This is a genomic window from Allosalinactinospora lopnorensis (assembly GCF_000981225.1).
Classification (GTDB): domain Bacteria; phylum Actinomycetota; class Actinomycetes; order Streptosporangiales; family Streptosporangiaceae; genus Allosalinactinospora; species Allosalinactinospora lopnorensis.
The window spans coordinates 1-56426 of sequence record NZ_LAJC01000003.1 but is presented as its reverse complement, the minus strand read 5'-3'; the positions used below and the strand labels follow the sequence as shown (position 1 = coordinate 56426).

The 56426-nt window shown below is 70.1% G+C and carries 53 protein-coding genes and 2 pseudogenes (1 of these 55 running past the window's edge); 33 read left to right on the top strand and 22 right to left on the bottom strand.

Features of this window, described 5'->3' with window-relative positions:
- A protein-coding gene (locus VS93_RS02075; RefSeq protein WP_046468328.1) for an ATP-binding protein crosses the window boundary here: on the top strand, window positions 1–967 show its 3' end. The gene continues 4490 nt to the left of window position 1, outside the view; the window shows 967 of its 5457 coding nt (coding positions 4491–5457); the start codon falls outside the window, past its left edge; the stop codon is at window positions 965–967.
- A 136-nt stretch (window positions 968–1103) separates the two neighbouring features.
- On the opposite strand, the gene VS93_RS02070 is transcribed toward VS93_RS02075, so the two are convergent.
- Window positions 1104–1400: a hypothetical protein gene (locus tag VS93_RS02070; RefSeq protein ID WP_046468327.1), complete on the bottom strand. Its 297-nt coding sequence runs from the start codon at window positions 1398–1400 to the stop codon at window positions 1104–1106.
- A 172-nt stretch (window positions 1401–1572) separates the two neighbouring features.
- On the bottom strand, window positions 1573–1872 hold the full coding sequence (locus VS93_RS02065) for a YrhK family protein (protein WP_046468326.1): 300 nt from the start codon (window positions 1870–1872) through the stop codon (window positions 1573–1575).
- A gap of 109 nt (window positions 1873–1981) precedes the next feature.
- On the opposite strand from VS93_RS02065, the gene VS93_RS02060 reads away from it, so the two are divergent.
- The gene (locus VS93_RS02060) at window positions 1982–2509 is read left to right on the top strand and encodes a DUF1697 domain-containing protein (RefSeq protein ID WP_173434238.1); all 528 of its coding nucleotides are present in this window, start codon (window positions 1982–1984) and stop codon (window positions 2507–2509) included.
- Window positions 2510–2523: 14 nt separating this feature from the next.
- Here the strand turns inward: VS93_RS02060 and VS93_RS02055 are convergent.
- The 3 genes and pseudogenes from VS93_RS02055 to VS93_RS02045 all read right to left on the bottom strand — a co-directional run bounded on the left by VS93_RS02055 (window position 2524) and on the right by VS93_RS02045 (window position 6396).
- Window positions 2524–4405 (bottom strand): annotated as a pseudogene (locus VS93_RS02055) (ABC transporter ATP-binding protein).
- 137 nt (window positions 4406–4542) lie between these two features.
- Window positions 4543–4974 (bottom strand): pyridoxamine 5'-phosphate oxidase family protein, encoded by a 432-nt coding sequence (locus tag VS93_RS02050; RefSeq protein ID WP_046468324.1) that lies wholly within the window; start codon window positions 4972–4974, stop codon window positions 4543–4545.
- Between the two features lie 117 nt (window positions 4975–5091).
- A complete protein-coding gene (locus VS93_RS02045; protein WP_046468323.1) occupies window positions 5092–6396 on the bottom strand; it encodes a dicarboxylate/amino acid:cation symporter in 1305 nt (434 codons plus the stop codon).
- A 156-nt stretch (window positions 6397–6552) separates the two neighbouring features.
- On the opposite strand from VS93_RS02045, the gene VS93_RS02040 reads away from it, so the two are divergent.
- Window positions 6553–7479 (top strand): ribonuclease Z, encoded by a 927-nt coding sequence (locus VS93_RS02040; protein ID WP_046468380.1) that lies wholly within the window; start codon window positions 6553–6555, stop codon window positions 7477–7479.
- Window positions 7480–7524: 45 nt separating this feature from the next.
- On the opposite strand, the gene VS93_RS02035 is transcribed toward VS93_RS02040, so the two are convergent.
- From VS93_RS02035 to VS93_RS02025, 3 genes are all read right to left on the bottom strand, one after another.
- Window positions 7525–7752, bottom strand: a complete 228-nt coding sequence (locus VS93_RS02035) for a hypothetical protein (RefSeq protein WP_046468322.1) — start codon at window positions 7750–7752, stop codon at window positions 7525–7527.
- Window positions 7753–7978: 226 nt separating this feature from the next.
- Window positions 7979–9883: a PhoX family protein gene (locus tag VS93_RS02030; protein WP_046468321.1), complete on the bottom strand. Its 1905-nt coding sequence runs from the start codon at window positions 9881–9883 to the stop codon at window positions 7979–7981.
- Window positions 9884–10311: 428 nt separating this feature from the next.
- Entirely contained in the window at window positions 10312–11013 is a 702-nt protein-coding gene (locus VS93_RS02025; RefSeq protein ID WP_046468320.1) for a class I SAM-dependent DNA methyltransferase, read from the bottom strand.
- 208 nt (window positions 11014–11221) lie between these two features.
- Between VS93_RS02025 and VS93_RS02020 the strand changes: the two genes are divergently transcribed.
- From VS93_RS02020 to VS93_RS02010, 3 genes are all read left to right on the top strand, one after another.
- The gene (locus tag VS93_RS02020) at window positions 11222–12352 is read left to right on the top strand and encodes an NAD(P)/FAD-dependent oxidoreductase (protein WP_046468319.1); all 1131 of its coding nucleotides are present in this window, start codon (window positions 11222–11224) and stop codon (window positions 12350–12352) included.
- Window positions 12353–12436: 84 nt separating this feature from the next.
- Window positions 12437–13411 (top strand): alpha/beta fold hydrolase, encoded by a 975-nt coding sequence (locus tag VS93_RS02015; protein WP_046468318.1) that lies wholly within the window; start codon window positions 12437–12439, stop codon window positions 13409–13411.
- 338 nt (window positions 13412–13749) lie between these two features.
- Window positions 13750–15798, top strand: coding sequence for an acyltransferase family protein (locus VS93_RS02010; RefSeq protein WP_269082787.1), 2049 nt, complete (start codon window positions 13750–13752; stop codon window positions 15796–15798).
- Here VS93_RS02010 and VS93_RS02005 read toward each other — a convergent pair.
- The 7 genes from VS93_RS02005 to VS93_RS01975 form a co-directional block, all read right to left on the bottom strand.
- Window positions 15793–16290, bottom strand: coding sequence for a GNAT family N-acetyltransferase (locus tag VS93_RS02005; RefSeq protein WP_046468317.1), 498 nt, complete (start codon window positions 16288–16290; stop codon window positions 15793–15795). The two genes, VS93_RS02010 and VS93_RS02005, sit on opposite strands and share 6 nt — an antisense overlap.
- A 26-nt stretch (window positions 16291–16316) precedes the next feature.
- A complete protein-coding gene (locus VS93_RS02000; RefSeq protein WP_046468316.1) occupies window positions 16317–16868 on the bottom strand; it encodes a GNAT family N-acetyltransferase in 552 nt (183 codons plus the stop codon).
- Between the two features lie 83 nt (window positions 16869–16951).
- A complete protein-coding gene (bioB, locus tag VS93_RS01995) occupies window positions 16952–18013 on the bottom strand; it encodes a biotin synthase BioB (protein ID WP_046468315.1) in 1062 nt (353 codons plus the stop codon).
- Window positions 18014–18171: 158 nt separating this feature from the next.
- Window positions 18172–18732: a TIGR03086 family metal-binding protein gene (locus VS93_RS01990; protein WP_046468314.1), complete on the bottom strand. Its 561-nt coding sequence runs from the start codon at window positions 18730–18732 to the stop codon at window positions 18172–18174.
- A 98-nt stretch (window positions 18733–18830) separates the two neighbouring features.
- Window positions 18831–19238, bottom strand: coding sequence for a VOC family protein (locus VS93_RS01985; RefSeq protein ID WP_046468313.1), 408 nt, complete (start codon window positions 19236–19238; stop codon window positions 18831–18833).
- Window positions 19235–19642 (bottom strand): SRPBCC domain-containing protein, encoded by a 408-nt coding sequence (locus tag VS93_RS01980; protein WP_236700292.1) that lies wholly within the window; start codon window positions 19640–19642, stop codon window positions 19235–19237. The genes VS93_RS01985 and VS93_RS01980 overlap by 4 nt, the downstream gene beginning before the upstream one ends.
- Window positions 19643–19766: 124 nt before the next feature.
- A complete protein-coding gene (locus VS93_RS01975; protein ID WP_046468312.1) occupies window positions 19767–20135 on the bottom strand; it encodes an ArsR/SmtB family transcription factor in 369 nt (122 codons plus the stop codon).
- Between the two features lie 415 nt (window positions 20136–20550).
- Here VS93_RS01975 and VS93_RS01970 point away from each other — a divergent pair, with 415 nt between their 5' ends.
- The 9 genes and pseudogenes from VS93_RS01970 to VS93_RS01930 all read left to right on the top strand — a co-directional run.
- Window positions 20551–21960 (top strand): sugar porter family MFS transporter, encoded by a 1410-nt coding sequence (locus VS93_RS01970; RefSeq protein WP_269082786.1) that lies wholly within the window; start codon window positions 20551–20553, stop codon window positions 21958–21960.
- A 634-nt stretch (window positions 21961–22594) separates the two neighbouring features.
- Complete coding sequence (locus VS93_RS01965; RefSeq protein ID WP_046468310.1) at window positions 22595–23116, top strand: RNA polymerase sigma factor; 522 nt, start codon at window positions 22595–22597, stop codon at window positions 23114–23116.
- The gene (locus VS93_RS01960; protein WP_046468309.1) at window positions 23113–23493 is read left to right on the top strand and encodes a hypothetical protein; all 381 of its coding nucleotides are present in this window, start codon (window positions 23113–23115) and stop codon (window positions 23491–23493) included. The genes VS93_RS01965 and VS93_RS01960 overlap by 4 nt, the downstream gene beginning before the upstream one ends.
- Window positions 23490–24236: a hypothetical protein gene (locus VS93_RS01955; RefSeq protein WP_046468308.1), complete on the top strand. Its 747-nt coding sequence runs from the start codon at window positions 23490–23492 to the stop codon at window positions 24234–24236. The genes VS93_RS01960 and VS93_RS01955 overlap by 4 nt, the downstream gene beginning before the upstream one ends.
- A gap of 443 nt (window positions 24237–24679) precedes the next feature.
- The gene (locus VS93_RS01950) at window positions 24680–25225 is read left to right on the top strand and encodes a MarR family winged helix-turn-helix transcriptional regulator (protein WP_046468307.1); all 546 of its coding nucleotides are present in this window, start codon (window positions 24680–24682) and stop codon (window positions 25223–25225) included.
- Window positions 25218–26054 (top strand): DMT family transporter, encoded by an 837-nt coding sequence (locus VS93_RS01945; protein ID WP_046468306.1) that lies wholly within the window; start codon window positions 25218–25220, stop codon window positions 26052–26054. Before VS93_RS01950 ends, VS93_RS01945 begins: the two co-directional genes overlap by 8 nt.
- Before the next feature lie 329 nt (window positions 26055–26383).
- Window positions 26384–26791 carry a DoxX family membrane protein gene (locus VS93_RS01940; protein WP_046468305.1) on the top strand — a complete coding sequence of 136 codons (408 nt, stop codon included), beginning with the start codon at window positions 26384–26386 and terminating at the stop codon, window positions 26789–26791.
- A 116-nt stretch (window positions 26792–26907) separates the two neighbouring features.
- The gene (gene pabB, locus VS93_RS01935) at window positions 26908–29025 is read left to right on the top strand and encodes an aminodeoxychorismate synthase component I (protein WP_046468304.1); all 2118 of its coding nucleotides are present in this window, start codon (window positions 26908–26910) and stop codon (window positions 29023–29025) included.
- A 78-nt stretch (window positions 29026–29103) separates the two neighbouring features.
- Window positions 29104–29786 (top strand): annotated as a pseudogene (locus VS93_RS01930) (metal-dependent transcriptional regulator); the annotation flags it as partial.
- 92 nt (window positions 29787–29878) lie between these two features.
- Here VS93_RS01930 and VS93_RS01925 read toward each other — a convergent pair.
- Entirely contained in the window at window positions 29879–31072 is a 1194-nt protein-coding gene (locus VS93_RS01925) for an SDR family oxidoreductase (protein ID WP_156184646.1), read from the bottom strand.
- Window positions 31073–31329: 257 nt separating this feature from the next.
- On the opposite strand from VS93_RS01925, the gene VS93_RS01920 reads away from it, so the two are divergent.
- The 3 genes from VS93_RS01920 (at window position 31330) to VS93_RS01910 (ending at window position 33734) form a co-directional block, all read left to right on the top strand.
- Window positions 31330–32079: an alpha/beta fold hydrolase gene (locus VS93_RS01920; protein ID WP_046468303.1), complete on the top strand. Its 750-nt coding sequence runs from the start codon at window positions 31330–31332 to the stop codon at window positions 32077–32079.
- Window positions 32076–33464, top strand: coding sequence for a hypothetical protein (locus tag VS93_RS01915; protein WP_046468302.1), 1389 nt, complete (start codon window positions 32076–32078; stop codon window positions 33462–33464). The genes VS93_RS01920 and VS93_RS01915 overlap by 4 nt, the downstream gene beginning before the upstream one ends.
- Before the next feature lie 69 nt (window positions 33465–33533).
- The gene (locus VS93_RS01910; protein ID WP_046468301.1) at window positions 33534–33734 is read left to right on the top strand and encodes a hypothetical protein; all 201 of its coding nucleotides are present in this window, start codon (window positions 33534–33536) and stop codon (window positions 33732–33734) included.
- A gap of 30 nt (window positions 33735–33764) precedes the next feature.
- Here the strand turns inward: VS93_RS01910 and VS93_RS01905 are convergent, their stop codons facing one another.
- Window positions 33765–34556 carry a (2Fe-2S)-binding protein gene (locus VS93_RS01905; RefSeq protein ID WP_046468300.1) on the bottom strand — a complete coding sequence of 264 codons (792 nt, stop codon included), beginning with the start codon at window positions 34554–34556 and terminating at the stop codon, window positions 33765–33767.
- A gap of 197 nt (window positions 34557–34753) precedes the next feature.
- On the opposite strand from VS93_RS01905, the gene VS93_RS01900 reads away from it, so the two are divergent.
- Genes VS93_RS01900 through VS93_RS01890 form a run of 3 tightly spaced genes read left to right on the top strand, consistent with a single transcriptional unit; the run spans window position 34754 to window position 37295 of the window.
- Window positions 34754–35659, top strand: coding sequence for a metal ABC transporter substrate-binding protein (locus VS93_RS01900; protein WP_156184645.1), 906 nt, complete (start codon window positions 34754–34756; stop codon window positions 35657–35659).
- The gene (locus VS93_RS01895; protein ID WP_046468298.1) at window positions 35656–36402 is read left to right on the top strand and encodes a metal ABC transporter ATP-binding protein; all 747 of its coding nucleotides are present in this window, start codon (window positions 35656–35658) and stop codon (window positions 36400–36402) included. The genes VS93_RS01900 and VS93_RS01895 overlap by 4 nt, the downstream gene beginning before the upstream one ends.
- Window positions 36399–37295, top strand: a complete 897-nt coding sequence (locus VS93_RS01890) for a metal ABC transporter permease (RefSeq protein ID WP_046468297.1) — start codon at window positions 36399–36401, stop codon at window positions 37293–37295. Before VS93_RS01895 ends, VS93_RS01890 begins: the two co-directional genes overlap by 4 nt.
- A gap of 16 nt (window positions 37296–37311) precedes the next feature.
- On the opposite strand, the gene VS93_RS01885 is transcribed toward VS93_RS01890, so the two are convergent.
- The 4 genes from VS93_RS01885 to rox form a co-directional block, all read right to left on the bottom strand.
- Window positions 37312–38136: a thioesterase family protein gene (locus VS93_RS01885; protein WP_046468296.1), complete on the bottom strand. Its 825-nt coding sequence runs from the start codon at window positions 38134–38136 to the stop codon at window positions 37312–37314.
- A 123-nt stretch (window positions 38137–38259) separates the two neighbouring features.
- Window positions 38260–39066 (bottom strand): helix-turn-helix domain-containing protein, encoded by an 807-nt coding sequence (locus tag VS93_RS01880; RefSeq protein WP_046468295.1) that lies wholly within the window; start codon window positions 39064–39066, stop codon window positions 38260–38262.
- A 100-nt stretch (window positions 39067–39166) separates the two neighbouring features.
- Window positions 39167–39298 (bottom strand): hypothetical protein, encoded by a 132-nt coding sequence (locus VS93_RS32400; RefSeq protein WP_269082785.1) that lies wholly within the window; start codon window positions 39296–39298, stop codon window positions 39167–39169.
- Between the two features lie 117 nt (window positions 39299–39415).
- A complete protein-coding gene (rox, locus tag VS93_RS01875) occupies window positions 39416–40843 on the bottom strand; it encodes a rifampin monooxygenase (protein ID WP_046468378.1) in 1428 nt (475 codons plus the stop codon).
- A gap of 272 nt (window positions 40844–41115) precedes the next feature.
- Here rox and VS93_RS33175 point away from each other — a divergent pair, with 272 nt between their 5' ends.
- The 6 genes from VS93_RS33175 (at window position 41116) to VS93_RS01850 (ending at window position 47677) form a co-directional block, all read left to right on the top strand.
- The gene (locus VS93_RS33175) at window positions 41116–41745 is read left to right on the top strand and encodes a DUF5956 family protein (protein ID WP_394298779.1); all 630 of its coding nucleotides are present in this window, start codon (window positions 41116–41118) and stop codon (window positions 41743–41745) included.
- 151 nt (window positions 41746–41896) lie between these two features.
- Window positions 41897–43291: an MFS transporter gene (locus tag VS93_RS01870; protein WP_046468294.1), complete on the top strand. Its 1395-nt coding sequence runs from the start codon at window positions 41897–41899 to the stop codon at window positions 43289–43291.
- A complete protein-coding gene (locus tag VS93_RS01865) occupies window positions 43288–45375 on the top strand; it encodes a molybdopterin oxidoreductase family protein (protein WP_046468293.1) in 2088 nt (695 codons plus the stop codon). Before VS93_RS01870 ends, VS93_RS01865 begins: the two co-directional genes overlap by 4 nt.
- On the top strand, window positions 45372–46805 hold the full coding sequence (locus VS93_RS01860) for an FAD-dependent oxidoreductase (RefSeq protein ID WP_269082784.1): 1434 nt from the start codon (window positions 45372–45374) through the stop codon (window positions 46803–46805). Before VS93_RS01865 ends, VS93_RS01860 begins: the two co-directional genes overlap by 4 nt.
- Window positions 46806–47002: 197 nt before the next feature.
- Window positions 47003–47263 carry a hypothetical protein gene (locus VS93_RS01855; RefSeq protein WP_046468292.1) on the top strand — a complete coding sequence of 87 codons (261 nt, stop codon included), beginning with the start codon at window positions 47003–47005 and terminating at the stop codon, window positions 47261–47263.
- Window positions 47264–47677 (top strand): putative toxin-antitoxin system toxin component, PIN family, encoded by a 414-nt coding sequence (locus VS93_RS01850; protein WP_046468291.1) that lies wholly within the window; start codon window positions 47264–47266, stop codon window positions 47675–47677. It abuts the gene before it with no gap.
- Window positions 47678–47729: 52 nt separating this feature from the next.
- Here VS93_RS01850 and VS93_RS01845 read toward each other — a convergent pair whose 3' ends face one another.
- Window positions 47730–48617 (bottom strand): ADP-ribosylglycohydrolase family protein, encoded by an 888-nt coding sequence (locus tag VS93_RS01845; RefSeq protein ID WP_046468290.1) that lies wholly within the window; start codon window positions 48615–48617, stop codon window positions 47730–47732.
- Window positions 48618–48840: 223 nt separating this feature from the next.
- Here VS93_RS01845 and nirB point away from each other — a divergent pair, with 223 nt between their 5' ends.
- The 6 genes from nirB (at window position 48841) to VS93_RS32730 (ending at window position 56175) form a co-directional block, all read left to right on the top strand.
- Window positions 48841–51396: a nitrite reductase large subunit NirB gene (gene nirB, locus VS93_RS01840; protein WP_046468289.1), complete on the top strand. Its 2556-nt coding sequence runs from the start codon at window positions 48841–48843 to the stop codon at window positions 51394–51396.
- Window positions 51397–51400: 4 nt separating this feature from the next.
- On the top strand, window positions 51401–51784 hold the full coding sequence (gene nirD, locus VS93_RS01835; protein WP_046468288.1) for a nitrite reductase small subunit NirD: 384 nt from the start codon (window positions 51401–51403) through the stop codon (window positions 51782–51784).
- Window positions 51781–52941 (top strand): uroporphyrinogen-III synthase, encoded by a 1161-nt coding sequence (locus VS93_RS01830; RefSeq protein ID WP_046468287.1) that lies wholly within the window; start codon window positions 51781–51783, stop codon window positions 52939–52941. Before nirD ends, VS93_RS01830 begins: the two co-directional genes overlap by 4 nt.
- A 64-nt stretch (window positions 52942–53005) precedes the next feature.
- Window positions 53006–53752, top strand: coding sequence for a sirohydrochlorin chelatase (locus VS93_RS01825; protein WP_046468286.1), 747 nt, complete (start codon window positions 53006–53008; stop codon window positions 53750–53752).
- 81 nt (window positions 53753–53833) lie between these two features.
- The gene (locus tag VS93_RS01820; RefSeq protein ID WP_046468285.1) at window positions 53834–55006 is read left to right on the top strand and encodes a dual specificity protein phosphatase family protein; all 1173 of its coding nucleotides are present in this window, start codon (window positions 53834–53836) and stop codon (window positions 55004–55006) included.
- A 509-nt stretch (window positions 55007–55515) separates the two neighbouring features.
- Window positions 55516–56175, top strand: coding sequence for a septal ring lytic transglycosylase RlpA family protein (locus tag VS93_RS32730; protein ID WP_275451687.1), 660 nt, complete (start codon window positions 55516–55518; stop codon window positions 56173–56175).
- Window positions 56176–56426: the final 251 nt, after the last annotated feature.

Genomic DNA, 56426 nt, shown 5'->3' with positions numbered 1-56426 from the left:
CTACGTCGCGCCGGGCGAGAATGCGCCACGCCGGGCGACGACCACCGATCCCGCCGACCGCGACATCTCCGACTTCCCGCACGCCGTGGCGGGCAGCGACTTCACAACCGTCGGCGAGATCTTCTCGGCCGAGGCCAACCCGGACCGCAAGAAGCCGTTCGACATCCGGACGGTGATGCGGGCGCTGGCCGACCAGGACCATCCGGTGTTGGAACGCTGGGCGGGCATGGCCGACGCGGAAACCGCGACGGTGCAGGACGCGCATCTCGGCGGCATGCCGGTGTGCCTGCTCGGCATCGAGTCGCGGGCGGTGCCGCGGCGCGGCTTCCCGCCCACCGACGGCCCGGACACCTACACCGCGGGCACGCTGTTCCCGCGGTCGTCGAAGAAGGCCGCGCGGGCGATCAACGCGGCCAGCGGCAACCGGCCGCTGGTGGTGCTGGCGAACCTGTCGGGCTTCGACGGTTCGCCGGAATCGATGCGCAAGCTGCAACTGGAGTACGGCGCCGAGATCGGTCGCGCGATCGTGAACTTCCGCGGGCCCATCGTGTTCTGCGTGATCTCGCGGTACCACGGCGGCGCGTTCGTGGTGTTCTCCAAGGCGCTGAACCCGAACATGACCGTGCTCGCGCTGGAAGGCTCGTTCGCCTCGGTGCTCGGCGGCGCCCCCGCTGCCGCGGTGGTGTTCTCCGGCGACGTCGACGCCCGCACCGCGGCCGACCCGCGCGTGCGGGACCTGGAGGCCCGCGGCGCGGTCGCCTCCGGCGCCGACCGCGCCGCGTTGACAGCGGAGCTCGACGAGCTCCGCTCATCGGTCCGCGCGGAGAAGCTCGGCGAGGTGGCCACGGAGTTCGACCGCGTGCACAACATCCGGCGCGCTGTCGAGGTCGGCTCCGTCGACGCTGTCATCCGCGCCGCGGAACTGCGCCCGCGGGTCATCGAGGCCATCGGGTCCCGCCTGCGCTGACCCCACCCCGGCGCCGGTCCGGAGCGGGCCCGTCCGGTGGTCAGGTCCACCGCGTCGGGCCCGCCGTCCAGGCCGACCTACCCGAAGACGGTGTCGCCGGGGGCACCGACCGCCGACGCGGCGCCGGCGTCGGCCTTCATCCGCTCGGAACCGGCCGCGCACTAGCCGAGCAGCGCCCCGGGTTGAGTGTGTTCTGCGGGTCGAGGGCGCTGCCGCCGCCGGAGGCTTCGACGGTCGCGCCGTGGTTCCGGGCGATCTCCACGGCCTCGGCGAGTGGCGTGTCGACGGGCACGGCCGCCGATCCGAAACCGCGGAGCGAGGCCGAGGACCGGTACCGGCCCGGGATGAACTCGGCGTACTCCGCGCACTCGGAATCGGACAGCGCGCGCTCCACCCGGCCCCAGCCCCACCAGGATCTGCCGCGGTTCGCCATGGCGGGTCTCCCTGAGCCTCGTCAGCGGGGCGGGGGCGGTTCCGCCGGTTGACCGCGGGTCCCTGCCCGGCGCTCTGGAAACCCTACGTTGCGGCCCCAGCGCGGGGCGGGCCACGAGCGTCGCCGGCAGGGGCCGGAACCGCTGAGGCGCACCCGCGCGGGCGAGCGCCGCTCAGAACTCCTGGCCGGACTGCCCGTTCGTTCCCGGTGGTATGCCCTGAAGGCGCTGCAGGTGCACAAGCCGCGTGAACCGGATGATGGGACGGATGAGCAGCTGGACACTGCCGAGCAGGAAGAACCAGGTGCCCAACGTGGTCGACGCCGGCGAGAAGAACAGGATGCTGCCGATGATGAACCAGATGGCGATACAGATGTCATTGCAGATGCTGATGGCCTCGTAGCGCTGCCGGATGATGAGCTCGTGACGCCCCAGCTTGATCGTGACCGGCTGGTTGTCGCCGGATCGCTGCATGTGCTCTTCTTCCAGGTGGTCGCCGTGATACCGGTCTCCCGAGCAGGATAACGGCCTCTGCGGTGCGGCGGACGGAACTCGGCCGTGTCACGAGGTACACAGTGAGGTGATGAGATATGTGGCGCTTCTGAGCGGGGTCAACCTCGGCAAGCACCGGCGGATCGCCATGGCCGAGCTGCGCGGACTGCTGGCCGGACTCGGATACACCGAGGCCAGGACACACCTGCAGAGCGGCAACGCTGTCTTCAGCGCGCCCGAGCGGCCCTCGGAGCAGATCGCGGCCGAGATCGAGGACCGTATCGCCCGCGAAGCCGGGTTCGAGGTGGGCGTCGTGGTACGCACCGCCGGCCAGCTGCGGGCGGTGGTCGAGAGTGTCCCCCTCGACATAAGGGACCCGGCCAGGTTCCTCGTGCTGTTCCTGGCCGAGCCCCCGGATCCGGAACGGTTGGTCGCCATCGACGCGGAGTCCTTCGCGCCGGAGGAGATGGGGGTGGGGGAACGCGAGCTGTACCTGTTCCTCCCCGATGGCGTCCGCAACGCGCGGCTTCCCGCGATCCTGCAGAAGCACATGCCGGGCCCGGCCACGGCCCGCAACTGGAGCACCGTCACCAGGCTCCTGGAGTTGGCGGAGGGCTGACCCGGTTCAAGCGGTCAGCGGGCCGCCTCCGCGGCGGGCGACTGCGCGAACTGAGTACGGTACAGCTCCTCGTAACGGCCGCCGACGGCCAGCAGTTCGGTGTGCGTGCCGCGCTCCACGACCCGCCCTTTCTCGATCACCAGGATGCGTCGGCGGTCTGCACGGTGGAGAGCCGGTGCGCGATGACCACCGCGGTCCGCCCGTGCAGCGCCTCGCCCAGAGCGGCCTGCACCGCCGCCTCCGACGTGGAGTCCAGATGCGCGGTCGCCTCGTCCAGGATCACCACCCGCGGTTGCGCGAGCAGCAGGCGGGCGATCGTCAGCCGCTGGCGCTCTCCTCCGGAGAGGCGGTACCCGCGTTCGCCGACGATGGTGTCCAGACCGTCGGGCAGGGCCGCGACAAGGTCATCGAGCCGGGCGCGCCGAAGCACGTCCCACAGTTCCTCCTCTGCCGCCTCCGGGCGGGCCAGCAGCAGGTTCGACCGGATCGAGTCGTGGAACAGGTGTCCGTCCTGCGTTACCATCCCCAGCGTCTCGCGGATGGACCCGGCGGTCAGGTCGCGGACGTCCACCCCGGCCAGCCGCACGGCGCCGCCGTCGACGTCGTAGAGCCTCGGCACCAGCTGCGCGATCGTGGACTTCCCGGCGCCTGAGGAACCCACCAGCGCCACCGTCTGCCCCGGCTCGGCGCGGAACGACACGTCGTGCAGCACCTCGACACCGCCCCGGGTGTCGAGGTTGGCGACCTCCTCGAGCGAGGCGAGGGAGACCTTGTCCGCCGAGGGGTAGCTGAAACGCGCTCCGTCGAACTCCACGGAGACCGGCCCCGCGGGCACCGGCCGGGCATCCGGCTTCTCGGCGACCAGCGGCTCCAGGTCCAATACCTCGAAGACCCGCTCGAAGCTCACCAGCGCGCTCATCACCTCCACGCGGGCGGTGGCCAGGGCGGTCAGCGGAGCGTACATGCGGGTGAGCAGCAGCGCGAGTGCGACGACGGCTCCTGGGTCCAACTGCCCGCGCAGCGCGTAGAACCCGCCCACCCCGTAGACGAGTGCCAGCGCCAACGCCGAGACCAGGTCAGAGCGGTGATGAACACCTCCTGCACCATGGCCGTGCGCACCCCGATGTCGCGCACCCGCCGGGCCCGCGTGGCGAACTCGGCCGACTCATGCGCGGGCCGGCCGAACAGCTTCACCAGCGTCGCCCCGGGGGCGGAGAAGCGCTCCGTCATCTGCGTGCCCATCAGCGCGTTGTGGTTCGCCGATTCGCGTTCGAGCTGCGCCAGCCGGGTGCCCATCCTGCGTGCCGGCAGTACGAACAGGGGCAGTAGCAGTAGCGCGAGTAGGGTGATCTGCCAGGAGATGCCGACCATGACGGCGAGGGTGAGCAGGAGTGTCACGAGGTTGCTCACCACGCCGGAGAGGACATCGCTGAACGCGCGCTGAGCGCCGATGACGTCGTTGTTCAACCGGCTGACCAGTGCACCGGTGCGGGTGCGGGTGAAGAAGGCGACCGGCATGCGCTGCACGTGGTCGTACACCGACGTGCGCATGTCCAGGATCAGACCTTCTCCGATTCTCGCTGACAACCACCGCGACACCAGCCCGAATCCGGCCTCCGCCAGCGCGATACCGGCGATGAGGAGCGCGAGCCCGACGACGAGCCCCAGTTCCCGGCCTTCGACGATCGCGTCGACGACCCGGCCCGCCAGAAGCGGCGTGGCGACCGCGAGAGCCGCTGTGGTGATGCTGAGCAGCAGGAACCATACGAGGCGGCGGCGATGCGGCCGCGCGAACCGTCCGATGCGGCGCAGTGTCGCCATGGAGAACGGTCGCTGGTCCTGCTGCGCGTGCATCGCGTTGTACATCGACATCCACGCGGTCGCTTGCATGTCCATCCCGCACCACCGGCTTCCGGGCGTTGGCTGTCACGGTCATGACTTCGCCGGCATCGGCCGGCGCTACGGGTGGAGCCTAGAATCTCAAGTTAGCTTGAGGTCAACTCGTTCCGGTGTCCGCTATCGGTCGAGAGCCGTTATACGACGTAGCTGAGATCCTTCGCTCTGAGGGTGTCGGGGACCATGCGCAGCCATTCGCACCCCGTCCTGGCGGGATCGCCCTCCATGATCCGCTGGAAGCGCGCGTCCCATCGTGTCTGGTCCCGTCCGAGATAACGTGTGAGCTTGCGGCGCGCACGCTGCTTGTCGAAGGGGAGGATCTCGGCACGGCCCTGCGCGATCACCTGTCGGACCGTCCCGCTCCCCAGATCGCACATGTCGACGACGAGTGCGATCCGGGGATCGGTCCTGATCCGGGAGGGCAATCGCGCCCACGGTCCGACGATGACCCAGAAGGCCCCCTCCTCCCAGAGGAACCACGTCGGCCGCACGGTCGGCCCGTTGGTGGCGATCCGGGCCGTGAGCGGCCGGGCCAGGAAAGAGTCGACGTCGAATTCGGAATCCGCCACTTCGGTGAATCCCCCAATCCTCGTTCGCGTTGGCCGTCGGCCCCGGTGAACCGGGGGGAGGGGCCGGGGACGCGGGGAGGGCCCCGAGTGGTCGCACGCCGCCTCGGGACCGCACGCCTACGGCGCCGAGGAGGCTCGGCTTTCCTCGGTCCCGTCCTCCGGTCCGGGCGGATCGGAGTCGCGCAGCATGCCGGGCTCGGTCCGGGCGACGATGCGTGTACCGACTAGGTCCCCCGTCACGTTGCACATTGTGCGGGCCATGTCCAGGATCGCGTCGATACCGGCGACCAGGGCGACCGGGGCCATCGAGAGGCCCGTCTGGGAGACCGTCATGGTCAGCATGATCAGCCCGGCGCCCGGTACGCCCGCGGTCCCGATCGAGGCCAGCACACCGATCAGCACAACGGTCAGGAGTTCGGCGATGGTGAGCTCCGCCCCGGAGACGTTGGCCACGAAGACGGTGGCCGCACCGACGTAGATGGCCGTGCCGTCCATGTTGATGGTCGCGCCGAGCGGCAGACTGAAGCCGTAGACGCCCTCGTGCACGCCGAGCTTCTCCGCGGCACGGGAGGAGACCGGAAGGGTGCCGCTGCTGGAACGTGTGACGAACGCCGTCATCATGGGGTCCTTGGCCGCACCGAAGAACCGTCTGATCCCGACCCGGAAGAGCAGCAGTATCCCGATGTAGACCACGATCTGCAGTGCGATACCGCCGTAGACCACACCGATGAGCTTGGCCAGCGGCCCGAGCGCCTCGGTTCCGGTCTCGCCCATGACCACGGCTATCAGCGCGAACACGCCGATCGGGGCGTACTGCAGCACGCCCCGGATCACCAGGAAGACGAGCTCGACGGCGCCGTCGACACCGCGGCGCAGGAAGTCGCCGAGGTCGCGGATCCGCTCGTCGTCGCTGCCGCGCATGAAGGTCAGAGCGATCCCCGCGGCGATCGCGGCGAACATGACCGCGAGGACGTTGCCCTCCGCCAGCGCTTGGAAGGGGTTGGCGGGGACGATGTCGAGCAGGGTCTCCGACACCGGCGGAGGCTCCTCCCCCTCCTCTCCGGCGGCACCGGGCATCGAGATCCCGGTCCCCGGAGCGATCGCCAGGGCTATCAGCAGCCCGACGGTGATGGCGAACGCCGATGTCACCAGGTAGAAGAGGAAGACCTTGAACCCGATGCGCCCCAGAGCCGCCGGGGTGACCGCGGAGACGCCCGCGATGAGAGTGACGATGACCAGGGGCATCACCAGCATTTCCAGCAGGCGCAGGAAGAGCTCGCCCAAAGGAGCGATGACGGTGACGGGTTCGCCGACAGCAAGTCCCGTGACGGCCCCGGCGACCAGTCCGATCGCCAGTTTCCAGATCAGCGGGAAGTCCAGATAGCGCCGCCAGAGCGAAGGTCTCGACGTCTGTGTGGACATCGTCGTCCTTTACCGGATCGGGGGTATCGAATGGAGGATTTATACCGACTCAACCGAAACGCACACATCACAAGACGGTTGCCGGTCCGTCGACGCACCGGAGCGCCGACCCGGGCCCGTTCGTTCCCCGCCGCCGGAGCTGCCATGATGGCGCGCATGTCAGCGCGTGAACTCGTGGTTCTGGGCAGTTCCAGTGCCGTGCCGACCAAACGACGCAACCACAACGGCTACTTCCTCCGGTGGGACGCGAACGGGCTCCTGTTCGACCCCGGTGAGGGAACACAGCGGCAGTTCCGCCGGGCCGGACTGTCCGCGCACGACATCACGCGGATCTGTGTGACGCACTTCCACGGCGACCACTCTCTGGGGATCCCGGGCATCGTGCAGCGTATCGCGCGCGACGGGGTCGAGCACGAGGTCCGGGCGGCGTTCCCGGCCTCGGGGGAGCGCTACTGGCGCAGGCTGCGTCACGCGACCGCCTTCGCCGACACCGATGTCATCGTCGAGCAGCCGGTCAGCGGAGACTCCGCGAGCCTGCCCGGTGACAGCGGCATCACCGTGACGGCGCTGCCACTGGAGCACCGGATCGAGACCTACGGTTACCGGATCGCCGAACCCGACGGTTGGCGGATGCTGCCGGACAGGCTCGCCCAGCGCGGTGTCGCCGGGCCGGACATCGGCAGGCTCCAGCGTGAGGGGGAGATCCGCAACACGGCAGGGGAGAGGGTGGCACTGGCCGAGTGCGCCACACCCCGCCGCGGCCAGGTCGCCGCGTTCGTCATGGACACCGTGCCCTGCGCCAACGCGGTGCGGCTGGCGCAGGACGCCGACCTGCTGGTGGTCGAGGCCACCTACCTGGAGGACGAGGCGGCTCTCGCGGCCGAGTACCGGCACCTGACAGCGGGCCAGGCCGGCCGGATCGCCGCCGAGGCCGGGGCGCGCAAGGTGGTCCTGACGCACTTCTCCGAGCGCTACGAAGAAGGCGATGACGCCCGGTTCGTCGCCGAGGCCGCCAGGTGTTTCGAGGGCGAGATCGTCCTGGCCCGCGACCTGGAGCGGACCGCGGTGCCCCGCCGCCGGTAGCGGCGGCGGGCGTCCCGAGTCATCGTGCCTGAGGGGCGGGAGCGCTCAGTCGAACAGGTCGTCGACGGTCTTAGCGGTGAGCGCGCGCTGCAGCCACGTGTCGACCTGGTCGAGGTCGGTGCAGGTGAGGATGCGCTCGCGGACCTCCTTGGACACCGGGATCCCCCGGGCCGCCAGAACCGCCACGACCCCCTTGGCCTCACCCTCGGCCATCCCCTGGCCGTAGTACTTCCTGGCGAAGTCGCTGCGGTACTCATATGTGCCGGTAGCCATCAATGCCTCCAGGTACTTCTGAGCGGCATCAGGCAGCGCCGCGAGTACACCGCCGCCAGCGACGGTTGGTTGCGGAAGAGCTCGATCAGCAGCTCGTGCTCCATTGTCGGCATGAGCGGACATTACCGAAAGCGACGAGTCGGTCATGCCGAGTTGCCGGAATTCCAGAAAAAGGAGGGCCCGGCGGGGACGGGGGCCGGGCCCTCGGCAGAAGACGAACGCGGGGTCAGGTGCCGATGACCCCGCCGTCGTCCTTGCGGATGACCACGGTGGCCGACCGGGCGCGGCCACCGGAGTCGAAGTCCGGCCAGTTGCTCACCGCGCGCGGGTCCTCCGGGGTGGGCTCGCCGATGGCAGCGGTGCTCTCGCCCGGATGCTGCACGTTGATGAACATGGTCTTCTGGTCCGGTGTGGTGATCACACCGGTGATCTCGGCTCCCCGCGGTCCGGTGAGGAACCGCCGGATCTCGCCCGTGGACGGGTCCGCGGCGAGCATCGCGTTGTTGGCGATGTTGTCGTAGCCCTCCTCGGGGTCGTTCTGCACGGAGTTGGAGACGTCGGTCTGGATCCACAGCCGGCCGTCCGGGTCGAACCACAGGCCGTCGGGGGAGCCGAAGATGCCGTCCTCGTCCAGCTCTACCTCGTCGTCGTAGGCGGGATCCCCGGCGAGCACGAAGATGTCCCAGGTGAACGTGGTCGCGGTGTTGTGGCCGTCCTTCTCCCGCCACTTGATGATGTGGCCGTAGGGGTTGGGGTCGCGCGGGCTGGCGTCCCCCTCTCCCAGCTCGCCGTTGGTCAGGCTGCAGAAGACGTCGTTGCTGCTCGGCTGGACCGCGATCCACTCGGGCCGGTCCATCGGGGTCGCCCCGACGGCGTCGGCGGCCTCGCGGGTGCGCAGCAGCACGTCGGCCTGGTCCTCCCACCCGTTGTCGGCGGTCAGCGGGCCTTCGTCGAACACGAGGGGCAGCCACTCGCCGCTGCCGTCGTCGTCGAAGCGGGCGACGTAGAGGGTGCCGTGGTCCAGCGGGCTCTCGCCCCTGGCCCGGACCGCCTTCCACGGTCCGGAGCCGACGAACTTGTAGATGTAGTCGCCGTCCTGGTCGTCGCCGGTGTAGACGACCACCCGGCCGCGGGACTCGGTGGTGACGGCGCCCTCGTGCTTCACCCGGCCCAGAGCGGTGCGCTTGACGGGGGTGTGCCCGGGGTCGAACGGGTCGATCTCGACCACCCAGCCGAAGCGGTTGAGCTCCTTGGGGTTGGTGGCCACGTCGAACCGCGGGTCCACCTCGTACCACCGGTAGTCGAACCCTGCGGCGTTGATCCCGTAGCGGTCCTGTTCCGGCGTGGGCTCCCAGGAGCCGTCGGTGGTGCCGAAGTAGGCGTTGAAGTTCTCCTCACAGGTGAGGTAGGTGTTCCACGGCGTCACGCCGTGCGAGCAGTTGTTGATCGTGCCCCGGGGCTGCGGGTCCCGCGCCTGGAGCTCGGGGTGGTCGGCCGGGACGGGGCCGGAGAGCTCCACCGGGGTGGTCGGGGTGACCTTCCGGTTGCACTCGGAGTCGACCGCCTGCCATTCGCCGTCGACCAGCTCGATCTCGACGATGCTGACACCGTGGCTGGCCAGGGCCTTGTCAACCTTTTCCCGAGTCATCTCCTCGTCGCCGTCGGTGTAGAGCAGCGTGCGGTCGATGTACTCGTGGTTCAGGACCAGCAGCCCGTGCCGGTTGGCCTCCTTCCCCTTGCCCAGGGGGAAGAAGTGCATGCCGTCGTGGTGTGAGCCGATCTGCTCGGCCGCCTCCTCGGCGGTGTTGGAGGCGTCCTTCTTCCACGCCGGCCCGTCGGAGCGGAGCGGCTGCCCCCAACGAATGAGCACATCGGCGCTGTATCCGTCCGGTACGACGACCGCGTCGGCGTCACTCGGCGGAACCGCGGTGAAACCGAGGAGGGGACTCGGCCGGCCGGGCGTGGGGCGCGCGCCCGCGTTCCCGTTCACCATGCCGGATACCAGGAAGCCGGTTGCCGCAATTGTGCCGCCCCGCAACATGTCACGGCGGGAAAAACGGTTGGCCAGGACTTTCTGGAAGGGGGGATTTCCGGAGCGGTTGGAGCTGATGTCGTCAGGATCGAATCCCATTGGGCATCCTCGTTCACGTCTATTCCGGTAGGACCGGAGGCACGGGGACCCCGCCGCCAAGCGAGGCTGACAAATGCGGACGCTACGTCAGGGGGACATGAACCGTCCAGACCGCCGGAAAACCGGGCGCGTCACCCGATGACGGCCCGGACCGCGTCCATCCGAGTAGGCCGGTTCCCTTGGCCGCGGCGCGTGCGGCCAGGGACACCACGACATCATGGCGTCCCTTATCAACCGGTACCCGGCCATTGTCGTGAATGGTGTCTTGGCCGGTGGTGAAGAGTCCGTGAACGCCCGACCCGGGAACAGCGGAAACACCAATAACGGAACGGTGAGCGTGTTCCCCGGCGGACCGGGAAGCTCGCTCCTTTAAGGCGCCGCCCCGTACGGGGCCGATATCGGAGAACGGGTCAGCGCATCGCCGGTGGTCAATGGTGCTTGCGCCACACAAAGGCGGCGGAGACGGGGTGATTGCGGAAGCGTTCCCACTTCGGCTTGACCGCGAGCCAGCGGTCGTCGACCGTTCCCTCCCGTATCTCCACGAGCCGCCAGCCTTCCCGCAGGCCGGCCGTTACGTGCTCGCTCACCAGGTGGATATTGGTGGTAATGGCGACCGGTTCGCCCGAACCACTCGTGAAGTGGGTCGGCATTCCGGTGGCCATGATGAAGTGCGGGTGGAAGGCGACCAGCACGCACAGGGCGCCGGGCCCGGCCAGCCGCCATGCCTCGCCGTAGAAAGGGCGCAGGTCCGAGAGATGCTCGTCGATCAGGCTCGCGATGACCAGATCGTAGGCGCCGCTGTCGAGGCCGGTCGCTGTCGCGTCGGCCTCGAAAAGACGGTCGTGCGCGCCGCGGGATTTCGCGACTTCGAGCATCTCGGGAGTGAGGTCGACACCTTCGATCGAGGCGACCCCTTTGCCTCGCAGCCAGTCGCCTGTCCGGCCGGTACCGCATCCCAGATCGGCGGCTCGGCGCACCGCGTTCCACGAAGGAACCGTCAGCTCCTCCAGGAGGGCGACGTCCATCGCGTCCTCCACGGTGTCTTCATAAGTGGTGACCCACTGCGCGTACCCCGTCCGCACATCCACCATCCGGTAGCCGCGGGAGTCGAAATCGGCGAATCGCACCATGGCTCCATTGTTCTAGCGTGCGCCCGACGGCCGGGGCAACGGAATATTCCCGGCCGCCCGCGGGAGCAGAGCGAAACAGTGCCGCACGCTTGTTGTCCGCAACCGGACACATCGAGCCGCACCCGTACGACCGAGAGGCGGGCACGGCCGCCTGCCGGGCAGCAGTGTGTCGCTGGCGCCGGGGCGAACGTCTTGGCAGGGTAGAGCCATGCGCGTCATCGTGATCGGCGGAGGCATCGTGGGAGCCAGCGCGGCTTTCCACCTGGCGAAGCGCGGGGTGTCCACGATTCTCGTGGACCGCGCCCACCCCGGTCAGGCCACGGCGGCGGGCGCCGGCATCGTGTTCCCGTGGCCGTTCCCGTGGGCCGCGCCCCAGGTCTGGGAGTTCGAGCTGCGGGCCGCGGACCACTACCCCGCGCTCATGGCCGAGCTCGCCGAGGACGGGGAGGCCACCGGTTACGAGGCCGTGGGCGGGATCTCGGTGAGCGCCGACGCTGCCACCGCCGACCAGGAGTTCGAGCTCGTGAAAGAGCTGGCGGCGCAGCGCGGCTTCGGAGGTATCGGGAGGGTCGAGCGGCTCGCTCCCGGTGAGCCCGCCGAGCGGTTCCCGCTGCTTCCACCGAGTCACCAGGGCGTGAGCATGGCCGGCATGGCGCGCGTGGACGGCCGCCAGGTCTGCGACGCGTTGCGCAACGCCGCCGAGAAACGCGGGTTGCGCTACCTGCAGGCCGAGGCCGAACTGGTCGGTGACGGCCATCGGATCACCGGTGTGCGTGCCGGCGGCCAGGAGTATCGCGCGGACAGTGTCATCGTCGCCGCGGGCGCCTGGTCGGCCCGGCTCTTGGCGCCGTTCGGCGTGCAGATCCCCGTTTTCCCCGTCCGCGGTCAGATCACCCACTTCGCCCTTCCCGAGCGGAGCACGCGCGACTGGCCGTGCGTCCGGATCGGCGAACGCGACTACTACATGCTCGCGTTCCCCCCGAACCGGATCGTGGCCGGCGCCACGCGGGAACCCGAGGCGGGGTTCGACTACCGGGTGACCGGCGGAGGATTGCAGCAGGTGCTGACCGAGGCCATCGACATCACGCCGGCCCTCGCCGAAGCCACGGTCCTGGAGACCCGCGTCGGGTTCCGCCCCGGCAGCCGTGATTCCCTGCCGATACTCGGCGGGGTCGAGCCGCTGCCGGGAGTGCTCGTGGCCACCGGACTGGGAGCCGAAGGCCTCACGTTCGGCCCGTATCAGGGGGCTGTCGCCGCCCGCCTGGCGCTGGGCGAGACCGCCGAGATCGATCTGCGGCCGTTCCGCCCGGACCGCCTGGTCGCCGTACCGGGCAGCTGAGCGGTCCGTCCGCGGCCCGGGCTTCGCGCGTGCGGGAACGATATGGGTGAGGGCGAGCCGCGAAGCACCAACGGAGGACGCGCAGTGTGGTACGAGGACTGGGGCGCGCGATCAGCGCGCTGGGCCGGAATCAGCAGCGAAACGGTCGATGTGCACGGCACGCGGGTGCACGTGCTGCGAGCCGGTGCCGCCCCCGAGGCGCCGGCCGGCGCGCCCACCCAATTGCTGGTCCACGGTATGGGCGGCGCCGCCTGGCATTGGCTGGACGTGCTCCGGCCGCTCACCGCGCACGGTCCGGTCATCGCGCCGGATCTTCCAGGACACGGCCGGACACGGCCACCGCGCCGGCACGCCACAGGGGTGCGGGTCAACGCGCGGTTCCTGCGCGCCTTCACCTCGACGCTCGGTCTCGATCGCGTCGTGCTGCACGGACACTCGGCCGGAGGCTTGGTGTCGCTGCTGTTCACTGCGCTCGCACCCGAGCGTGTCGAACGGCTGGTACTCGTCGATCCCGCTCTGCCCGCGCCGCTCAGCTCAAGAGCCTCCTTCTGCTGGCAGACGGTAGGGCGGGCAGCGCTGTTCCTGGTTCTCTCCGTTGGCCGCCCCTGGTTCCGGCTGTTCAGCAAGGTGCCGAACTATTTCCTTGAGCAGGCGCGCGGACAGTCCGCCAAACGGCTCCGGATGACCCTCGGTGTTCCGGGGAACATCTCGCCCGAACTGACCGAACTGATCACGGAGGACCGTGAACTGATCCTGACCCAGCCCTGGCGGCTGGACGCCACTCTCGCCACCTGGACGACGAGCACCGAGGAGATGTACGTCGCGCGGCGTGCGCTGGAGACGACGATCGCCCGGGTCGCGGTGCCCACGCTGCTGCTGTGGGGGGCACGGGACCGCATCATGAGGCGTCCGGTGATCGACCGGGTCACGGTGCTGCGACCGGATTGGGAGTTGCACGTCTTCGAAACAGCGGGGCACCTTCCGCAGTGGGAGGCCCCCGAGGACTACGTTGCTGTGGTGCGAGAGTGGATGCGGAGGCCGGAAGCCCCCGCCCGCTGAAACGGCGCCGCGGGCTCCAGGTCCCGGACACGGCGGGGCAGCGGGGCGCGGCACCCGACGACGGGCGCCCACAAACATCCCGGCACGGGTTCTCGACCCGCCGACAGCCGTTCACGGCCGGTGACCAGGAGAGGGAGGCGTTCTGAAGAGGGCGGGACACCCCGGAGGCGGCGCCGTTCCCTGAGCATTCCCCAAGAAACCCTGAGAGAATTCTCAGAAAATCTCGCCATACGCTTGTTCCCCCCTGCGGAAGCACGCCAGCATAGGGGAGTCCGGGGGAGCGGTGCACCCCCGAGTACATCGCCCCTGCCCCCGAGACTCTGTTTGGAATGCACTCCGTGACGACTCAGACTCGCTCCGAAGTCGCGTCTTCCAAGCCCGCCGCCCCCTCCGCCCAGCGCCGATTCTTTCCCGAGGTGCAAGGGCTGCGAGCGCTCGCGGTGATCATCGTGCTCATCTACCACGTCGACCACGAGCTCCTCCCGGGCGGCTACGTCGGCGTGGACATCTTCTTCGTCATCTCCGGCTTCCTCATCACCACATTGATGCTCCGGGAGGCCAGCACGCACGGGCGGGTGTCGCTGACCGGCTTCTACATCCGGCGGATCCGCCGGATCCTTCCCGCGGCCACACTGGTACTGGTCGCAACCGGCATAGCCTCGTTCCTGCTGCTGCCCTCGACGCGGTTGCAGGACACGGCGCTGCAACTGATCGCCAGCGCCGCGTATGTGGAGAACCTGTTCCTGGCCCAGCAGTCCGTGGACTACCTCGCCGCCGAGACGGCCGCGAGCCCGGTGCAGCACTTCTGGTCGCTTGCGGTCGAGGAGCAGTTCTACCTGCTGTGGCCGCTGCTCTTCGTGGGCTGGCTCGCTCTGAGCCCCCGGTGGCGGACCAGCACCGTGATCCTCGCGATGACGTCGGCCATTGTGGTCGTCTCGTTCGTCTGGTCGGTCTGGCTCGTCTCCACGGACCCGCAGCCTGCCTACTTCCTGCCGCAGGGCCGCATGTGGGAACTGGCGGTCGGAGGGGTGCTGGCCATCCTGCTCACCCGGTGGCAGCCCCCGGAAGGGGTGCGTTGGGTGCTCGGCTGGGCCGGGATCGCCGCCATCATGACCGCCGTCCTCACCTACGACTCCGGGACCCTGTTCCCCGGCTGGGCCGCGACGCTGCCTATACTCGGCACCGCCGCCATCATCGTCGCCGGGCGCAGCAGCACCCCCTTGTCGGTGTACGCGCTGCTGAGCACCAGGCCGGCCGGGTTCGTCGGTGACATCTCCTACGCGCTGTACCTGTGGCACTGGCCGCTGATCGTGTTCGCGCTGGCCGTGACCGAGAAGGCGACACTCACCCCGCTTGAGGCGGTGCTCGTTCTGACCAGTAGCTTCCTCCTGGCCTGGGGCACCAAGATCGTGGTGGAGGACCCGGTGCGCGAGGGCGGTCTCCTACGCGCCGGACGCAGCGCCGCCGTTTTCGCGGTCGCCGGGCTGGTGCTCGTCACCTTCATCGGCGCCGGGAAGTACGTCCACGTGCAGCGGCTGAGCGATGTCCAGTTCGACCCTTCGGTGCACGTGGGTCCGACGGCGATCACCGACCAGCGGTCGGAGGGAAGCGCCGAGGCGGCCATCTACCCGCCGCTCGCCGCGGCCGGCGACAACCTGCCCAGCGTCTATGACGACAAGTGCCAGGCCACTCCCGGGACGACCACCCCGAAGAGCTGCATCTACGGCCCGGACGACGCCACCACCGACGTCGCGATCGTGGGCGACTCGCACGGGGCGCACTGGGTTCCGGCGTTGCGCGAGGTCGCCGACAGCCAGGAGTGGCGGCTGCACACCTACACCAAGTCCTCCTGCGCGTTCACCGAGACGCTGCTCGAGTTGCGGGAGGGCCCCTACTCGGAGTGCGAGACGTGGAACGAGGCCGTCACCGAGGAACTGGTGTCGGAGGTCCAGCCCGAGATCGTGTTCACCAGCTCCGCCACGCAGGCGCAGGCGCACGGGATCGACTCGGAGGAGGAGAACACAGAGATGCTCGCCGAGGGCATGATCGGCCTCTGGGCGAGGCTGGAGAGCGCGGGCAGTGAGATCGTGGCGATCCGAGACACCCCCAGGTCCCAGCCCCGCATCCCGGAATGCGTCGAGCGCCACACCGACGACCTCGACGAATGCACGAACTCCGAGGACGAGGCACTGGCGCAGGAGGACCCGCAGGAGCTGGCCGCCGAAGCGCGCGACACCGGCGCCGATGTCCTCGACCTGACCGACAGGTTCTGCGCGGACGGCGACTGCCCGCCGGTCGTGGGCAACGTGCTCGTCTACCGCGACAGCCACCACCTCACCGAGGCGTACTCGCGGCTGCTCGCTCCCGACCTGGAGGCCCGCCTATAGGGGATGCCCGGTCGGTGTCGTCCCGGCGCCGGCGGAGACGAGCACCCGCTCGTAGCAGATGCTCTCCTCGCAGTCGACATAGGGAGCGAAACGCTCGATCCGCCGGTACCCGCACCGTTCGTACAACCGAATCGACTCCGGTTGCGCGGCGCCGGTCTCCAGGCGCATGCGCGTGGCCCCGCGGCCCCGGGCGGCCTCTTCCAGCTGCCGCAGCAGCACCCGCCCGACGCGCCGGCCCCGCCAGGACGGGACGATGTACATCCGCTTGACCTCGTAGGTCTGAGCGTCCAGCTGGCGCAGCCCGCCGCACCCCATCACGTCTCCGCTGTCGACGTCAGTGACCAACAGGAAGACGGCGATGTCGGAAAGGGAGGGTTTCGGACCGTGCTCCAAGTCCGCGCCGTAGCGCCCGATGATCTCCCGCTCCTGCTCCTCGCGCAGGTGGACGGCACTCGGGTGCTTCCAGGCGGTCTCCTCAACAATGATGCGCACGGCATAGCAGCGTACGCCACGGGCGCTCAGGCCGCTGAGCGGGGCAGCCGGTAGAGCAGGTGCCGGGAGAGCCTGTGCCCGGCGGGCAGCGCGGGGTGGGCGAAATCGTCCTCAGGTGCGCGGCGCATCCCCAAACGGCGCATCACGGCCCGCGACCGGGTGTTGGCTCCGACGGTCAGCGAAACGATCTCGGCCAGCCCCACCCTGTCGAAGCCGTGGCGTACCGCGGCGCGGGCGGCTTCGGTGGCATAGCCATGACCCCAGGCATGCCGGGCCAGCCGCCACCCCACCTCCACGGCCGGAGTGAAGTGAGCGGCGAACCGGACGTTGAGTAGACCGGTGAAGCCGATGAACTCCCCGGTCTCGACGACCTCCAGCGCCCAGAGACCGTAGCCGTACTCGTCGAGGTCCCGCTGGGCCCGCTTGGACAGGGCGTCGGACTCCCCGCATGTCAGCAGCGCGGGAAGGTACCTCATCACGTCCGGATCGGCGTTGATCCGAGCGAACGGCGCCCGGTCCTCCTCCCGCCAGCGCCGCAGCAGCAGGCGCTCCGTGCGTAACTCCGGCCCCTTGCCCATGTCACCGACTCTAAAGCTCGCGCGCAGCGGGACAGCGGTGCCAGGCCACGCGCCGACGGCCGGGCACCGCATCAGCACGGCGCTCAGGCGTTCGGCGGCAACTCGGTCCCGGCGCCGCGGTGCCGGGGCTTCACCAGATCGAGGCGTTCGGGGGGAAGTGTCCCCTCGCCGGCGTCCTGCACGGTGAAACCGGCGTCGCGGATCATCTCCAGATCAGCCTGGCCGGCCTGGCCCTCGCTGGTCAGGTAATCGCCCAGGAAGATCGAGTTGACCACGTGCAGCGCGAGCGGCTGCAGGCTCCGCAGGTGGATCTCCCGGCCACCGGCCAACCGCACCTCGACATCGGGGAAGACCAACCGGGTCGCCACCAGGATGCGCAGGCACCGCTGCGGTGTCAGGTTCCACTGTCCGGCCAGCGGCGTTCCCTCGAACGGGATGAGGAAGTTCACCGGGACCGAGTCCGGGTCCAGCCCGCGCAGCGAGGACAGCGCGTCGACGATGTCGTCGTCGCTTTCTCCCAGGCCGGCGATCAGTCCGGAGCACGGGGACAGGCCCGCCTGCTTGGCCTGCTGAACCGTCTCGACACGGTCCTCGAAGCCGTGTGTGGTGCAGATATCGGAGTAGCGCTCGTTGGAGGTGTTGAGATTGTGGTTGTAGGCGTCCACTCCCGCCTCCCGGAGGCGGTCGGCCTGCCCCTCGGAGAGCAGGCCGAGGCAGGCGCACACCTCCACGCCGGGGTGCTCGGACTTGATCTGCTCGATGGTCGGGCCGAGGCGATCCACGTCGCGGTCGGTGGGGCCGCGACCGCTGGCCACCAGGCAGACCCGCGACGCGCCCGCGTTGACCCCGCAGGAGACCGCTTCGCGGGTCTGCTCGGGACGCAGCCAGGTGTACTTGACGATGTCGGCGGAGGAGCCCAGGCGTTGGGAACAGTAGGTGCAGTCCTCCGGGCACAGGCCGCTCTTCAGGTTCACCAGGTAGTTGAGTTTGACCCGGCGCTCGAAGTAGCGCAGCCGGACGCGGAACGCGGCGGCGACGGCGTCGAGGATGTCGTCGTCAGAGCTGGTCAGCACGGAGAGCAGTTCGGCTCGGGTGAGCGGTTCTCGGCGCAGCGCCTTATCCGCAAGGGGGTCGAATTTCGCCATGCCGCCGATCCTCGGGGACGCGCCCTTCGAGCGCAGCCGCGAGACGCGCCAAAGTTCGGCCCCCGGGTTTGTGGACCGGCCCCACAGGACGGTCCGGTCCCGGAACCGTCCCGTCGGCCGCCGTGAATGCGCGGCCCCGGGCCTTTGGGGAGCCCGCCTCAGTTCCGGCGGCCGGACAGCGCGAGCAGCCGGGTCTGCGGGTCGGCGTCGTCGGGGACCGGGACCGGTGGGGCGAATATCGGAGCACCGCCCAGCCCCTGTTCCTCCGCCCATCCCAGCACCGCATTGGTCAGGGCCGGGTCGAGGGTCTCATCGGCGCCGATGGCGCGCGCCAGGTCCCAGGCGTGCACGGTCAGATCGAACGTCATCTGCCACAGGTACAGGGAAGCGTGCGCGTCCCCGAAGGACAGGTGCACGGTGCGTTCGGTCGCGCCGGGCTGCAGCCACGCGTTGCGCGACTCGCGGGAGGCGACTTCCCAGGTCGCTATCGGGTTTTCACCGAGGACATCACCTTCGTAGCGGTCGCCCGCCTCCTCGATTCGCCCGCCCGCGAGCAGGAACGGCACCCAGAGCTGCTCTCCCACCAGGTGGTTGACCAGGTCATGGACGTCCCAATCGGTGCACGGAGTGGGCTCGGCCCATTGCGTCATCTCCACGGCGCGCACGCGGTGGTCGAACTCCCTCATGGCCTGGACGTGCAGATCGAGCAGGTCCGACATACCCAACTCCTTCCTGACGCCGGCATCAGCTGTACCAGGGCCTGCCTACCGATCATGCCCCGGGCACAACCTCCCTGCCGCCGAAACGAAGCGCGAGGTTAGCTGCGGCCGGCCATCTGCTGCACGGACCAGCCGTTGCCGTCCGGATCGTCGAAGAAGACGAAGCCGACGTTGTCCAAGGGATCGCCGCCAGGGATCGGGTTCTCCCCCATGACCTGCACATCACTGACCTTCACACCTCGCTCGGCGAGCTGGGCGCGCGCAGCGCGGATATCCGGGACCACCAGTTGCAGACCCTTGAGCGAGCCCGGATCCATGAACTCCACGACCCCTTTCCCTATGACGATCGAACAGTCCGAGCCGGGAGGGGTCAGCTGGACGATGCGCGACTCCTCGCTGATCCTGGTGTCGTGGTCCACGTTGAAACCGAGTTTCTCGGAATAGAAGGCCTTGGCGCGGTCCACATCCGATACGGGAACGACCACGACCTCGAGCGTCCAGTTCATGGCTTGCCTCTTTCCTTTGCCGTGCTGTCCGCGCGGCGGAGCATTCCGGTGAGCATCTCATCGAGCCGCACGTAGCCTTCGGCGACACCGCGTTCCATCGGAGAACGGACCACGATGTCGCGGACCTCCTGCGACGGATAGAGCAGCGTGCTGGTCAGCGTGGTTTTATCTCCCTGCTCGGCAAGAACGTGGGTGACCAGCGACTCGCCGGGATACCAGTGGTCGTCGAACGACTCGGTGTAGACCAGACGGCCGGGTCGCGCGATCTCGCGGTACACACCGCGGGCGCCCATCTCCGTGCCGCCGGGACCACGCCACACGAAACGCCAGGAGCCCGCCACGCGCAGGGAGACCTCGCAGACGACCAGGTCCCAACCGCGCGCGCCGTACCAGCGCTTGAGCAGCTCGGGCTTGGTCCAGGCATCGAAGACCAGACGGCGCGGCGAATACCCGCGTCATCACGATTTCGGTGTCCGTCGGCGTCGTTACCGTCAGGGCTTCGACGTTCCTCATGGGTGCTCCCCGGCCCTACTCCGTACTGGTGCCCTCACCGGTTTTGAGTTCGTCGAGCAGCGCGTCGAGGCGCTGGTAGCTCTCCTCCCAGTAATCGCGGTAGTTCTCGAGCCAGTCGGTGGCCTCCCTGAGGGGCCGTGCCTCAAGTCGGCACGGCCGCCGCTGGGCATCGCGACCGCGGGAGACGAGGCCGGCGCGCTCCAGCACCTTGAGGTGTTTGGAGATCGCCGGCTGGCTCATGTCGAACGGTGCGGCCAGTTCCGTCACCGTGGCCTCGCCCGCCACCAGCCGGGCGAGGATCGCCCGCCGGGTCGGATCGGCGAGCGCCGTGAACGTCGCGTCGAGGCGTTCAGGGGTCGCATTTAAATAACCATTTCGTTTCATAACCTATTGGTTTTATACATGTCGACACACGGCCTGTCAAGGGTCAGTGGCACGCTGGCCGGCGGCGTAACCGCGTGTTCGGCGATCGGGTCCGCCGCACGGGCGCCGGAACACCTCATCAGAGCGGGCGAAGCGGAGACCGGAGCGCGCTCACCGGGAGCGTGACCAGCACTCCCGCAATCCCCGACCATTCCGCCTCTTTTTGCTCTCTATCGATCGGACATATGCATGTTCCATGTCATAAGAGTGTCGTGTATGGTTCCTAACCGTGAATTTCTCCTTCATGAGTCATCTCACAAAGCGGTGTTAGCTACGCGCTTCGCTCAGCAGGGGTGACGCCCATGAGGGGACAGCTACGCGACCAACGGGCCCCGCTCGGAAGCGCCGGGTGACAAGGGGCCGGCTAGGAGCAGCCGTGCCAGTAACGGATTCAGCGGCGGAACAGGCCACCCGGGGAGGGCGTATCGCCCAGGTGACAATGATCGCCGGGGCGGCGGCGATGGGCGGGTTCCTCTTCGGCTACGACAGTGCCGTCATCAATGGCGCCGTCGACGCCGTCCAGAACCGTTTCGAGGTGACCGCCGCCGTCATCGGTTTCGCCGTGGCCGCGGCACTGCTGGGGTCGGCGCTGGGTGCGGGTGTCGCCGGTGCCCTGGCCGACCGGTTCGGACGTATCCGCGTCATGCAGATCGCGGGCCTGCTGTTCGCGCTCAGCGCCGTGGGATCGGCGCTGCCGTTCACCATCTGGGATCTGACGGGCTGGCGCGTGGTCGGGGGCATCGCCATCGGTATGGCATCGGTGATCGCGCCGACCTACATCGCCGAGGTCTCACCCGCGGCCTATCGTGGTCGGCTCGCCTCACTGCAGCAGTTCGCCATCGTGCTGGGGATCGCCGTGTCGCAACTGGCCAATTACGGCCTGGCGGCAGCGGCCGGCGGCAGCGCGCAGAACATGCTCGGCCCGCTGCAGGCATGGCAGTGGATGCTGGGTGTGGAGGTGCTTCCGGCGCTGCTCTACATCGGTTTGAGCCTGACCATCCCCGAGTCTCCCCGCTACCTGGTCCGCATCGGCCGGGAGGACCACGCGCGCCGGATCCTCGCCAAGGTCGAGGGCGGCGATGTCGAGCAGCGGATCGGGGAGATCCACGAGGCGCTGGGCTCTGAGGTCCGTCCTAGGCTCCGCGACCTGAAGGGCAGGTACGGGATGCTGCCCATCGTATGGATCGGTGTAGGACTGTCGGCGTTCCAGCAGCTGGTCGGCATCAACGTGATCTTCTACTACTCCTCGTCACTGTGGCAGTCGGTGGGCATCGAGGAGAGCAACTCCCTTCTGCTCAGCCTGTTCACCTCGATCGTCAACATCATCGGCACGTTCATCGCGATCGGACTGGTCGACCGCATCGGCCGCAGACCGCTGCTGCTGGTGGGATCAGGGGGCATGGCCGTGGCACTGGCGATGACCGGGTACGCCTTCAGCCACGCCACCGTTGTCGGCGAAGAGGCCTCACTGCCCTTCGTATGGGGCGCCGTCGCCCTGGCCGCGGCCAGTTCGTTCGTGCTGTTCTTCGCCCTTTCCTGGGGCGTGGTGGTCTGGGTACTGCTGGGCGAGATGTTCCCGGTGCGGATCCGCGCGGCCGCGATGGCGGTGGCGACGGCTGCCCAGTGGATCACCAACTGGCTGATCACCGTCACGTTCCCGGCCCTCCGGGACTGGAATCTGTCCGGCACCTACATGATGTACACCGCCTTCGCGGTTCTCTCGTTCCTGTTCGTGTGGAAGTTCGTCACCGAGACGAAGGGGAGGACCCTGGAGTCGATGGGCTGATTCGCAGTTCAGGGAGCCTTTTCTGCTCCTCGGTCGGGGCTCCGAGACTCGATTGGGGACAAATGGGGGCACCACACCCCTTCACTTCACGGCCCCGCGATCGGGGAACCGCCCTCTGTGCAGGCAGCCACGGAGGGCCCCGACCGCGGGGCCGTTTCTGAGCGCGCAGAAGGCGGAGGGCGCAACGCCAGGAGGGCATACGCCCTTCGCGGGTACCCCGGGACCGTACGCCAGGCGCCGACCGGGATCCGCTGACGTCCCACCGGGCACCGCCGGGATGCGTGCGGCCGGTGATAGCGCCCCCTGCCGCCTCTGAGCTCCGGCCCCAGCGATCCGGCCGTAGAGCTCGCGGACAACGATCGGCAATACCCCGCCGGGTCGGTGCGGGTGCGGCGGGCGGTGCGCGGTGGCCTCTCGTTTGTCGTGCGTCGCCTGGGGAGTAGGTCGAACCCGTGTGTTCGCGGTTCCGTTGGGCTTCGCAAGAAGAGTTGACCACCGCCGCCGGGGAGGCCGTGGAGATTTCGCTGTGGCACGTAACAAATGCGGGTGTCTCCGACATTGATGGGTGACATCGACCGGAAGGGGATTACCCGATGGCCAATGACGACGATGAGGCGCAGCAACGCGCGAGGGTGTGTTCACCCGGTTCTTCGAAGCCCACTACGACCAGGTCTACAACTACGCCTGGCGCCGGATCGGCCCGGACTACGCCGATGACGTCGCCGCTGAGGCGCTGACCGTGGCCTGGCGCCGCTTTGCCGAGATTCCCGCGGATCGGCCGCTGCTGTGGCTGTATGGGTGCGCGCGCCGGATCGCGCTGGCCAAGCAGCGCGAGATACGGCGCCGGGGCGAGGCCTTTCGGCTGTTCGACGAGACCGGGAGCGGCCTGGCCGCTCCCGATGACTGCGAGCAGATCATCCAGCGCAGCACGGCGCTGTCCGCGCTGGCCGGGCTGAATTCCTCCGAGCGCGAGCTGGTGATGCTGGTCACCTGGGAGGGGTTGGAGCCGCGCGAGGCCGCCAAGGTCGCCGGCTGCTCCCATGTCGCGGCCCGGGTGCGGCTGCACCGGGCGCGCAAACGCATCGAGTCCTCGCTGGCCGACACCGGCGCTTCCACCCCGCGCACCGCCGCCACCGCTGTGAAGGAGACACGATGAGTGACACCACCATCTTGCGGGACCTGCTGAGCCGGCACGACCCCCGGGCCGGAGCCACCGTCAGTGCCGAACAGCGCAACCAGGCGCGCATCAATGTCCTGGCCGCGCAACACGCGGATGCCGCGCCGGCCGGGGCGCGGTCGCGGTGGGTGCTGGCCTTTGGTGCGGTGGCCGCGGCGGCCGGGCTGGCGGCGGTGGCCGTTTTCAACGGTGGTCTTGGCGGTGAGCCGGCGGTGCCCGCGGCCTATGCCGATCCGCCCCCGCCCCTGAATATCCGGGTGGACTCGCTTGAGGACGGCAGTGCGATGCTGCTGGAGCTGGCCGAGAAAGCCGAGGAGCAGTCACCGCCCGCCGACGAGGGCGACGTCGCTACGTGAGCACATCCGAGATGGAGCGGCGCCAGGTGTCCAGCTTCGAGGGCAACGAATCCCCGCACGCGCGCAGCAGCGCGTTCATCCCCATGGACCGCGAGATCTGGCAGTCCCCGGACGGCACCTGCCGCGTTGCCGAAAAGCCCGGCCCGCCCAAGGAAAAGACGGGAGACCACACGGAGCACTCCGAGTTCCTGGAGCTCAACACCAGTGATGAGACCCACGGGCCGGGGGAGTACTGCAACCCGCTGGAGGAGCTGCCCACCGACGCTGTCGCGATCAAGGAGGCGCTCCTGGACCAGGGCGATGGCACGACCGCTGAGGATGATATCGGCACTCTGGTGGAGCGCCTCAACAACACCGTCTACACCAAGCAGCCTGTCCAGCCCGCGAGCCAGGCGGGAATCCTGCGACTTCTGGCCGAGTACCCGGAGGTGCGGTTCGCCGGGCGGACCGAGGACCGCCTGGGACGCTCGGGCATGCTCTTCCAGGCGGAGAGCGACGGCGAGGCCAAGGACCGACCGCCCTTCCAGTACCGGCTGATGTTCGACGCCGAGACCGCGCGCCCGCTGTACTACGAGGCGGTCCAGACCGGCGAGCTCTCCGAGGAGAAGAAGAAGGAACTGGAGGACTCCGGCGTCCACCCGCCGGAGGACTTGGAGAAGTACGGCCTGGAGCTGCCGCTGCTGCAGTCCTACACCCACTACATGGCCGCCCAGTGGGTCCCCGACCTCGAAACCCGACCCTGACCCTGTTCCCGGGCGCCCCCGGGCGCCGCCGCGGCACTCGTCATATCACTCATTGGCAACCCTGCCAGCACGGAGGCCGGTTCCCTCATCGGGGCCGGCCTCCGGTATGAGTGCTCTCAGGAGGATTCGGGGCTTCACCCCGATCGGTGCTGAAGATCGGCAAGCCCGATGACCGACCCGGAGGTACACAAGCTCGTGCCGCCCGGTGTGGACGCATCCGGCACCTGATTGACGCGGCCGTTCCCCGCACCGGCCTGACGCCGAGCCGTAGAACACTGACCGCCCGGCCCCGGAGAGCGCGCCGCCGAAGCCCGGAACTCCTCCGGGCGGACCTCGGTCCGTCCCGCCCCGCGGGTAGCTGTGACCTGCCCAACGCAGAGGTGGAAGATCCCCCACCTCTCTCGAAGATTGAACGGCCAGACCAAATCTGATATGCATGAGTCATGCATGATAAATACCGGACAGCGAACCTCCTAGGGGCCTCCTCGCTCGCGCTCAGCGACCTGCTGGTGTCCGGCGCCACCGCGGCGGCCGGGACAAGCACCAGTGGGGCGGCGGCCCTGGTGACCTTGTCTTTCGATCCCGGGCTGAGTGTGACCGAACTGGGTCGACGCGTCGGGCTGAGCCAGCCGGCGGCCGCGCGCATGGTCGAAAGCCTGGAGAGGCAGGGGCTGGTGCACCGCGAGCGCACCTGGGGCCGCTGGGTCGCGGTCCGGCCCACCGACACGGGCATCCAGGCGGCCCGTAGCCTCCTGATCTCTCGGGGAGAGGCATTGCGCGGGGCGGTGGCATACCTGGACGAGCGGGAACAGCAGCAGCTCGAAACGCTGCTGAGCAAGCTTCTCGCCGGCCTCTACCGGGAACCGGGCGACGCCGAGCGGCTGTGCAGGCTGTGCGACCGCAATGCGTGTCTGGCTCGGGGAGCCGTCTGTCCCGTGGGGCAGGCCGACCGTGAGTGCCGTGCCCGCCGGGCCGAGGACGATGGGTGAAGGATCGGCGCTGGCTTCGGCGTTGTGTTTCGGTCTCACCGACATCTTCGCCGGCCTGCTGGCGCGCCGGGTCGACAGCGCGGCTGTCGCCCTGGTCGGCCAGGCGGCGGGAACGGCTCTCATGCTGGCCGCCGCCCCCTGGGTCTTCGCTCCCGACGTCAGTGCCACCGCCCTGGGATGGGGAGCGCTGTCCGGTGTGGGCACCGGCCTGGGCGCGGCCTATCTGTTCCGTGTTATGGGCATCGGGCGCTTCAGCATCGTGGTGCCCCTGAGTGTGGTGGCCGGGATCGCCCTGCCGGTGCTGGCCGGAGTGGCACTGCTGGACGACCGTCCAGGCGCCCTGGCATGGGTGGGGATCGGTACCGCACTCCCAGCGCTGTGGCTGACCACCCGCTCGGGCGGCATGCCGGACGGCGTCGCTATGGCCGGACTCCGCCCGGCACTGGTCTCCGGAGCCGCCTTCGCCCTGCAGTACACCGCCCTGGCCCAGGCCGACACGTCGGCCGGCCTGTGGCCGCTGGTGGTCAACCGAGCAGTGTCGGCACTGGTGATTCTTCCTCTTGTCCTCTCGCGGCCCGCGCGCCTGCGCATGCGCGTTCCGTTCGCCGCGGCCTCCGCGGCTACCGGTGTCGTGAGTATGGCGGCGATCACCGCATTCGCTTTGGCCGGCCGCGAGCAGATGCTCTCGACCACCGTTGTGCTCACCTCGATGTATCCGGTCGTCCCCGTCTTCTGGGGACTGACCGCACTCCACGAACGCCTCACCCGTTCCCAGGTCGGCGGTCTGCTGTGCGCCGTAGCCACCGTCGTCCTGATCTCTCTCGAGTGACTCCGTCCTCCCGGGGGAGCGGACGCATCCTGACCCGGCCGCCCCTGGCGCTCTCCCCTGCGCTGGAGTCTGGTCGACGTGGCCGAGTTCTTGACCTGGTTTCGCGCCTCCCACTCCTGCGCTCAGATGCCGAGGTCGCCTGGCTGGGCCTCACGGAACCGTCGACCGCCTTGCCCGCCCTGCTTGCTGGGGAGGGGAAGACCGGTATCACCACTTCCCACAATCCGTGATATTTGCCTTACTGTGCGCTAGAATTTGGGTTTGCCCAAAGAGCATCGTCTCCGACCGGAGCCGCGAAGCGGCGGGCACACGCGAATTTGGAGATCCAGATGGATGTCATCGCGATCATCGGCCGTATCGTCTTCGTTCTGATCTTTTTGTCCTCGGGCGTGAACCACCTCATGAACACCTCCGCTATGGCCGGATACGCCGAGTCCAAACAGATACCCGCTGCCCGGGCCGCGGTGATCGCCAGCGGTCTGTGGATCCTGGTCGGCGCATTGCTCGTCCTGCTGGGGGTGTGGGGTGACCTCGGTACCCTGATGCTGTTCGTCTTCCTGCTGGCGACCGCCGCGCTCTTCCACGGATTCTGGACGGAGGCGGACCCGGCCATGCGGCAGAACGAGATGCTCCACTTCCTCAAGGACGTCTCCCTCGCCGGTGCGTCACTCCTGGCCTTCGTCCTGTACTCCGAGGAGGCGATCGGCCCTACCATCACCGGTCCGTTGTTCGGGTAAGCCGCGTCCACCCGGCTCATTGTCTTTGGGCCCTTCCCCGTAGACGCGCCCCCTCGCTCGGGTTCCCGGTGAATCCGCCGTAACCTGGGGAGCGCATCGGGGAAGGAGAGCGTGGCATGCGCGTGCTGCTCGTGGACAACCACGACTCCTACACCTACAACCTGTTCCAACTGCTCTCCGGGGTACTCGGCAGCGAACCGACCGTTGTGGCCAACGACGCCCCCCGATGGGAGCACATCGACCCGGCCCGCTTCGACGCCGCCGTCATCTCCCCGGGGCCGGGGCGCCCCCAGCACGAGCGCGACCTGGGCGAGGCGCCGCGGGTACTGGCCGTCCCCGACCTGCCGGTTCTGGGGGTCTGCCTGGGGCACCAGGCGATCGCCCACCTGGCGGGGGCGCCGGTCATGTCGGCCCCGGTTCCGCGGCACGGCCATCTGACCCGGGTCCGGCACACCGGATCGGGGCTGTTCACGGGGGTGCCGCAGGGCTTCGCCGCCGTCCGTTACCACTCGCTGGCCGTCCCGGGGCCGCTGCCCGCCCCCCTGGAGGCGACCGCGTGGGCGGAGGACGGCGTGATCATGGCGCTTGAGCACCGCGCTCTTCCTCGCTGGGGAGTGCAGTTCCACCCGGAGTCGATCGCCACCGAGCACGGGCGGGAACTCGTCGCGAACTTCGCCGGCCTGGTCCGGCGTACACGCTCCCGGTCCGAAACCAGGAAAACAGCGTCCCTCCAGATGGTGACCGAAACCCGTGACAGCGCCGTGGCGGCTGCGTCTCCACTCCCTGACCTGGCCTCCCGTCCGGGTGCTCTGTCCGAAACCCCGACCGTGAATGGAGACCCGCTCACCGCCGGGCCCGTCCGTTTCCGGGTACTGCCGGGCGCGGCGGACACCGAACGCGCCTTCGCTCACCTCTACGCGGCGTCACCGTACGCGTTCTGGCTGGACAGCAGCCGCACCGGTGGGACCGCGCGGTTCTCCTTCCTCGGTGACACCAGCGGCCCGCAGGGCGAGGTGCTGACCTACCGGGTCGGAGACGACAGTGTCACCGTGCGGGGCCGAAGCGCCGAGCGGCGCGAGGCCGGAACGATCTTCGACGCACTGCGCAGGCGGGTGGCGGAACGGCCGCACCGCACCACCGGCCTGCCGTTCGATTTCGCCGGCGGCTATGTCGGCTACTTCGGCTATGAGCTCAAGGCGGACTGCGGCGCCACCGCGACGCACCGTTCCTCCACACCCGACGCCGTCTGGCTGCGCTGTGACCGATTCCTCGCCGTCGACCACGCCGAGGACCGCACCTACCTGGTGACCGTGGGGGAGGACGACGGAGCCGAGGCCTGGCTGGACAGTGCCGAGGCGGCACTCGCCGCCCTCCCGCCCCTCCCGTCCGGCCCCGGTACCGCCCCCGGCGGCACCGAACCGGAAGCCCTGCTGGAGCGCTCCCGCGAGCAGTACCTCACCGACGTCAAGGAGTGCCTGGGCTACCTCACCGCGGGGGAGAGCTACGAGATCTGCCTGACCAACCGGCTGCGCTTTCCCGCCCCAGCGGACGACCTCGTCTTCTACCGCCGACTGCGGGTCGCGCGCCCCGCGCCGTACGCGGCGCTGCTGCGCCTGGGGGAGGTCAGCGTGCTCAGTGCCTCCCCCGAGCGTTTCCTGCGCATCGACACCGACGGCGTCGCCGACAGCCGGCCGATCAAGGGCACCGCGCCCCGCCACCAGGATCCCGCAACCGACGCGCGGCTGGCCGAGGAACTGCGCACCGGCACCAAGACCCGCGCGGAGAACCTGATGATCGTCGACCTGCTCCGCAACGACCTGGGGCGGGTGTGCGAGATCGGCAGCGTGCGGGTCCCGGCGTTCATGTACACCGAGTCCTACGCAACTGTTCACCAGCTCGTCTCCACGATCCAGGGGCGGCTGCGCCGAGACGTCGGCCCGATCGACGCGATCAGGGCCTGCTTCCCCGGCGGCTCCATGACCGGTGCGCCCAAGCTGCGCACCATGGAGATCATCGACCGTCTGGAGTCCTCCGCGCGGGGTGTCTACTCGGGCGCGCTGGGCTGTGTCTCCCACAACGGGACCACCGATCTGAGCATCGTGATCCGGACGGCCGTACGCAGCGGTGGCGAACTCGTGGTCGGCGCGGGCGGCGCGATCGTCCTGGATTCCGACCCCGACGACGAGTACGAGGAGATGCTGCTGAAAGCCGCCGTCCCGATCACCGGTATCTGAGGGACCGGATTCCCCGCCTCCGAGGGGCTTCCGCGGTCGCACCGGCCATATCCGCTGGCACGCGGTACCGTGTCGGCCATGGGGAATGACGCATCCGGTCGGCCGTCCACCTCCGTCGAGGACTATGTGAAGGTCATCTACGATCTTCAGGAGCGTGGCTCAGGCCCGGTGACCATATCCGGGATGGCCGAACGGTTGGCGGTGTCCAATTCCTCGGTCTCCGGCATGCTGCGCAAGCTCAGCGAGCTGGGGCTGGTGGAACATCAGCGCTACGGCGACGTCCACCTCACCGACACCGGAACCAAGGCCGCGCTGGCGGTGCTGCGCCGGCACCGGCTCCTGGAGACCTATCTGGTCGAGGCGCTCGGCTACTCGTGGGACGAGGTGCACGACGAAGCGAGATCCTGGAGCACGTGGTCTCCGACAAGTTCGTCGAGCGCATCGCCGATTACCTCGGCGATCCGCGGGTGGACCCGCACGGCGACCCCATCCCCACCAGCGAGGGCGAGATCGTCGAGCGCGAGACCTTCCTGCTCTCCGAGGTCGCCGCCGGAACCGCAGGCGTGATCGTCCGGGTCAACGACACCGACCCCGACCTGCTGCGTTACCTCGCCGAACAGCGGATCGGCATCGGCATGCGCGTCGAGGTCGTCGAGCGCCAGCCGTTCGGCGGCTCCCTGATGATCCGCGTCGGTCCGCCTGGCGAGCAGCGCAACCAGCCCCTGGGGCTTGTCGCGGCGGAAGCCTGTGGCTCGCCTCCAACCACTGACCCCTTCGCGTGCGGCCGGTCGCAGGAGCGGCCCCATCCGTCCGCAAAGGGATCTTCGGTTTCCTTCGCGCCTACTGCGCCGGATTAATCTCTCCGTCTGAATCCCTCCGGGGATATCCTCGCCTTCAGGCGGAGGAGGAAACGGCAAGCCCCACCGGGAGCACGGCTACTCGGACAACCTGTCCCTGATGCGCCGGCTCGGCGTTGCCTCGACCTAGCGGGCCCCACGCTCTCAGCGGCGGCGCCTCCGCAGGACGGCGGCCGCCCCAGCGCCCGCCCCCAGCACCACCGCGGCGGCGGCGTCGCGGTGACGGCTGAGCCACATCTGGCACTGCGCTGCCGGGACTCGGCGATGAAAGGGCCTCGGGCGCCGAAATCGGCACCCGAGGCCCCCGAGTCCACCGGAGAGTAGAGGTTGTCGGCACCGCCGGTGGCCTCTTCCTCGCGTTCCTGCGCCTCATAGGCGGTACGGGCCAGGTAATGGTCGAGCAGGCGCGGGGCGATGCGGGAGGCGAGCACCGTGGCCATGGTCGAGCCGCCCACCCAGTACTCGCGGCGGTAGGGGCGTCGCGCGGCGAACGCCACCGCCCGCGCGGCCACCGCGGGATCGAACACAGGCGGCACCGGCCGCGGCCGACCGCGCAGCCGGGAGCGCACCCAGGAGAATTGCGTCGTGTTCACCGCCGGCAGGTGCACCTCGGTCACCCGGACCCGGCTGCGCTCGCGTAGGAGTTCGGCCCGCAGCGAGTCGCAGAACCCGCGCACGGCGTGCTTGGCGCCGCAGTAGGCCGTCTGCAGGGGGATTCCGCGGTAGGCGAGCGCGGAGCCGACCTGGACGATGACCCCCCGGTCGCGCGGGAGCATGTGTTCCAGCGCGGCGTGCGTTCCGTGCACGTAGCCCAGGTAGCACACCTCGGTGACGCGGGCGTACTCGTCCGGCGTGATCTGCGTGAAAGGCGCGATGACCGAGGCCATGGCCGTGTTCACCCACAGGTGGATCTCGCCGAAGCGGTCCTCGACGTTGGTGGCCGCCTCCGCGACCGCCTTGGGGCCGGCCATGTCCACGCTCAGCGCGAGGGCTCTGCGCCCCGCCCTTTCGACCTCGCCGGCCGCGGCGTCCAGCCCCGCCTCGCCGCGTGCGATGAGCGCGATGTCCCAGCCCGCGGCCGCCAGCGTCCGGGCCACCTCCCGGCCCACGCCGGCGCTCGCCCCGGTCACCACGGCCACCCTCGGCGGCGCCCCATCCCGTACCGCGCTGCCGTCCGGGTGCTTCGTCATCTTTTCCGTCCACGCTGATCGGCACGTTCCCTCGTAGTCGGCCGCTACCCGGGCCGGGGCCTTTCACGCACATCGGCGGGGATGCGGCCGGTACCGGTGCCCTTCAGAAGGGGGAGCTCTGAGTGGCCCTCAGCCCGCGACCGCCGTGCTCTGATCTCCCCCGCGAGGCGGCCATGCGGCGACAAGTCCACGATGCTCGGGAGCCGGCTCGCTGAGCGCGCATGATTCGGCCGCGGGGCCACGGGCAGCGGGTCCCTATGACGTTGACCCGCTACATCGACGAGGTCGGGGGAGACCCGGTCGTGAGCTGGGGGCTTCCCGGACCCGGCCCGCCCGTGGTCTGCGTGCACGGGGCGGGTGTCTCCTCCCGCCAGACACTCCCCGTCGTGCGGGCGCTGGCGGGACGCCACGAGGCGTGGGCGGTGGACCTTCCCGGTTTCGGGCGCAGCCGGAGCCGCAAATCCTCCCTGACGCTGCTGGAACTCGCCGGCGCGTGCGCCTCGTGGATGCAGCAGCGCGACCTGAAGAACGCCTGCCTGCTCGGGACATCGATGGGCTGCCAGATCGTCGCCGAGATGTACCAGAGCAGACCGGAGCTGGTCTCGTCGGTGCTGCTCGTCGGACCGACCATGGATCCCCGGATGCGCTCGGCGCGCGGCATCGCCATGCGGGGGCTGCTCACCTCACCCAGCGAGCCCCTGCGGCTACTCCCCATGAACGCGGCCGACTACATGGACGCGGGACCGCGCCGGACACTGCGGGCCTACGCCGAGAGCATGCACGACCCGTTCGAGGACAAGCTCCCGCACATCGATGTTCCGGCGCTGGTGGTCCGCGGAAGCGGCGACCACATCTGCTCGCGCCCCTGGGCCGAGGAGGTGACCCGGCTGCTTCCGTCGGGCAGGCTGCGCACGGTCGAGGGGCAGGGCCACACGGTGTCGGTGGGTGCCCCGCAGACCCTGGCCGACCTTGTCTCCGATTTCCTCGAAGAGGAAGGAACCCCATGAAACCGGATCGAGCCGTTGCGGGGTTCGACTCGGCCACCGCGATGCTGCGAGGACTCAGCTACTACCTGTCCGGCCGGGAGTTCCCGTTCACCGGTGTCGTTCCGAAGAAGGCCGAGCCCGCGACCATCAGGTTCATGCGCGGAGCCAACCGGTTGCCGCGCGCGGCCAAGGAGCAGACCTACGCCATCGCCGGCTGGTCAGAGGCGATCCGGCGTGGCGAGGTCAAGGATGTGCGTTCCGACGACCTGGCGAGCTGGGTCGCCGGGCACTACCCGGACCGCCAGCACGAGGTGGCGTTCATCGGCTCCGCCAACGGGGCCCTTACTCATCTCGCCGCCGCTGTGGAGGCGCCCTGGCTGCCCCAGACGCTGCTCGTCCCGGTTCGGCGGCACGGGGTGCACCCCGACGATGCCTCACAGGACCTCGACAAGCTCCGGTCGACAGGACTGGAGCTGGCGGCCCGCAACCCCGAGTGGAACGTGCACCACATGCACGATCCCGCCCAGGACCGGCTCATGGTGGAGTACATGGCCTACTTCCGGGTCAAGTGGCGGCGGCTGCCCGCGCCCTACCGGTTCTTCCTGCGCCGCAGGCTCGCCCCGGGCGGCACTCTCGTCATCTCCGACTGCGGGCTGCGCTGGCCGACCACCCGTGTCAGCGATCAGTACGTCTTCCAGCACGGGGCACTCGGCGGGGCCACGAAGGAAGAGTTCCACCGGGGAAGCGAGCGCGTCCGCGAGTTCCTCCAGAGCCACGGATTCCCCCACGAGGCCTGGCGCGGCCCGGAGCCCGACGGCGACTCACCTGAGGCCGAATGGGGTTTCGAGCCTGCGATCCTCAATGACCTGCGTGAACTCGCCGCGGAAGAGGGGTGGAACCTGGTCCGGCTGCGTTACGCCGAGCCGGAGTCCCTCAGCCCGGCCGTGGCCGATCTCTACCGGGACTGGTACGAGCGTCGCGGCCTGCCGACCGGGCGGCTGCTGGTCGAGAGCTTCATGCTGACCGAGCCGTTCTGGACGCTCAAGACCGGATCGGTGCCGTTCTGGATGGTGTTTAACACCGAGAACTCGCTGCGGGCCCTGGAGAGCTACCTTGACGGGGCCCCGGACTTCGAGGAGATCCGTCTTGCCTTGTTCTCGCACGGCGTGGAATCGGTGGGGCTGGCGCCGGTACAGGAATGGAAACGGGTCCTGGACCGGGCGACCAAGCTCGGCGTTTTCCTCGGGACCGACCCCGATAGGTTCCCGCGCGACTTCGCCGTGCTGGCCGAGGCGCACCGCGAGTTGACCCGGATCCGCCGCACCTACCCGCTTCCCGAGTCGCTGCCGTGGGCCACGGCGGCCGACTTCCTGAAAGCCCGTGACGACGTGGACCTGATCGGCTGAGCCGCACCAGAGCGCCGGAAAAGACCCGGCGGGCGGCCGGGGGAGACAGGCAACGGAAAGGAACCAGTGATGAACCGCGACAGCGACGACAGGAAAGACGAGCAGCAGGACGACGACCGCCCGCTGGCCGACCGGCGGTCGGCGGACAGCCCTCCGGTGGCGGGCAACGAGGTCGGCGGGGAGCACGAGCCCTCGGAGACCGACCCGGCGGCCACGCCCCCGCAGGAGAACGAGGGGGACGAGAAGCCGGAGTGGCCCACACGCGCCTGAGGGGAGCACACCCGCCCGCGAGGTCGGGGATCAACCGGCGGGAGGCGTCTCGGCCCACTGCGCGAGGCGCGTTCCAGCGGAGAGCAGAGCGCAGTCTCCGCACTTCGCGCAGCCGGGGATCCGGTAGTACAGGCAGCAGCTGGTGCGGACGAAGAAGCGCCGCGGGCCGCCACCGGGGCGGACGAACTCCCCCTGGCCGGTCAGTTGCTCGCCGGCGAGCAACTGACCGGCCACCGTGTAGGCGTCATCGGCCCGCTGCGGCCGGGCCGCGGCCAATGCGGTGACCGCTCCAGCCAGAGAAGAGGCGGCGTTGCCCCACAGCAGCCGCGGCGCCACCTTGGCCTGGGCGCGCAGTGCCGCACCGATCGGCGCGAGAAGCCCGTGCAGCACGTGCTCACCCACCAGGTCCGCGGCCTCGCGGAGGTTTCCCGCCGCCCCGCCGCCGAGTGTGATGCTCCCGGCTCCATCGTCCAGCGCGAACGCCAGCGGCCCCGACCGTACGGGGAACCAGCACAATGCGGCGGGCTCGGGGCTGCGCCCGTGGCACAGGACGGCGCCGATCACCGGGGAGAGCAGGCGCGAGGCCAGCCCTTGGTACAGGATCGACGCGGCGACGCGCGGTTCGACGTCGGCCTCGGCGCATCCGGCTCTTTCGGCCAGCCTGGTCCGTACGCCGGCGATCTCGGCGGCGAGCAGGTCCGGCCGGTTCCACAGGGCCGCCACCGGGTGGCGGCCCTCGTCCGGCGGTTCGGGGTCGACCGCGAAGAACGCGTTGATGGCGCCGATGTCGCTGAGCACCGTGTGCAACCTCGGATCGGTCATCGGTGCCTTCGGGGCTCCCGCTGACCGGGCCGGCCCCGGCCTCCCTTCGTCCGCTCTCCGGTTCCCTTCGCGCCTCACGTTAGGGGAATCGCATCCCTGCCGGGCACCGGGGAGCCGCCTATCGGGGCACGGCTCTCCTATGATAATAGTTTGGTGTGCCGAACATTCGAGATTGGTCTTCTTTAACCCGATCGTCGATGGTCTTTCCCGCGGCTCTCGCCGTGCTCGCCGCGCCCGCCTGTTCCGGCCTGCCGTCATCGGCCTCCGAGGACGGGCCGCCCAAGGCCCTCACCACGTTCACCGTGCTCGCCGACATGGCCCGCAACGTCGCCGGGGACGAGATCGAGGTGGAGTCGCTCACCCGCCCCGGCGCGGAGATCCACAGCTACGAGCCCACCCCCGACGATCTGGTGCGCGGGCAGGACGCCGACCTCATCCTGGACAACGGCCTCGGTCTGGAAGCCTGGTTCGCACAGTTCACCGAACGGATCGACGCCCCCACCGCCACCCTCAGCGACGGTGTCGAGACCATCCCCATCTCCTCGGGCGACTACGAAGGCCAGGCCAACCCGCACGCCTGGATGTCACCGCGGAACGCCCGGATCTACACCGACAACATCCGCGACGCGCTCAGCGACCTCGACCCCGCGAACGCCGAAACATACGAGGCCAACGCCGAGGAGTACAAAGCCGAGATCGCCGAGATCGGCGAGTTCCTCGACACCGAGCTCGGCAGGCTTCCCCGCGACCAGCGCGCCCTGGTTACCTGCGAGGGTGCGTTCTCCTACCTCGCACGCGACGCCGAACTGCAGGAGAGCTACCTCTGGCCGGTCAACGCCGACAGCGAGGGGACCCCGCGGCAGATCGCCTCCGTCGTGGAATTCGTCGAGGACAACGACGTACCGACGGTGTTCTGCGAGAGCACGGTGAACGACGGCGCCCAGCGCCAGGTCGCCAAGGAGAGCGGGGCGGACATGGGCGGCGAGCTCTACGTCGACTCGCTCTCCGAGGCCGACGGCCCCGTCCCCAGCTACCTCGACCTGCTCCGCTACGACGCCGAGACCATCGTGGCGGGGCTGACCGGAGAGGAGAACCGGCGATGACCACTCCGGCGCTGCTGACCGAGAACATCACGGTCCGCTACAACGACGTACTCGCGCTGGAGGACGTGAGCCTCACGGTAGCCCCCGGACGCATCTGCGGCCTTCTCGGCACCAACGGCTCCGGGAAGTCCACCCTGTTCAAGGCGATCCTCGGACTGGTCCCGGCGGAGCTGGGCCGGGTCAGGCTGCGCGGCCGCCCCCCGGCGGCCGCGCGCAGGAAGGGCATCGTCGGCTACGTCCCGCAGTCCGAACAGGTGGACTGGGCGTTCCCGATCCGCGTTATCGACGTCGTGATGATGGGCCGCTACGGGCACATGGGCATCACCCGGCGACCCCGCCGCGCCGATCACGAGGCCGTCGCCGCCGCGCTGGAACGCACCGACCTCACCGGCCTCGCCCACCGGCAGATCGGCGCGCTCTCCGGCGGGCAGCGCAAGCGGGCGTTCGTCGCGCGCGGCATCGCCCAAGGCGCCGATGTGTTCCTGCTCGACGAACCGTTCGCGGGGGTGGACAAGCGCTCCGAGGCGACCATCATCGAGGTGCTGCGCGCGATGCGCGACGACGGCCACACGCTGCTGGTCGCCACGCACGACCTGGCCGGCGTCCCCCAGTTCTGCGACGAGGCGGTGCTGCTGCAGCGCCGGGTGATCGCGCACGGCGCCCCTGACGAGGTACTGGCACCGGACCGGCTGTTCGAGGCGTTCGGAATCGAGGCGCAGGCAGTGGGGGAGAGGACACGATGACCGCGTTGGTGGAATGGTTCGTCCTGCCGTTCCAGTTCGACTTCATGCAGCGCGCGCTCCTGGTGAGCGTGGTCGCCGGTGCGATCTGCGCGGTCCTGTCGTGCTGGTTGACGCTGATCGGCTGGTCGCTGCTGGGCGACGCGGTCTCGCACGCGGTGCTGCCCGGTGTGGTGCTCGCCTACCTGTTCGGGCTGCCGTTCGCCGCGGGAGCGCTGGTGTTCGGCGCGGGATCGGTGGCGCTGATCAGCGTGGTCAACCGGACCTCGCGGGTCAAGGAGGACGCCGCCATCGGGATCGTGTTCACCGCCCTGTTCGCGGTCGGTGTGGTGCTGATCTCCAGGATCCCCAGTGACACCGACCTGATGCACATCCTCTTCGGCAACGTGCTCGGGGTCTCCGACTCCGAGATCGTCCAGATCCTGATCATGGCCGCGGTGGTGCTGGTGGCCGTGGCACTCAAGCACCGCGACCTCACCCTGTACGCCTTCGACCGGGTGCACGCCCACGCGATCGGCCTCAATCCGCGCCGCCTGGAGGCACTGCTGCTGGGGATGCTGTCGGTGACGGTGGTGATCGCACTGCAGGCGGTCGGCATCATCCTCGTGGTCGCCATGGTGATCATCCCCGGCGCGACCGCCTACCTGCTCACCGACCGGTTCGAACGGATGCTGCTGATCGCGGCGACCGTATCGGTCGCAGCCTCCGTCCTGGGAACCTATGCTAGCTTCCACCTCAACATTGCGACCGGCGGCGCGATCGTGGTCGCCCAGGCGTGCGCGTTCACCCTGGCCTACCTGCTCTCCCCGAGCCACGGAATCGCGGGCCGCCTGGCGGCGGGCCGGTCCGCGCGCCGCACGCGCACGGGTACCGGAGACGTGCCCACGGCGGCGTGAACGCTTCCCAAGGGGATCACCACAGCATCGCGAACTGGCGGGACTGGGCCACCAGGGTTCCGGTGGAGTCCCAGATGTCGAAGTCCTCCTCGTGGAAGCCGCCGGAGATGTTGCGGGTCGCCGCCCGGCAGGCCAGCCACCCGGGGGCGGGCCGGGCGCGCACGTGCACGGTCAGTTCCACCGTGGAGGAGCCCGCCTCGCCCAGTTCCAGGGCCACCGGTGGCCCGGCGTCCACCAGGAACGGCAGCGCGGCCACGCCGGCGTCGTACCCTCCTGCCAGCCGCATCCAGAACTCCATCGTCGGGGTTTTGCTGGGGCGGCCGTCCAGCCAGCCCGGTCGACGGGGTGTGCGGTACTCGATCCGGTCGAGCAGGGACAGGCCCGAAAGCGCGAACCCCGCCAGCGGATCGAGGCACTCATCCGGCGGGGGCAGCTCCGGCGGCGCGGCCAACGAGTGGGTGCCCTCATTGTTCGCGCTGAGGTCGCCGAAGGTGGCCGTGGCGCGCAGGGCTTCCTTACCCTTCTGGAACAGCCGGACCTGGCCGGTGGTGGTCCGGCGCCCCCGGCGGACGGCCTCGGTGCTCAGCACCGCCGGCCCGGGGTCGGCCGGGCGGAGGAAGAACCCCGAGACCACCAGCGGGTCCGGGCGGGTGATCTCCTCCCGCAGCGCGTTCACGGCCAGCGCCAGCAGGTACCCGCCGTTGGGGTGGCCGGTCAGCACGGTCCACCGGTCGGTGACGGTCGCCGTGCGCCCGCCGCCGGCACGCTTCTGCGACCGGGTGTCCTCGTCGAAAGGGTGCCGACCCGTGCCAGTGACCACGTCTGTTCCTGTACCGCTCATGTCGCTCCTCCGGGTTTCCGCGGCGGGACTCGCCGAACGCTTCCAGCCTCGCCCGCCGGGTGCGGCCCGGCAATTACGTCGCGGGTAAGGGAAGTCGTACAGGCCGATGGCAGGGGCGGTGCCCTATCGCAGTGTCGGCGAATGCCGCTGGAGGAAGGCCGCGGTATCGCGGTCGGCCGGGAAGAAGGATTCGACGAGGATCTCGGCGGCCGTCACGTCCAGCGGGGTGCCGATGACCGCCAGCGTGCTGAAGAAAGCCAGTTCGCGCCCCTCGTGGCGCAGCCGCAACGGCACCACGACATCGCCGGGCCCCGGTAGCTCGACCTCGGGCTCCTCCTGGTCGCAGGGCAGCGCGCACAGCTCGGCGTAGAGTTCGGCGAGGTCGGGGGCGCCGGTGAGTTTGACCTGGCGGCGCAGCCTGCCCAGCAGGTGGGCCCGCCACTCGCCGAGGTTGGCGATCCTGGGCGCGAAGCCGTCGGGATGCAGGCTGACCCGGAGGGTGTTCACCGGCGGTTCGAGCAGCCGCGGGGAGACCCCCGAGGCCAGCAGGGTCTGCGCGGTGTCGTTGTGGTCGATGATGGTGTAGAGCCGGTCCACCGTGAGAGCCGGGTAGGGCTCGTGCCCGGTGAGGATCTGGCGGAGCGCCTTGCGCACCGGCGACATCTCCGGCGACCGCAGTGAGTACTCGGGGTAGGCGGGCGCGTACCCGCCCGCGAGCAGCAGGTGGTTGCGTTCGCGCAGGGGCACGTCCAGGTGGTCGGCGAGTTTCAGGATCATCTCGCGGCTGGGCCGGGTGCGCCCGGTCTCCACGAAGCTGAGGTGGCGGCTGGAAACGCCCGCCTCCAGCGCCAGGCCGAGCTGGCTCAACCGCACCCGCCGGCGATGATCCCGCAGCAGCTCTCCCACCGGAGGCGTGTTCAGGCTCCTCACCCCGGTGACGCTATCGCCACCGGGGCACCGAAACCATTACCCGCGAGGTAATCGCCGACCGGAAGGGCCCGGTTCCATCACGATCGCCGGGAGAGAGGTCTCAGGCAAGCCGCGACCGTTCGAGGGGCTGACCGGTGATCCCGGCGACGACCTCGAAGTCCTTGTCGGCGTGGAGGAGCGTCAGACCGCCGGGCTGAGCGGGAAGATCGTCGCCGGCAAATCCCGGTGACATTGACCTTGCCGGGATCGGCGTACTTCGCGGGGGCTTCGAGCCGGCGGGGTACGGCACCGGCCCGCGCCGAACTCGGCCGGAGATCGGGTCCCGCCCTTTCGAGCCACAACTGCGCGCTTAACTGAGGGCAGCGCCGAACCACTTGGGCAGCTGGCTGAGCAGATCCTGCTGGTCTTCACCGACCCACGCCACGTGGCCGTCCGGCCGCAGCAGCGCCGCGGGCACGTCCAGTTCCTCGCTGACGTCGACGACGTGGTCGACCCGCTCTGCCCAGCCCGCCACCGAGAACCGGCCGGTCTGGTCGAGCAGTAGCCCGCGGCCGCCGTGCATCAGCTCATAGAGGCGCCCCCGCTTCAGCCCCACGTCCCGCATCCGCCGACCGAGCAGTTCATGCCCCTCGCCGAAGTCGTAGCGGACCCCGATCGCGGTGATCTTCTCGACCAGGCGCCGGTTCACTTCCTCGAAGTCCATCAGTTCCGACACCAGTCGGCGCACTGACCGGGGACCCGGCTCGGGAGACAGCAGCTCCATCTGCGCGCGGGTGTTGTCCAGCACGTCGGCGGCCACCGGGTGCCGTTCGGTGTGGTAGCTGTCCAGCAGCCCCTCCGGCGCCCAGCCGTTGACCTCGGCGGCCAGTTTCCAGCCGAGGTTGAACGCGTCCTGGATGCCGAGGTTGAGCCCCTGGCCGCCGGTGGGCGGGTGGATGTGCGCCGCGTCGCCGGCCAGCAGCACCCGGCCGCTCTGGTAGCGATCGGCCAGCCGGGTGGCGTCACCGAAGCGGGAGAGCCAGCGCGGTGAGTGGACACCGAAGTCGGTGCCGGCGAACGCCCGCAACTGCTGCTTGAACTCTTCGAGGGTCGGCGGGGCCGATCGGTTCTCGGCCACCCCCTCGGCGGGCACGACGACGCGGTACACGCCGTCCCCGAAGGGCGTGGCGCCGAACAGCAGATGTGTCTTGCGGACGTCGTCCACCACGGCGGCGACCGTCTCCGGTGGCACGGCCACCTCCATCTCGCCCAGCAGCGTCTCGACCCTGGCGGGCTCGCCGGGGAAGCCGACGCCGAGCAGCTTGCGCACCGTGCTGCGGCCGCCGTCGCAGCCGGCGAGGTAGCGCGAGCGCAGCCGCGTGCCGTCGGCCAGCTCGGCGGTCACCCCGGCCTCGTCCTGGCTCAGCCCGACCAGCTCGCAGCCACGCCGGATCTCGGCGCCGAGCTCGGTGGCGCGCTCGGCCAGCAGGCGGTCGGTGGTGGTCTGCGGGATGCCGAGGACGTAAGGATGCGCGGTGTCCAGCCGGTCGGGCGAGGGCTTGGCGATGGCGGCGAAGAAACCGCCGAGCGGGTACTGCCGGCCGTGCGCGAGGAACCGCTCCAGCAGGCCGCGCTGGTCCATCACCTCGATGCTGCGCACGTGCAGGCCGAGCGCGCGGACGTACACGGCCGGCTCCGCCTCCTTCTCCAGCACGAGCGCGCGCACGCCGTTCAGCCGCAGCTCGCCGGCCAGCATCAAGCCGGCCGGTCCACCGCCGGCAACGATCACGTCAATCATGAAACCCCCCATTCGACAAGGCTGCATTTCGGCCAGCCGCACCTGCGCGCCGAGTGCCCGCGACCGCACCGCGAGTCCCACCGGCGGTTCGACGTCCCGCGAGACCACACGTCGACAAAAGCACACGTACTTCGCGAATCCCTGATTTCCGCAGGTTCTGGCTTCGAATGGAGATTCTGCGGCATGACCCGGGTCTTGCCGCAAGGCCCCCGGTGCGCTATACATTGAAAGTGGCAAGGATTCGCTGATCTCCTTGCCTTTTGTCGTCCGCTGTGGACGGACGACCTCCTCCCGAAGACGAGTCCTCGCACTACCTCGCCCAGGACGCCGAGGACCGGGCCCGCGATGCGCGGGCGGTACCTGAGGCGCTGGCCGCCGAGTGCGGCGACCCGCCGCCCGGCCCGAGAGGGCCTTTCCGGGACGCCCTGATCGCATGGCCATGTGGCCCAGAACACGTAATTCGATGCTTGAACACGCAGAATTCTGGACTGGTTCGCGTAACGCGGACGCGCGACGGAAGAACGGCCTCCTGGAACGAAGAAAAAACCAGGCCCGCCCAGGCGGCGATCGAGTCGGGAATCGATGACTACCTCGCGGAGGCCGGAGTCCCGGGCCAACCGTTCGGATACCGCTGGTTTGTAGAGCTTCCCACGAACACAGAGAACGGAGATGATCTATTCTCGGCGTTCGAAGCACAACTAAAAATAAAGATACCCGGACCCCGGATACAGGGCCTCTTCCTCCAAGAGTTCCCAATCCTGCGGGGTCCGCTTCGGCGTGCTCACTCCTCATCTTCAGCGGTGCACTCGGCGCAGAGCCGCCCGGCCAGTGGGAATCTTCTCCCGCACCAGTACCCCGAGACAGCCCCACGTGATCCGGCCCACAGTTCAAAGCCTGGATGACCTGCAAAACCGCGGAGAAGGCCGACCTCACCGCGGGGGCAAGGGCGGCGTGAGTCCTCTGTTTCGCGAGTGTTACGACACGACATATCCAGGCAACGCCCGCTGCCTACCGTCAACGGCGAAACCGCACGCCAAGCAGGAAGGCCGGGCTGTGACCTCCGACACCGCCACATCAGCGCAGCGCCCAAGCGGCCGCTGGATCGACCACTGGGACCCAGAGGACCAGGGGTTCTGGGAGGCCACGGGTCGCCCCATCGCCAGGCGCAACCTGTGGTCCTCCATCCTGGCCGAGCACATCGGATTCTCCGTTTGGAGCATCTGGTCGGTGCTCGTCCTGTTCATGTTGCCCGAGCACGGGTTCGACTTCAGCCCCGAGCAGAAGTTCCTGCTGGTTTCCGTGGTCGCCCTTGTCGGTGCCGTGCTGCGGGTGCCCTACACGCTGGCGGTGCCCAAGTTCGGCGGGCGCAACTGGACCATCGTCTCGGTGCTGGCGCTGCTGGTGCCCACCGCGCTGGCGATTTTCCTGATGCAGAACCCGGACACCCCGTTCTGGCTGTTCGTGATACTGGCCGCGACCGCGGGCCTGGGCGGGGGGAACTTCTCCTCCTCCATGGCCAACATCAACTTCTACTTCCCCGAGAAGGAGAAGGGGTGGGCGCTGGGACTCAACGCCGGCGGCGGCAACATCGGCGTGGCCACCGTGCAGATGGTGGGCCTGGGTGTCATCGCGGTCTTCACCACTAGCGCCGGGGCGGCCGTGCCGATGTTCTACCTGCCGTTTTTGCTGCTGGCGGTCTGGGTGGCCTACAAGTACATGAACAACCTCTCCACCGCCCGCACCGACACCGGCGCCCAGCTCGCGGCGACCAAGGACAAGCACTTCTGGATCATGTCCTTCCTCTACATCGCCACGTTCGGCTCCTTCATCGGCTTCGGCTTCGCCTTCGGCCTGCTGCTGCAGAACCAGTTCGACCGCACACCGCTGGAGGCCGCCTCGGTCGCCTTCCTCGGCCCGGCCATCGGCTCGCTGATCCGGCCTGTGGGCGGTTGGCTGTCGGATCGCTACGGCGGCGCCCGCATCACCCTGATCAACTTCGCCGCGATGGCCGCCGGAACCGGCCTGATCATCTTCGCGGTCAGCATCAACTCGCTGGCGCTGTTCGTCACCTCCTTCATCGCGCTGGTGCTGTTCACCGGGATCGGCAACGGCTCCACCTACAAGATGATCCCGGGCATCTACGCGGCCAAGGCCCAGGACCAGATCGCCGCCGGGGCGCCGCGCGAGGAAACGCTGGCTCAGAACAAGCGGATCGCCAGCTCGATGCTGGGCCTCATCGGCGCCATCGGCGCCCTGGGCGGGGTCAGCACCAACCTCGTCTTCCGTGAGTCCTTTGCCGCGACCGGATCGGCGGCGCCGGCGTTCGTGGCCTTCCTGGTCTTCTACACGGTGTGCATCCTCGTTACCTACACGGTCTACGTGCGCAGGCCCTCCGGAAGATCGTCCGGGGCCGGCGCCGAGTCCGCCCTGGAGCCCGTTTCCTCATGACCACGACCCATTGCCCCTATTGCGCGCTGCAGTGCGCGATGCACCTGGAGCCCGGGCCGGGGGGCGCTCTGGCCGCCCGGCCCGCGGACTTCCCGACCAACCGGGGCGGGCTGTGCCGCAAGGGCTGGACCTCGGCCGAGATGCTGGGGGTGGTCGACCGGCTGAGGCGGCCGCTGCTGCGCAAGGACCGCGAGGACGATTTCGCCGAGGTCGACTGGGACACCGCGCTGGACTACGTCGCCGACAGGCTGACCGACCTGCGGGCCGCACACGGGCCTGAGGCGGTGTCGGTGTTCGGCAGCGGGGGGCTGACCAACGAGAAGAGCTACCTGCTGGGCAAGTTCGCCCGCCTGGCGCTGGGCACCTCCCAGATCGACTACAACGGCCGGTTCTGCATGTCCTCGGCGGCCGCGGCCTCCACGCGCGCTTTCGGCCTGGACCGGGGGATGCCGTTTCCGCTGACCGACCTCGGCGAGGCGGAGGTGGTACTGCTGGCCGGGGCCAACCCGGCCGAGACGATGCCGCCGATGATGGCCCACCTCGCCGCACCGAGGCTGATCGTGGTGGATCCACGCTGCTCGGCCACCGCGCGGCAGGCCCTGGCCGGCGGCGGGATGCACCTGGCGCCGCGCCCCGGCACCGACCTGGCGCTGGCGCTGGGCCTGCTGCACACCGCCCGCACCGCCAACCTGCTCGACACCGGCTACATCGCCCAGCGCACCACCGGTTTTGCGCAGGCATGGCGGGCCGCGGCGGCCTGGTGGCCCGAGCAGACCGAGCACGTCACCGGGGTGCCGGCCCACCAGGTCCGCGCGGCTGCCCACATGCTGGGCAAGGCCAAGGGCGCCTACGTGCTGACCGGGCGCGGTACCGAGCAGCACGCCAAGGGCACCGATTCGGTTTCGGCGTGGATCAACCTGGCGCTGGGCCTGGGCCTGCCCGGTCGGGTCGGCTCGGGCTATGGCTGCATCACCGGCCAGGGCAACGGCCAGGGCGGGCGCGAGCACGGCCAAAAGGCCGACCAGCTGCCCGGCTACCGCAGGATCGACGACCCGGCCGCCCGCGAGCACATAGCCCGGGTGTGGGGGGTCGAGGCCGACACGCTGCCCGGCCCGGGCCGCAGCGCCTTCGAGCTGCTGGATGCCCTGGGCACCGAAGGCGGACCCAGCGCGATGCTGCTGTTCGGCTCCAACCCCGTCGTCTCAGCGCCCGACGCCGGGCGTGTGCGCGACCGGTTGGCCGACCTGGATCTGCTGGTCGTGGCCGACTTCGTGCTGTCGGAATCGGCGGCCATGGCCGATGTGGTCTTCCCCGTCGCCCAGTGGGCCGAAGAGGGGGGCACCATGACCAACCTCGAAGGGCGCGTACTGCGCCGCCGCGCCGCCGCCGCCCCGCCCGCCGGGGTGCGCACCGACCTTGAGGTGCTGCACGGTCTGGCCACCCGCCTGGGCCAGCCCGCCCAGCGCTTCCCCACCGACCCCGATGCGGTGCTGGCCGAACTGCGCGCGGCCTCGGCGGGAGCCCCCGCCGACTATTCCGGCATCACGCCTGAGCGCCTGGAAGCGGGCGAAGAGCTGCACTGGCCCGTCACCGAAGGGCAAGCCCCCACCCCGCGGCTGTTCCTGGACGGCTTCGCCCACCCCGATGGCCGCGCCCGCTTCATCCCCGTCCAGTACCGGCCGGCCGCTGAAACCCCCGACGCCGACTACCCGCTGATCGCCACCACCGGCCGCCTCATGGGCCACTACCAGTCCGGCGCCCAGACCCGCCGCATCCCCGAACTCGCCCAGGCCGAACCCGAGGCCTACCTGGAGATCCACCCCGACACCGCGGCCCGCAACGGGCTGACCGAGGGCGACTGGGCCCAGCTGACCTCCCGGCGGGGCACCACCACCGCCCGGGTGCGCCTGCGCCCCGACGCCCGCCGCGACACCGTGTTCCTGCCGTTCCACTACGCCGGCGCGCAGACGGCGAACAACCTGACCAACCCGGTTCTGGACCCCACCAGCCGCATGCCCGAGTTCAAGGTCAGCGCCATCCGGGTGGAACCGGCCACTACCGCACAGCAAGGAGGGCACCTGTGAACCAGCGTCATGTCGTGGTGATCGGTAACGGCATGGTGGGCGCCCGCTTCGCCGAGGAGGTCGCCCGCCGCGACCCCGCGGGCGAGCGGGTGCACCTGACCGTGCTCGGCGCCGAGGAGGAGCCCGCCTACAACCGGGTGCTGCTGCCGGGGGTGGTATCCGGCGCCTACACCCCCGAGGACATCTACCTGCCCTGCCCCGAGCAGCCCTCGATCAGTGTACGTACCGGCACCGCGGTGCAGGCCGTCGACGCCGAGTCCTGCGACCTCACCCTGGACGACGGCACCCGGATGGGCTATGACGAGCTGGTGCTGGCCACCGGCGCCCGCGCCTCGTTTCCCCCGGTGACCGGGGTGGCCGCCAAGGACGGCACCCCCGCTCCCGGCGTCACCGCGCTGCGCGACATGGCCGACTGCCACCGGGTGCAGGCGCTGGTCCGGCCCGGCGCGCCCGCCGTCGTGCTGGGCGGGGGAGTGCTGGGCCTGGAGGCCGCCCGGGCACTGGCCGAACGCGGCGTTCGGGTCTCGGTGGTGGAGGCCGCGCCGTGGCTCATGCGCCGCCAGATCGACCAGGCCGCCGCCGCCATCCTCGCCGAACGCTATCGGGCGCTCGGCGTGGCGGTGCACTCCTGGCGCGTGGCCGCGCGCTGGATCCCCGGCACCGGTCTGGAACTCGACGACGGGCGGATACTGGCCGGCGACGCCCTCCTGGTGACCGCCGGGGCGCGCGCCAACACCGAGCTGGCCAAGGACGCCGGCATCGCCGTCGAGCACGGCGTCCTCGTCGACGACACCCTGACCACCTCACACCCCCGGGTGCATGCCATCGGCGACTGCGCCCAGCACACCGGCGGCGGCGCAGGCCTGGTCCAGCCCGGCTGGGAGCAGGCCGCCGTGCTGGCCGACCTGCTCACCGGAACCGCTCCTGAGGCCCGCTACACCGGCGCGCGCCCGATCACCCGGCTCAAGGCCGAGGGCATCGACCTGACCTCGCTGGGCGAGACCGAAGCCGACGACACCGCCGAGACCGTGACGATCGCCGACCCCTATGGCGGGCGCTACGCCAAGCTGTCGGTGCGCGCCGAACGGGTCGCCGGGGCCGTGCTGCTGGGCTTTCCCGACGCGGCTTCGGCCATCGCCCAGCTGTTCGACACCCGGGCCGCCGTGCCCGCCGACCGCCTGGCGCTGCTGCAGGGCCGCCCCCAGCCCGAGGCCGACGACGTCCAGGCCGCGGCGCAGGCCGACCCGCTGATCTGCCGCTGCAACGCCGTCACCCGCAACCAGATCGAGGCCGCCTGGCTGGACGGCGCCCGCACCCGCGACACCATCGCCGCCCAGACCCGGGCCACCACCGGCTGCGGCAGCTGCATCCGCGATGTCAACACCCTGCTGTCAGGGTGGTCCGCCGCCGCCCCGGCCGATGTGTCCTGAAGACGCATAGGGAGCGGTTCGGCCCCACACGCTCCTGTGGGCCTCGGAGGAGTCCAGGACACGCTCCGCGAGCAGGCGCACCGGGTAGTTCCGCGGCCAGGCAGGGCCGAGAAGCGCCCAGGACGGGCCATCCGGCTTAGGCACTCCTCGCTCCCTCCTCAGTGGCCGTCCTTCGTTCTTTCTGTCAAAATGGACGCATGGCGCGGAAGAAGACCACGGTCTACATCGACGAATCACTGCTGCGGGCGGCGAAGATCGCGGCGGCGCGTTCCGGTAAGCGCGAGTACGAGGTTTTCGAGGAGGCGCTGCGCCGGCACCTGGGCTTCACGGAGATAGTCGAGCGGATCTGGTCCGGAATCAGTCCAGAGGATGCGCCCGGCGAGGAGGAGGCGGCGCGTATCGCCGCCGAGGAGCTGGCCGCCGTGCGCGCCGAACGCGCCACGCGCAAGGCGGGCTGAGTGGACAAGCCGGTCACCGTTGTCATCGACCCCAACGTGTGGATCGCGGCGGTCATCAACCCCTACGGAACTCCTGCCCGGGTGGTCGAGGCGGTCATGTCCGATCGGATCGCCGCCGTTGTCACCCAGCAGCTTCTCGATGAGCTGGCTTCGGTACTGACCCGCCCGAAGTTCCGCCGCTGGCTCAGCCTCGCTGACGCGGTTGCGTTCGTGGAAACCCTGGGCGGCAAGGCCGATCTCCACCCGGATCCGGGAGCACCGTCGCGGAAGGTGCGCGACCCGGACGACAACTACCTGGTCGCTCTCGCCGAGACCGCCGGCGCCGTCATCGTCACCGGAGACGCCGATCTCCTTGAGACCGACCTCAGTCCGCCGGCGGTCACGCCCCGTGACCTGCTGGAGAATCTGGCCTGACCGAACACGCCGGACCGTCCCCGCGTACGCGGGCCTGCACGTGGCCCCAGACTCAGAGGCTCACCCACTCCGGCAGCGGTTCGCCGTGGGAGAGCCACTCGGGGGGCAGCCGGCCGCCGGGCACCCGGGGCGCGAGGATGCCGCCGACGATCGCACACATGGTGCCGGCGTCTCCGCCCGCCCGGGCGGTCTCCCACAGCGCCGCAGGGTAGTCGTCGTGCTGCTTGGCCGCGGCCCACAGGGCGAACGGCACCGTGTCCTGGGAACTGCTGTGCTTCCCGCAGCCCAGCTCACCCGCAACAGCGACCGGGCCGGAGACGACGAGCAGCGCACGGGCGTCGCGCACACCATCGCGCACCTGCCCGGAAGGGACGTGGCCGAGGACCTCGTTCAGGAACACCCCCGCCCCGATCGGTTCCCGGCGCGCGGCGATCGCCGCGGCCACGGCGACCGCGACCGCCCCGGCGACACCCTCGGGGTGAGCGTGGGTCACCTCCGCCGCCAGCGCGGCCTGGCGCGCCGCCTCGGGCACGTCGTCGCTGAACCAGGCGCCCAGCGGCGCCGACCGCTTCGCGGCTCCGCTACCGAAGGACCCCGCCCCGTCGAACCGGCTCGCGGCGAGCTCACGCCAGTCGCCGCCCGCGTTGCGCGGCAACTGCTGGGTGGCCGCCCCATACCCCCGTCCGGGATCGAAACGGGCGGCGAACTCCGCCGCCAGCGCGTCCTGGTCGATACGTCCGTAGCGGTGCAGCACCGTATAGACCGAGCAGGCCGTTTCGGTGCCATCGGTCCACTCCCACCGCCCCGGCGGGAGCCGCCACTCACCGGAAGGGCCCATGCCCGGCGCAGCGGAGAAGCGTTGCCCGAACCCGTCGCCAAGGGCGAGTCCGGTGAGGGAGATCATCGCCCGCCGGGCGCAGTCGGAATCGATGGCGTCCATATCCATCCGATACTGCCCGCTTGGGCCTGTGTCCAACACCACTTCGCGGCCAGTTCTTCTCCGTGCCGTTCACGCCCTGATCACCTGCGGTGACAGGACAACGAAACATCGCCGTCACAGACGGCTGACGGCGCAGAAACACCTCGCGGGTTGCCTGGAGCCCTGAAGGACCCCGGGACGCGACAGTACGACATCCGCCGACCAGCGAGGAGCAGTACCCGGCATGAGACAACTCGTCGTCATCGGAAACGGCATGGTGGGACACCGCCTCGTCGAGGCGGTCCTCGACCGCGACTCCGGCATGGCCTGGCACATCGTCGTACTGGGCGAGGAGCCCCGGCCCGCCTACGACCGCGTCGCGCTGTCCTCCTACTTCGACGGCGCAGCCGAAACCGACCTGCGTATGGGCGACCTCCGCGCAGACGACCGGGTCGAACTGCGTCTGGGGGAGCGCGCCACCGGTATCGACCGCGGCGCCCGCACCGTCACCACCTCCGCCGGCACCACCCTCCACTACGACGCGCTGGTCCTGGCCACCGGCTCCGCGCCGTTCGTTCCCCCCGTCCCCGGCCACGACCTGCCCGGCTGCCACGTCTACCGCACCATCGACGACCTTGAGGCCATCACCGCCACCGCCCGCGGCACCGGCACCGGCGTCGTCATCGGCGGCGGACTACTCGGCTTGGAGGCCGCCAACGCGCTGCGCCTGCTCGGCCTGCGGGCCCACGTCGTCGAAATGGCCCCGTGGCTGATGCCCCGGCAGGTCGACGAAGGGGGCGGCGCGCTCCTCGGCCAGCTCATCGAGGACACCGGCGTCACCGTGCACGCCGGCGCCGAGCTCCGCGCCGTCGAACCCGGCGACAACGGCCAGGCCGCACACGTCCGCCTCGGCGAGGACACCCGCATAGACGCCGGCCTCGTCGTGTTCTCCGTCGGCATCCGGCCCCGCGACGAGCTCGCCCGCGCCGCCGGACTGGAACTGGGCCCCCGCGGCGGGGCCGCGGTCGACGCGGCCTGCCGCACCAGCGACCCCGCGATCTACTCGGTCGGCGAGTGCGCCAGCATCGAGGGAACGGTCTACGGGCTGGTGGCGCCGGGCAACGCCATGGCCGAAGTCGTCGCCGACCGGCTGGCCGGGGGCGAAGCCACGTTCACCGGCGCCGACACCTCCACCAAGCTCAAACTGCTCGGTATCGACGTCGCCAGCTTCGGCGACGCCCACGCCGAAACCCCCGGCGCCCTGGAGGTCGTGCTCAACGACGCCCCCGGCCGCCGCTACGCCAAACTGGTGGTCTCCGACGACGCCGCGACACTGCTCGGTGGAATCCTGGTCGGCGACGCCTCCGCCTACGCGGGGCTGCGCCCCCTGGTGGGCCACGAGCTCCCCGGCGACCCGCTGGACCTGGTCGCCCCCGGCCGCACGGGCGGGGGAGTGGGCGTCGGCGCCCTGCCCGACGAGGCGCAGGTGTGCTCCTGCCATGCTGTGACCAAGGGCGCCATCCGCTCCGCGATCGCCAATGGCGCCGCCGACGTCCCCGCACTCAAGGGGTGCACCAAGGCCGGCACCGGCTGCGGCTCCTGCATCCCGATGCTGAAGAACCTGCTCGCCGACGCCGGCGTGGAGCAGGCCAGCGCGCTGTGCGAGCACTTCGCCCACTCCCGCGCCGAGCTGGTGGAGATCGTGCTGGCCACCGGCATCGCTACGTTCTCCGAGCTGATCGCCAAGCACGGCACCGGGCGCGGCTGCGACGTCTGCAAGCCCGCTGTCGCCTCCATCCTGGCCTCCTTCGGCGGCGGCCACATCCTCGAAGGCGAGCAGGCCGCCCTCCAGGACACCAACGACCACTTCCTGGCCAACCTCCAGCGCAACGGCACCTACTCGGTCGTGCCGCGCATCCCCGGCGGCGAGATCACCCCCGACAAGCTCATCGTCATCGGCGAGGTGGCCCGCGACTTCGGGCTCTACACCAAGATCACCGGCGGCCAGCGCATCGACCTGTTCGGCGCGCGCGTGGAGCAGCTGCCCGCGATCTGGGGCCGGCTCGTCGAGGCCGGGTTCGAATCCGGCCACGCCTACGGAAAGGCGCTGCGCACCGTGAAGTCGTGCGTGGGCACCACCTGGTGCCGCTACGGCGTGCAGGACTCGGTGGGCATGGCGATCGAACTGGAGCTGCGCTACCGGGGCCTGCGCTCCCCGCACAAGATCAAGGCCGCGGTCTCCGGCTGCGCCCGCGAATGCGCCGAGGCGCGGGGGAAGGACTTCGGCGTCATCGCCACCGAGAACGGCTGGAACCTCTATGTCGGCGGCAACGGCGGCTTCACCCCGCGCCACGCCGAACTCCTCGCCTCCGACCTCGACTCCGAGACCCTCATCCGCTACATCGACCGCTTCCTGATGTTCTACATCCGCACCGCCGACCGGCTGCAGCGCACCGCCGCATGGATCGAGGCCATGGAGGGCGGGCTCGACCACCTGTACTCCGTCGTCGTCGAGGACGGCCTCGGCATCGCCGCCGAACTCGAGGCGGCCATGGCCCGCCACGTGGCCTGCTACTCCGACGAGTGGCGCGGCGTCCTGCAAGACCCCGAAAAGCTCGCCCGCTTCGTCTCCTTCGCCAACGCCCCCGAGGCCCCCGACCCCACCATCACCTTCGAGACCGAACGCGAGCAGCCCGTCCCCGCCGGCCCCGTCGCCCTGGGCATGCCCTCCCGCCGTCCGCCGGCCGGCGGAGACACCGCGCACACCGGTTCCGCCCAACCGCAGACAATGGAGGTCTGACGCGTTGACTGCCACCGCTACCGCCCTGCCCGTCAGCGCCGAAGGCCGCTGGATCACCGCCTGCCTCTCGGAGAGGCTCATGCCCGAGCGCGGGGTCGCCGTGCTGCTCCCCAACGGTGACCAGGCGGCACTGTTCCGCACGCACGACGGCACCCTCTACGCCATCGACAACATCGACCCGTTCAGCCGCGCCGCGGTGCTGGCACGCGGCATCGTCGGCGACCGCTCCGGAGAACCCACCGTCGCCTCGCCCATGCTCAAACAGATCTTCTCGCTGCGCACCGGCGCGTGCCTGGACGTCCCCGAGGTGCGCCAGCGCACCTACCGGGTACGCGAGCACGGCGGCCGGATCGATGTCCGCACCCACCCCGACGAGGCACCCCAATGAGCACCACCGTTCCGCTGCAGGCCGAACCAGTGACGACCGTGGCCCCCCTGGCCGGGTTCACGGTCGCGGTCACCGCAGCCCGCCGCGCCGACGAGCTCTCGGCTCTGCTGCGCCGCAAGGGGGCCGAGGTCCTCAGCGCCCCGGCGCTGCGCATCGTCCCCCTCAGCGACGACCAGCGGCTGGCCAGCGCCTCACGGGAGCTGATCCGCCGCCCGGCCGACATCGTCGTCGCCACCACCGGCATCGGTTTCCGCGGCTGGGTGGAGGGATGCGACACCTGGGGCCTGGCCGAACCGCTGGTGAACTCCATGCGCCACTCCCGCCTGCTGGCACGGGGCCCCAAGGCCAAGGGGGCGATCCGGGCCGCCGGCCTCACCGAGGAATGGTCCCCGCCTTCGGAGTCCTCCGCCGAGGTCCTGGACTACCTGCTGGAGTCCGGCGTCCACGGACTGCGCGTGGCCGTCCAGCTGCACGGCGAGCCCCTTCCCGACTTCTGCGCGGCACTGCGCATGGCCGGGGCCGAGGTGGTCGAGGTCCCCGTGTACCGGTGGACCGAACCCGAGGACGTCACCGCGCTCGACCGGCTCATCGAGACCATCCTCGGCGGCAGTGTCGACGCGGTGACCTTCACCAGCGCACCCGCGGCCGCGGGGCTGCTGGAACGCGCTGGACGCCTGGGCTCCCGCCACGACCTGGTCGCCATGCTGCGCGGAGACGTGCTGGCCATGTGCGTCGGCCCGGTGACCGCCGGCCCTCTGATGGCCGAGGACATCCCGACCGTGTGGCCGCCCCGGGCACGCATCGGCGCCCAGGTCCGCAAGCTCGCCGAGGAGCTGCCCGAGCGCTTCCCGAGCCTGCCCGTGGCAGGGCACCGGTTGCGGCTGCGCGGACACGCGGTGCTGCTCGACGGTGTGGTCCGCCCGGTCTCGCCCGCCCTCATGCGGGTACTGCGCGAGCTGGCACGCCGCCCCGGGCAGGTGCGTGACCGCGCCGACCTGCTCGCCTGCCTGGGCGGCGACGCCGACGCCCACGCGGTGGAGACCGCCATCGCGCGGCTGCGCACCGCCTTGGGCGCCCCCCGGATCATCCAAACCGTGGTCAAACGCGGCTACCGCCTCGCTCTCGACGGCGGCGACTGCCCTCCTACGAGGTCCTGATCATGAAGTTTCCAGCGGAGCAGACCTCCGGCTTCAGCCGTGGGGAGAGGAAGCCAGAAGTCAAATGACACCGACACTGCTGCTGGCCGTGCACGGTACCCGCGACCGGTACGGCACCTCGGTAGCGCGGACCCTGGCGCGCGGTGTCGCCCGCTGCGCGGGGGTGCCGGTGCGGCTGGGGTTCGCCGATGTGCTCACCCCCGATGTGGGGGAGGTGGCCGCGACCATCGACGGCCCCATCGTGGTCGTTCCCGCTTTCCTGGCCGCCGGCTACCACGTGCACGTTGATATCCCCGCCCAGCTCGCGCGCGCCGGACGCACGGCCGTCCCGGCGGCCGACGCCGACTCGCAAAGACTCGAAGACGACAGCGCGGCGCTGATCACAGACGCGCTGGGCTCGGACGACCGCCTGGTCGCGACCGCAGCGCGTCGGCTTCTCCAGGCCGGGTGGCGCCCGGGCGACGCCGTTGTGCTCGCCGCGGCGGGCTCCTCGGATACTCGGGCCCTCGCCCACGTCGACGACGCGGCCCGCCGGCTGTCGGGCGCACTTCCCGTCCCGGCGCGGGTCGAGGTCGGCTACATCGCCACCGCGGCACCGACCGTGGCCGAGGTCGTCGCGCGGCTGCGCCGGCAGGGCCACGACCGCGTCGCCATCGCCTCCTGGCTGCTGGCCCCCGGGCTGTTCCACCAGCGCCTCGCCAAGGCCGGCGCCGACACCGTGGCCGATCCGCTGTGCCCCGACAACGAGATCGCCGAGGCCGGCGCCGCCCGTTACCGCGCGGCGGTCGGGCGCCACCCCGTGACCATGTGAGCGGCCGGGCCTGCGAGAGGGTGGAACCCCCCGCCCCAGGGGCACACCTAAAGCGGGTATCCGCGTCGCGACGGGAGAGGTATGCCCTCTGAGAGCCAGGCCCCGACGGTGTCCGCCAACCTCTGGGACGACGACGATCCTCGGCACGACCGGGCCGCCGGGGCGTGGCTGGGCGCCGCGGCCGTGGCCTGCATCGTGGGGGCGTCGGCACCGGTGGTGAAGGAGATCGCCCGCCCCGACGGCGGCGGGACCGGGCCCGCCCTGCTGTCCTGGCTCGTCGTCACGGCGCTGCGCCACCTCGATGATCCCGGCGGCGTGGCCGCGGCCGTCGGCGCCGGACCCCACCGCTCCTGGGCACTGGCACTGCGGAGCACCCTCGCCGAGGGGCGGGTACCGGCCGCCGGCGAAGGGACGCCCGAGTCGGGGCCGGAAGCGGTCTCCCGGTGGGCCGTGGAGTGCACCCCGGTCCCGCCGCTCGACCCCGCTCGCGGGGTCTTCCCCTGCGCCCAGCTGGTCGATGCGGTGCGGTCGGCCCATGCGGCGAGCGGGGAGGAGGCGGCGATGTACGCGGGGGCGCTGGCCGGGGCACGGTGGGGCCTCTCGGGGATCCCGCTGCGGGCGCAAAGGCGGCTGGCCGACACCATCGACCCGGGATCGCTGGTGAGGCGGGCGGTGGTCACGGCGCGGGGCAGCGCGGCGTCGGTGTGGCCGGAGCAGCCTCACCACCACCTGAAGGGCAGCCCTTGCATCCGGCACCCCTTCGGGATCGAGCACCCGCACGACCCGGGGGTGACGCTGGGCAACCTGTCCTACATGCGCTCGGCCTCCGATATCGGGGCGGTGGTGACGCTGTGCCGGATCGGCGCGCAGGATCCGCTGACCCGGCTGCCGGGCCGCGACCGGATCGAGGTGTGGCTGGCCGACACCGAAGGCGTCAACCCCAACCTGCACTTCGTCATCGACGAGGCGGCCCGCGCGGTCGCGGCGCTGCGCAGTGAGGGCAAGCGGGTACTGCTGCACTGCGCCGCCGGCCAGTCGCGCACCCCCGCGGTGGCGGCCCATTACGCCGTGCTCAGCCGCGGCGTCGACGTGGTGGAGGCTCTGCGCACGATCATCCCCGCTGTTGGAGGGCACCTCGACACCCCGGAACTGTCCCGTGCGACCGCGGCCCTGCACGGGGTGGAGCTCGCCGATCCGCTGCGAGAGCTCTTCCCCGGCGGCCCGCCGCAGCGGCGCAGGGCGCCCCGGGATTGACCGCGGCCCGCCCCGCCGGCCGCCGCGTTCGAGGGGCACGCGGCGCGGTAGCGCCCCTCGCACCCGCGGGATCACGAATCGGCGGCCAAATCCCTGTTCGCCTCCGATAGTTCTAGACGACGCGCCGATTCGGAACGGAATCGGTGTCCTCGTTGACCACGGCTACCGCGGCCGGTAGACACGTGACCAGTTGTCCGGGAACCGGCCATACCCGGATAAACGGCAACAAAAATGCCAGGATCACCGAAGATTCCACAAAAGATCACTTAAGGGTCTGAGCGCGAGAAAACGCGTGACAAGTTCCACACAACACTGATTCGGGTTTTCGTGACCCGAGCGTTATGCCTACGCTCGGCACTGGCGGTCTCGCAGCCGATCCGCGGCTCGGACCCCACCCGATGCCCCACCCCGTGGCCCGGGTGGTCGTGCTGCGTTCTCACCTTCGAACCGGCCCCATAGTCTCCGGGGCCCGCGCAGCCGTGTCCCTGTTCCCGTTCAAAGGATTCATCGTGGGCAAAAAGCAGCCCTTGCACGCTTCGCCGCTGAAACGCACGAAGGACAAACGCCTGGTCGCCGCCATCACCGCCGCAGGAGCGGTCCTGATCGCCGGCGGCACAGCGGGAGCCGCGGTCGTCGGAGACCTCGGGGGCGACCCCAGCGCGGCCGCGAACAACACAGGCGTCCCCGCGGCGAAGACCGCCGATCCGGAGGAGCCCGCGGCCCCGGCCGACCGCGGCGACCAGGCCAAGGCTGAGGAGCAGCGCGACGAGGCCTCCGAGGCCGCCTACCAGAGCTTCACCGGCGCGACCGTGCAGAGCGAGGAGCAGTCCGCGCCCGCCGAAGAGGACTCCTCCGAGGGCGACTCCTCCGGGAACGGCTCCACCGGTGAGGGCGGCTCGTGCGAGGCGTCCATGTACAGCGAATCGCAACCCACGGCCAACGGCGAAACGTTCGATCCCGGCGCCATGACCGCCGCGCACAAGGAACTGCCCTTCGACACCATGGTCGAGGTGACCAACCCCGACAACGGCGAGTCGGTCACCGTGCGCATCAACGATCGCGGCCCGTTCATCGAAGGCCGATGCCTGGATCTCTCCAGGGCGGCGTTCACAACGATCGCCTCGCCCGACCAGGGCGTCGTCGACGTCGATTGGCAGGTCGTCGGATAGGCCATCTCCGCACCTCCAACGCGGGGCGGCCGCCTCTCCTGAGCTGCGCGTGGCCAGGGCACCTCAGCGCTTCACCGGATTTCCCGGAGGGGGCCCTGGCCTTCAGGCCGGGGAGGAGAATCCGGGCTCCGTCAGGGGCGTCCCGGCGTAGCCGGGGCGGTCCGAGAACGAAGTTCGAAGGCAGCGAACCAGCCGGCTCACGCGTACCGTCCCTTTTGTAAGGTGTCGTACATGCGTACGGCGTACAAGTG

Excerpts from the sequence above, each read along its gene's own strand:
- VS93_RS02070 (WP_046468327.1), bottom strand. The coding sequence starts at position 1,400 with ATGGCGAACCGCGGCAGATCCTGGTGGGGCTGGGGCCGGGTGGAGCGC.
- VS93_RS02065 (WP_046468326.1), bottom strand. The coding sequence starts at position 1,872 with ATGCAGCGATCCGGCGACAACCAGCCGGTCACGATCAAGCTGGGGCGT.
- VS93_RS02060 (WP_173434238.1), top strand. The coding sequence starts at position 1,982 with ATGAGATATGTGGCGCTTCTGAGCGGGGTCAACCTCGGCAAGCACCGG.
- VS93_RS02045 (WP_046468323.1), bottom strand. The coding sequence starts at position 6,396 with ATGTCCACACAGACGTCGAGACCTTCGCTCTGGCGGCGCTATCTGGAC.
- VS93_RS02040 (WP_046468380.1), top strand. The coding sequence starts at position 6,553 with ATGTCAGCGCGTGAACTCGTGGTTCTGGGCAGTTCCAGTGCCGTGCCG.
- VS93_RS02035 (WP_046468322.1), bottom strand. The coding sequence starts at position 7,752 with ATGGCTACCGGCACATATGAGTACCGCAGCGACTTCGCCAGGAAGTAC.
- VS93_RS02030 (WP_046468321.1), bottom strand. The coding sequence starts at position 9,883 with ATGGGATTCGATCCTGACGACATCAGCTCCAACCGCTCCGGAAATCCC.
- VS93_RS02025 (WP_046468320.1), bottom strand. The coding sequence starts at position 11,013 with ATGGTGCGATTCGCCGATTTCGACTCCCGCGGCTACCGGATGGTGGAT.
- VS93_RS02020 (WP_046468319.1), top strand. The coding sequence starts at position 11,222 with ATGCGCGTCATCGTGATCGGCGGAGGCATCGTGGGAGCCAGCGCGGCT.
- VS93_RS02000 (WP_046468316.1), bottom strand. The coding sequence starts at position 16,868 with ATGGGCAAGGGGCCGGAGTTACGCACGGAGCGCCTGCTGCTGCGGCGC.
- bioB (WP_046468315.1), bottom strand. The coding sequence starts at position 18,013 with ATGGCGAAATTCGACCCCCTTGCGGATAAGGCGCTGCGCCGAGAACCG.
- VS93_RS01990 (WP_046468314.1), bottom strand. The coding sequence starts at position 18,732 with ATGTCGGACCTGCTCGATCTGCACGTCCAGGCCATGAGGGAGTTCGAC.
- VS93_RS01985 (WP_046468313.1), bottom strand. The coding sequence starts at position 19,238 with ATGAACTGGACGCTCGAGGTCGTGGTCGTTCCCGTATCGGATGTGGAC.
- VS93_RS01975 (WP_046468312.1), bottom strand. The coding sequence starts at position 20,135 with ATGAAACGAAATGGTTATTTAAATGCGACCCCTGAACGCCTCGACGCG.
- VS93_RS01960 (WP_046468309.1), top strand. The coding sequence starts at position 23,113 with ATGAGTGACACCACCATCTTGCGGGACCTGCTGAGCCGGCACGACCCC.
- VS93_RS01950 (WP_046468307.1), top strand. The coding sequence starts at position 24,680 with ATGCATGATAAATACCGGACAGCGAACCTCCTAGGGGCCTCCTCGCTC.
- VS93_RS01945 (WP_046468306.1), top strand. The coding sequence starts at position 25,218 with ATGGGTGAAGGATCGGCGCTGGCTTCGGCGTTGTGTTTCGGTCTCACC.
- VS93_RS01940 (WP_046468305.1), top strand. The coding sequence starts at position 26,384 with ATGGATGTCATCGCGATCATCGGCCGTATCGTCTTCGTTCTGATCTTT.
- pabB (WP_046468304.1), top strand. The coding sequence starts at position 26,908 with ATGCGCGTGCTGCTCGTGGACAACCACGACTCCTACACCTACAACCTG.
- VS93_RS01925 (WP_156184646.1), bottom strand. The coding sequence starts at position 31,072 with ATGACGAAGCACCCGGACGGCAGCGCGGTACGGGATGGGGCGCCGCCG.
- VS93_RS01920 (WP_046468303.1), top strand. The coding sequence starts at position 31,330 with ATGACGTTGACCCGCTACATCGACGAGGTCGGGGGAGACCCGGTCGTG.
- VS93_RS01915 (WP_046468302.1), top strand. The coding sequence starts at position 32,076 with ATGAAACCGGATCGAGCCGTTGCGGGGTTCGACTCGGCCACCGCGATG.
- VS93_RS01910 (WP_046468301.1), top strand. The coding sequence starts at position 33,534 with ATGAACCGCGACAGCGACGACAGGAAAGACGAGCAGCAGGACGACGAC.
- VS93_RS01905 (WP_046468300.1), bottom strand. The coding sequence starts at position 34,556 with ATGACCGATCCGAGGTTGCACACGGTGCTCAGCGACATCGGCGCCATC.
- VS93_RS01900 (WP_156184645.1), top strand. The coding sequence starts at position 34,754 with ATGGTCTTTCCCGCGGCTCTCGCCGTGCTCGCCGCGCCCGCCTGTTCC.
- VS93_RS01895 (WP_046468298.1), top strand. The coding sequence starts at position 35,656 with ATGACCACTCCGGCGCTGCTGACCGAGAACATCACGGTCCGCTACAAC.
- VS93_RS01890 (WP_046468297.1), top strand. The coding sequence starts at position 36,399 with ATGACCGCGTTGGTGGAATGGTTCGTCCTGCCGTTCCAGTTCGACTTC.
- VS93_RS01885 (WP_046468296.1), bottom strand. The coding sequence starts at position 38,136 with ATGAGCGGTACAGGAACAGACGTGGTCACTGGCACGGGTCGGCACCCT.
- VS93_RS32400 (WP_269082785.1), bottom strand. The coding sequence starts at position 39,298 with ATGTCACCGGGATTTGCCGGCGACGATCTTCCCGCTCAGCCCGGCGGT.
- rox (WP_046468378.1), bottom strand. The coding sequence starts at position 40,843 with ATGATTGACGTGATCGTTGCCGGCGGTGGACCGGCCGGCTTGATGCTG.
- VS93_RS01865 (WP_046468293.1), top strand. The coding sequence starts at position 43,288 with ATGACCACGACCCATTGCCCCTATTGCGCGCTGCAGTGCGCGATGCAC.
- VS93_RS01855 (WP_046468292.1), top strand. The coding sequence starts at position 47,003 with ATGGCGCGGAAGAAGACCACGGTCTACATCGACGAATCACTGCTGCGG.
- VS93_RS01845 (WP_046468290.1), bottom strand. The coding sequence starts at position 48,617 with ATGGACGCCATCGATTCCGACTGCGCCCGGCGGGCGATGATCTCCCTC.
- nirB (WP_046468289.1), top strand. The coding sequence starts at position 48,841 with ATGAGACAACTCGTCGTCATCGGAAACGGCATGGTGGGACACCGCCTC.
- VS93_RS01830 (WP_046468287.1), top strand. The coding sequence starts at position 51,781 with ATGAGCACCACCGTTCCGCTGCAGGCCGAACCAGTGACGACCGTGGCC.
- VS93_RS01825 (WP_046468286.1), top strand. The coding sequence starts at position 53,006 with ATGACACCGACACTGCTGCTGGCCGTGCACGGTACCCGCGACCGGTAC.
- VS93_RS01820 (WP_046468285.1), top strand. The coding sequence starts at position 53,834 with ATGCCCTCTGAGAGCCAGGCCCCGACGGTGTCCGCCAACCTCTGGGAC.